We start from the raw sequence: 57,671 nt of genomic DNA on the forward strand, positions 1-57,671 counted from the left end.
CAACGTTTCAAACGGTCCTGCGCGGGGTCAGCCGTGCCGCGGCCCAAGACGGCTACCGAGTCCTCATCGCCGATTCCTCCGAGGTCTCCAGCGAGGAAGCCATCCTGGCAGGCGAGGCCCGACGGCGTTGCGACGGCGTGGTGTTGTGTGCCCCTCGCATGAGCGCGGCGGAGCTGGAGGAACTCGCACCGAGTCTCCAGCCCATGGTTCTGGTCAACCGCAGAACTGACGCCTCCGAGAGCCCCAGCGTCATGATCGATTACGGCCAGGGAATCCAAGACCTGGCCGCGCATTTGGCAGATCTCGGGCACACCAAGATCGCCTACGTTGCCGGCCCTGCCAACAGTGCTTCAAACGCACTTCGCGTGGCGGGCCTTGAAAAATTCAAGCTGACCCATCCACACGTGGACATCACGTACCTGAACAACGGGTCAACGTTTGAGGATGGCTACGAGTCTGCCGACGACGTGATTGCCAGTGGGGCCACAGGGGTCCTCGCCTTCAACGACCTCACGGCCATGGGGTTGTTGAGCAGTCTCAACGAGCGCGGCATCAAGGTTCCCGCGGACATCTCCGTCACGGGTTTTGATGACATTCCGTTCGCTCGCTACACCACTCCTCCGCTGACCACCGCGGCGGTTCCCATCATGGAAGTGGGCGAACACGCATGGGCACAGATGCGGGACCTGCTCTTTGGGAATGCCATCACAGAACCGGTCCAGGTGTTTGAACCCCATGTGGTGGTGCGCGGCAGCACTGGCGTACCGGCCACCGCCAAGACGACAGTGCAGCTTTGAACGCCGCGCAGCCGATTTAGCGCAGAGGGTTGAAGTGGCGCGCGATGGCCGGCCCGGAAGTGCCGGCCAGCCCCGCCGCGACCATCTTGCCGGTCAGCGGACCCAGCGCAATCCCCCACATGCCGTGACCTCCCGCCACATGGACACGCGGGGACGCGGTGGCCCCCACCAACGGGAAACCATCGGTGGTGCAGGGACGCGACCCCACCCACTCCTCGGCACGGTCTTCCCAATTGATGCCCGTAAACATGGGCGAGGCAGCATCCACAATGGCCTTGATGCGGCGCGGGTCCAGGGCCGCATCGGCACTGCGGAACTCCATCATGCCGGCCACCCGCAGCCTGTCCCCCAGGGGAGTGCAGGCCACACGCTGGGCCGGAAAATAGATGGGGCGGGTGGGCATGGCCTCGGGAACCACCGTGAAACTGTAGCCGCGCCCGGCCTGAACCACGCGTTTGACGCCGAACTTGCGCGCCAGCGTCCCCAACCACGCGCCCGTGGCAAGGACTACGGCGTCGGCCTTGATCAAGCGCCCTTCCGAACCAATCACATCCACGCCCTCCCCCGTGTCCCGGACGTCAAAAACAGTGAAGGCCGTGACCAGGGTTGCCCCCCTGGCAACCACTGTGTCTGCGAGTGAGTGCATGAAGGCAGGCGGGTTGATGAAACGTTGGTTGCGGATTTCAATTCCGGCAACAACGCCTGCGCCAAGAGTGGGCTCAAGATCCCGGATCTGATCCCCCGTGATGATGTTGAAGTCCACCTGGCCGCCCGTTTCGCGGATAACGTGGAATTCCCGAATCAGGGCCTCGCGGGCCTGCAAGGTGGAAAACCCGGCCAGGAAGGGATCGGCCAGGTGAGTGGCCTCGGCAACGGTCGGGGTGCCCGCAGCAAGTTCGTCGAAAGCGTCGATCCCGGTCCGGCCGATCTCGGCAAAAATGCCCATCGCCCTACGCCATTTGGCTGGCGTGCAATTACGCGTAAATCCCAACAGAAACTTCAGCAGTGATGGATCGGTGGACAGCGGAATATACAGCGGCGATGCGGGGTCAATCATGGCCTTGAGTCCGTAGTGCAGAACAGCCGGCTCGCTCAAGGGCAGCGTCAGCGCCGGGGTGAGCCAGCCGGCGTTGCCCCAGGAAGATCCTGACGCCACCTCGCCACGATCAACCACCGTGACCTGGATACCGTGCTCCTGCAAATACCAGGCCGTGGACAAACCAATAATTCCCGCACCAACCACAACCACATGTTCAGGCGCCTTTGCACTGACCACGATTCACACTCCTTGAGCATTGGCCGGCCACTTTTCACACCGGCGCTATCCCCAACATAATCTCGTTTGGACATTCCCTCAATCGGCAGGCCCCGGCGTGAGTGGTGATCCCCTGAGGCATAATGTGAGGCAGCCCATAAATGAATCGATACAAAGGAACCCATGCCCCACGTCACCGTCCACCTGCCAGAACCGCCAACGAACGGGCAGCTCCGCATGGGCGCCGCCGGAATCACCGCCAACAGCCAGCACCTTAGCCGGGACGGTGCCGCATGGTTCCCAGTCATGGGTGAATACCACTACAGTCGCCAGAAGCCCCGCCAGTGGCGGACCGGGCTTGAACGCATGAAGCAGGGCGGCATCACAGTCGTTTCAACCTACGTCTTCTGGCATCATCACGAGGAACGCCAAGGCATCTTCCGCTGGTCCGGAAACCGCAATCTCCGAGCGTTTGTTGAGCTCTGCGCCGAACTTGGCCTGGACGCCGTCGTGCGCATTGGACCGTGGGCCCATGGAGAGGCGCGCAATGGAGGCTTCCCGGACTGGCTCCAGGCGCTGCCCCTCAACCACCGCAGCAACGATCCCCGCTATCTGGAGCAGGTGCGGCCCTTCTTTGCCCAGATTTCGCGCCAGCTCAGCGGCCTGTTCCACGGCACCGGCGGCCCCATTGTGGCCCTGCAGGTGGAGAATGAGCTGTATGACCGATCCGGGCACATCCTTTCGCTGAAGGAAATGGCCCAGGACCTTGGCATGGACGCACCCCTATGGACCGCGACCGCTTGGGGCGGCGCACAACTGCCAGCCGGTGAGGTGCTGCCGCTCTACGGCGGCTACCCCGAGGCATTCTGGGAAGACGCCCACCCCGGATGGGCACGCGGCAACCGAAAGCACTATTTCTTCAGCCACATCCGCGACGACCACTCCATAGGGGCGGACCTGCGCCCCACAACTGCGGTCGGGGCGGGAACATCCGGAGTCCCGGCGCCCTTTGCGACCTGCGAACTGGGCGGTGGCATGCCGTCGGCCTATCACCGCAGGCCGATCATTCCTGCAGCAGATGTTTCCGCACTGGCCCTGGCCAAGATCGGCAGCGGCTCCACATGGCAGGGCTACTACATGTTCCACGGCGCCTCCCAAGGCCTGGGCGAGCTTTCCTCGTTGCAGGAGTCCCAAGCCACCGGCTACCCCAACGACCTGCCCGTCATGAGCTATGACTTTCAGGCACCGCTGGGTGAGCACGGCCAGCTCAGGGAGTCCTACCATCGGCTGAGGATGCAGCATTTTTTCCTGGCCGAAGCAGGTCCGGCGTTGGCACGGATGCCCATGACGCTTCCGGCCGCGGTCCCATCAAGCCTTGACGACTCTGAAACGCTCCGCTGGTCCGTGCGCAGCGACGGCCAGGCCGGATTCATCTTCGTCAACAACCACCAGCCCTCCAGCGATGCGCTGGGGGCAAAGAGTGGTGTTCAATTCGACCTCACGCTGGCCGACGGCGGGCAGCTCACTGTCCCGCGGCAACCGGCCACCATTGCCGGAGGCGCGCATTTCGTGTGGCCGTTCAATTTTCCGATGGGCGAGGAAGCAACTCTGTTGCACACCACCACGGAACTGTTGACGACCCTGCCTGTTGGGGGCACAACGTGCTTTGTGTTTTCCCGGACCGAGGGCGTGGAGCCTGAGTTTGATATTGCCATTTCCGCGAACGACGGCGGATTCCGCCAAAGGCTGCAGCTGGCAGTTCCGCCGGGTGCCGGGCCTCTCGAGCTGTCCGTCAGCGATAGCGTGTCCATCTTGCTCGTCGACGGGCCCACTGCCATGCGCCTGTGGAAAGGAGAGTTCGCTGGAGCGGAAAGAATCATCTTGGCTGATTCACTGCTGGTGACCGGCGGGACCCTGCAGCTGGACGTCACGGCGCCCCGGCAGGAGATCGGCGTCTATCCTCCCGTGGAGCACGTGATCGCATTGCCTGATCGGTTGGGAGCCACCGTCAATAAATTGGAGGACAGCGGGCCGTTCAGCATGTTTTCGGTGGAAGTTGAGGCCGGCATGCTCTCAACATCCATGTCGGTGCAGACGCTACAAGGCGCTTCCGGCCCGGCTCCCCTGCGCATCGGAGGAACCCAGAACCGGGCTGGGGCACCGTTGGAGATGGACTACGCCCACGCGGCCCACTTTCATCTTGACTTCACGGCAGAACAACTGCCGGCAAGCGTGCAAAACCTGCTGCGAATCAGGTGGACGGGAGACGCGGCAAGGGCCTTGCTGGATGGACAGCTGCTCTCCGACAACTACTGGAACGGCCTGGCCTGGGACATCGACCTCACGGAACACCGGGACGAACTGCTGCGCCACGGGTTGACCATTCAGGCGTTCCCCTTCAACCCTGCCGCACCAATCTACGTCGAGGAATCCATCAGGCCCGGGCAGGCAACCCTTGAAATCTCAGATGTACGCATCCTGCATCAAGGCTCCATCCACCTGACTCTCCCCTAGCAGGCTCACCGACAAGGCAACCCGCAGGCAGGTTTCCCTTGCCGACAGTGCCGGCGGGGAGGGCCAGTTGTCATCAGGGGCGGACTTCAACGTCCTCGAGGAGTTCATCCCCCAGCTCGTCGGAGGCAGCCGGGTTGGCACCCTTGTTGCGGTAGCGGAACACACCGATGGCCACGACCACGGCCGCCAGCCCCACCGACAACAGCAATGCCTCCCGGGTTTGGGGAACAATCACCATGCCGATGAGCAAGGCCGTGATAGCCACGATGGAAAGCCAGGTCAGGTACGGGAAGAGCCACATCTTCAAGGCGAGATCCTTCGCCTCGGCGCCCATCCGGCGTCGCAAGATCAGTTGGGAAAGCGCAATCACCAGCCAGACGAACAACGCGATGGCGCCGGAGGTGTTGACCATGAACAGGAATACCTTGTCCGGTGACAGGTAGTTCAGGCCCACGGTCACGAAACCCACCACGGTGGAGGCCAGGACGGCACTCACCGGGACGCCGCGCTTGGAGATCTTGCGCCAAGACTTGGGGGCATCGCCGCGTGTGGACAGGGAAAACAGCATGCGGCTGGCCGTGTACAGGCCAGAATTCAGGCAGGAGAGCACGGAGGTCAGGACCACAACGTCCATGATGGTGCCGGCGCCGGGGATTCCGAACAGCTCAATCACGGCGACGTAGGGGCTCTTGGCCACCGAGGCATCATTCCACGGCAGCAGGGTCACAACAATGGCGACGGAGCCAATGTAGAACACAAGGATGCGCCACACTGTGGATTTCACGGCCTTCTTCACAGCGTCTACGGGGTTCTCGGACTCACCGGCCGCGATCGTGGCAATCTCAGCACCAAAGAAGGAGAACACCACTACCAGGACACCTGCCAGCACGGCTCCCGGACCGCTCGGGAAGAATCCGCCGTTGCCTGTGAGATTTGAAAGGCCGGGAGCGTCCACGCCCGGCAAGAATCCGAGGATCGCAACAATGCCCAGTAGGAGGAAAACGATGATCGCGGCGACCTTGACGGAGGCGAACCAAAATTCAAATTCACCGTAAGACTTTACGGAGGCCACATTAGTCAATGTGAGGAGCACCATCAGGATCAATGCCCATTGCCACTGGTCGACGCCTGGCACCCAACGGTGCATGATGGCCGCTCCGGCCGTGGCTTCAACACCGAGGACAATGATCCAGAACCAGGCGTACAGCCATCCGATGCTGAATCCGGCCCACCGCCCAAGAGCCTTGTCCGCGTAGGTGGAGAAGGACCCGGTTTCAGGATGCGCGGCTGCCATTTCGCCCAGCATCCGCATCACCAAGATCACCACAAGGCCGGCCGCCGCATACGCAACCAAAATGCCGGGACCGGCCTGCTGGATAGCAGCGCCGGATCCTACAAAGAGTCCGGCGCCGATTACTCCGGCAATGGCAATCATGGACAGGTGGCGGGGTTTGAGGGTCTTCGACAATTGCTGCTCTGACTGCATTGGTAAAACTTCCTCTTGGGGTTCCCCTGTGCGGCAGCAAGGCCGCGGGATTCCGTGAGTTGGATCACGGGGGACGCCCCAGCCTAAAACGGGCCTTGCCTCTGCCCGTTGTCCATAGTCCCAAAATGACGTGCAGGAATCTGGGCAGGTGCACTAAAAGTGCCCTTCGAGCTGCGGTTTGTTGACCGTGAGGCAACGATCCGTGCGCAATCGTGCCCCTCTGCCAATCTGCCGTGCGGCGCGGACCGCTGCCCCGCTAGATAATCGCCCTGTCCCGAGGTCCGTACGTGATGTTGGAACCGCTGGCCGCAACAATGGCACGCAAGTTCTCCAAAGTCCCCGCCGCCACCCCTGCCGCCCGTGCCTGGATGAGGACATTTCCCAGCGCAGTGGCTTCCACCGGACCGGCCACCACGGGCAACCCCGTGGAATCGGCCGTCAGCTGGCACAGCAGCTCGTTTTGCGATCCGCCGCCAACAATGTGGATCACGTCCACGCGCTTGCCGGAGAGCTCCGCAGCCGTAGCAAGCGTTTTGGCGTAGGCTGCGGCGAGGCTATCGAGAATACAACGCACGACGGCGGCTGGCTGGGTTCCCAGCTCACCTCCCGCCGCCTGCACCGCTGCATGGATGCGGGCGGGCATGTTTCCCGGGGCGATGAACTCGTCGGAATCCACGTCGATCAGTGGGCCTCCCGCAGGCTCGGCGGCGGCTGCCGCCAAGATCTCGGGCAAGGACAGCGCCGGTGCCTGTGAACCCGGCGCCTCGGCGTCGGAGGCGTCTTGTCCCCAGGTGCGCATCGATTCGCTGAGGAGCCACAGCCCGCCGACGTTGCGCAGGTACCGGATGGTGCCGTCCACGCCGCGTTCGTTCGTGAAATTCGCCAGTCGGCTTGCCTCGGACAGGACCGGTGAGTCAAGCTCCACACCCACCAGCGACCACGTACCGGAGGAGATGTACGCGAAATTCGTGGTGGCTGCAGGAACGGCAGCCACGGCAGAGGCGGTGTCGTGGCTGCCCACGGCAACCACCGGGGTGGTCCGGGGCAAACCGGTCCGGGCCGCAATGTCCGGAAGCAAAACGCCGATGGTTTCGCCGGGCTCGATCAATGGCGGAAACAAGTCCACGGACAAGCCGAGCGCCGCCATGAATTCGGTGGCCCACTCCTGTGCCACGGCATCGTAAAGTCCTGTGGTGGAGGCGTTCGTTGACTCGGTTCGACGCTGGCCTGTCAGCAGGTGGGCCAGCAGGTCCGGGATCAACAACGCTTGTTTGCCGGCCAGATCCTGTTCGGTGGCTAGCTGGAAGATGGTGTTGAACGGCAGGTGTTGGAGCCCGGTGGTCTCATACAGCCTGGCGGCGGCGATGAGTTCGTGAACGCCAGCCACGGCGGTGGAACCCCTGCCGTCCCGGTAGCTAAACACCGGTCCGGCGAGGGCGCCGTCGGCAGCAACAAGGCCGTAGTCAACAGCCCAGGTGTCGATGCCAATGCTTTCAATCCTCGAGCCCTCCAACTTCGCATGCTCCGCGGCTGCCTTGAGCCCCGCGAGAACCTCCGCGAAAAGTGCTTCGAAGTCCCAGTGAAGAGAACCGTCAACGGCCGCGACGCCATTGGGAAAACGGTGCACCACCTGCAGATCTGCGATGCCCTCGGCGAGGCTGCCGACAATGACGCGGCCCGAAGACGCACCGATGTCGACGGCGGCAAACAAGGCTGTCATCGCAGAAAGGCTGCGGCTACGCCGGCGTCCACGGGGATGTGCAGGCCCGTGGTGTGGGACAGTTCGGCAGAGGTCAGCACGGCGGCGGCGTTGGCCACGTTCTCGGGCAGCACCTCGCGCTTGAGCAGGGTTCGCTGTGCGTAGTATTCACCCAGGTTTTCCTCGTCCACACCATAGACGGCTGCGCGCTTGGCGCCCCAGCCGCCGGCAAAGATGCCCGAGCCGCGGACAACGCCGTCGGGGTTGATGCCGTTGACACGGACGCCGTATTCGCCCAGTTCGGCAGCGAGCAGGCGCACCTGGTGGGCCTGGTCGGCCTTGGTGGCCGAGTAGGCGATGTTGTTGGGACCGGCAAACACGGAGTTTTTGGAGGAAATGTAGATGATGTCCCCGCCCATGTCCTGCTCGATCAGCACCTTCGCGGCCGCCTTGGAGACCAGGAAGGAGCCCTTGGCCATGACGTTGTGCTGCAGGTCCCAGTCCTTTTCACTCGTTTCCAGCAACGGCTTGGAGATGGACAGCCCGGCGTTGTTGACCACCAGATCCAGCCCGCCAAAGGCCAGCACGGCAGCATCCACTGCGCTTTGAACGGCGGCTTCATCCGTGACATCGGCCTTGATGCCGATGGCCACATCCGGGCCGCCCAACTCCAGCGCAACAGCCTGGGCGGCTTCAAGGTTCAGGTCCGCAATGACGATGCAGGCACCTTCCGCGGCAAGACGGGTGGCAATGGCTTTTCCAATGCCCGACGCCGCGCCCGTAACCAGTGCGATGCGGGTGGCATGCGATTTCGGCTTGGGCAGGCGCGCCAGCTTGGCCTCCTCCAAAGCCCAGTATTCAATCCGGAACTTCTCCGCCTCGTCAATGGGCGCATAGGTGGAGAGAGATTCGGCTCCCCGCATGACGTTGATGGCATTGAGGTAGAACTCGCCCGCCACGCGTGCCGTCTGCTTGTTGGCTCCGTAGGAGAACATGCCGACGCCGGGGATCAAGACAATGGCCGGATCCGCGCCACGCATCGCGGGAGAATCCGCAACGGCGTGGCGGTCGTAGTAGGCCGCATAGTCCGTGCGGTATTCGGCGTGAAGTTCCTTCAGCCGTGCGATCGAGTCTTCTATCGAAGCATCCGCAGGAAGGTCAAGGATCAACGGTTTGACCTTGGTGCGCAGGAAATGGTCCGGGCAGCTGGTTCCCAACGCGCCCAGGCGCGGGTGCTCGGCCGACGCCAAAAATTCAAGCACGGCGGAATCGTCACTGAAGTGACCCACTGCGGACTTGTCCGTGGAGGCCAGGCCGCGGATGGTCGGAGCCAGGGCGGCTGCCTTGGCCTTTCGCTCGGCGTCGGACAAGGCAGCGTAGCCGGGCAGCTCCGCTCCGAAGGCGTTCGGGCGGCCATGGGCGTTGATATACGCCTCGGCCGCCTCAATGATCCACAGGGAGTTGGCTTCGGCTTCCTCACTTGTATCTCCCCAAGCAGTGATGCCGTGACCGCCCAAGATGGTGCCGATGGCCTCGGGATTGCTCTCCTTGACGGCCGCAATATCCAGACCCAGCTGGAAACCGGGGCGGCGCCACGGAACCCACGCAACTTTGTCACCAAAGATTGTGGCGGTCAGCGCTTCGCCGTCGGCCGCGGTTGCAATAGCAATACCGGAATCCGGGTGCAGGTGGTCCACGTGCGCCGCATCGACCAGGCCGTGCATGGCCGTGTCGATCGAGGGAGCCGCACCACCCTTGCCAAACAGGCAGTAATCAAACGCGGCGACCATTTCATCTTCACGCTCAACACCCGGGTAGGTGTTGACCATGGCGCGCATACGGTCCAGGCGCAGAACGGCCAGGCCGGAGTCCTTCAGCGTGCCCAGGTCCCCGCCGGAGCCCTTGACCCACAGCAGCTCCACGGGTTTGCCCGTCACAGGGTCCGTCGCGGCGCCCTTGGCGGAGGTGTTGCCACCGGCGTAGTTTGTATTGCGCTTGTCGGCGCCCAGACGGTTGGAGCGTGAGATCAAGGCGGCCACGGTGTCGGTGCCCTGAGCCGCGGCGGCCGGAGCCGGCGTCGTACTTGTTGCGTTAGTCATTTCTTATGCTCCCCATCCGGCCTGGGTTCCGCCCACGCGTTCGTCATTGATTTTCTTCTGGTAACCGCTGGCGGCAAAGGCGGCCAGCGGATCGCCAGGCAGGCCGCGGGATTCGCGCCACTGCGCCAACGCCGGACGGACGTCGGTGTAGAAAGCGTCGGAGAAGATCGCGTTGGCACCAAGCACATCGCCTTCGTTCTGCGCTTCGGCGAGTGCCACCCGATCCACGAGAAGGGCTCGCGCCGTCATTTCCTGCACGTTCAACACGGAGCGGATCTGGCCGGGAATCTTCTCTTCCAGGTTGTGGCACTGGTCAAGCATGAGCGCAACGCCGGAATCGGGTCCCAGTCCGTCGCCACGGATAACTTCGTACATGATCCGGAACAGCTGGTAGGGATCGGCCGCACCCACAATGAGGTCGTCATCGGCGTAGAAACGCGAGTTGAAGTCGAAGGAGCCAAGCTTGCCCAGACGCAGGAGCTGCGCCACGATGAATTCGATGTTGGTTCCGGGAGCGTGGTGGCCGGTATCTAGGCAGACCAGGGCTTTATCGCCCAGGGCCAGCGTGTGAGCGTAGGAAGTGCCCCAGTCAGGAACATCGGTGTGGTAGAAAGCCGGCTCGAAGAACTTGTATTCAAGGACCAGGCGTTGGTCCTTGCCCAGGCGGGCGTAAATCTCCTGCAGCGACTGCGCCAAGCGGTCCTGGCGTCCGCGCATGTCTCCTTGGCCCGGGTAATTGGTGCCGTCGGCAAGCCAGATCTTTAGATCGCGTGAGCCGGTGGCGTCCATGACGTCAATGCACTCGAAGTGGTGGTCAATGGCCTGACGGCGAACCTTCGCATCGAGGTGGGTCAGCGAGCCGAATTTGTAAACATCATCCTGGAAAGTATTGGAATTGACGGTTCCCAGGGCTACGCCGAGGTCAGCCGCATAGGCGTTCAGCGCTGCATAGTCGTCCACCTTGTCCCATGGGATGTGAAGCGCGACGGCGGGAGCCAAGCCAGTGAGCTTGTGCACCTGCGCGGCGTCGGCGATCTTTTCCTCGATGGTTCGCGGGGTTCCCGGGGTGCCAAAAACTTTGAAGCGGGTACCGGAGTTGCCGTAAGCCCACGAAGGGACCTCAATGGCCAACTTGTCGAGGCCATTGAGCGCCATTGCCATGTCCGTCATTTGTTCATTCCTTCTGCTTCGTTGCCGGCCGCTGCCAGCTGCTCGTCAAGATTGAAAACTTCTTCCATCACCATGAATCCCTCATCCGGATTGCTGTCCGACGCCGGAAAGAGACGAGCCATTTCGGCTTGCCACTTGGCGTTGACCTCAGTTAGGGCCATACGTGCGCGGGCGGCGTCCAGGTCGTCGCATTCAACGAACCCAATCAAGAGTCCGTCCGCACCGAGGTGAAGTGTGTAATCGTTCCAGCCCGCTTGTTTGAGTGCTCGCAGCATCTCCGGCCAGACGGCGGCATGAGCCGCCTTGTACGCGGCAAGATGCTGCATATCCACCGCGGAACGAAAACAAACACGCATGGCACTCCCGATTTCTTGAAACGATTCATTAGTACGATTCAAAGTACACTTGCAATCAAAGTGATGTCAACCACGGTCCTGCGGTAGGGCACTATCCACAGGGCGCGGAAATGGAGCAGGACCAATGCGGGCAGCAAGCATCAAAGACGTGGCAACTCACGCAAGCGTGGCTGTGGGCACCGTATCCAACGTCTTGAACTACCCGGACAGGGTTTCCGAGAAAACACGAACCCGGGTCTTGGATTCCATCAATGAACTCGGCTTTGTCCGCAACGATGTTGCCCGGCAACTTCGCGCAGGCCACAGCCGCACCATCGGCCTCATCGTGCTGGACATTGGCAACCCCTTCTTCACCTCCATTTCCAGGGCGGCCGAGGACGCGGCAGCGGAAAGTGGCAACGCCGTCGTCCTGGGAAACAGCGGCCACGACGCCACCCGCGAACGGCACTACATAGATCTATTTGAAGAACAGCGCGTCCAGGGAGTGCTTATCTCCCCCGTATCCGACATTGCCGAGCGCCTCGCCACACTAACGGCGCGCGGCACAAAGGTGGTCCTCGTGGACAGCACCTCCGATTCCGGTCAATTCAGCTCGGTCTCTGTGGACGACGTCTCAGGCGGCTACCTGGCCACCAAGCACCTCTTGGATATCGGTCGGCGCAGGATCGCCTTCGTGGCCGGCCCGCAGCAGTTCCACCAGGTGTCCGACCGCCTCGCTGGCGCACGGCGTGCCGTCGCGGAAGTTCCCGAAGCAACCCTGGAAGTCTTGCAGGCCAGCGACCTCACCGTCTTGGCAGGGCGCGAAGTGGGTGATGTGCTCGTGGAACGTAAGAGCACTTTATTGCCCGACGGGCTTTTTTGCGCCAACGATCTGCTCGCCTTGGGAGTGATCCAATCACTGACCATGCTCCACAGCCTGCGCATCCCGGAGGACGTAGCGCTGGTGGGCTACGACGACATCGACTTTGCCGTCTCGGCCGTCGTTCCCCTGACATCCATTCGACAGCCAACTGCGCTGATAGGCAGAACCGCCATCGAACTCCTGGCCGAACAGCTGGAAAACCCCGATGCCAAGCCGCGTTCGGTGGTCTTTGAACCCGAACTAGTAATTCGCGCCAGCACCGGAGGCTAAACAAACGCCCCGCCTGAGTCCCACTTTGACTACGGCAGGGGGAGAATGTCCTCGGCAACAACTGTCCACGTGCCGTCGCGGGGGAAGCCAGGAACGGCTGGCCCGCCGTCATGGCCGGCGGCCATGAGCGCGACGGCTGCGAGCAGGCCGCCATTGCCAGGGAGGTAGAACGGGAGGGCGTCGGTTTGGAAATTATGACCATTCGCCAGATAGGTGTTCTTCCCGCGTTCCATCATTAGCGCGTCCACAGCGTCGTTCGGACGGTTCAGGCGCGCGGCCGTCATGGCAATCATCGGATAGTCCCAGCCCCAAGTACTTTCCCAATCCCATCCCGACAGCACATCCTCGAGCGTCGCATCCATGATTGCCGGGTCAATAACCGGCGTCTGAGGCACAACGCCAAAACCGGCAAGCATCGAGGGATGGTCCGTTCGGATGGTGAAGGGCGGCACCGAAATCGCACTGTAGACCCCGTCCACGGAATGTGGCTTGACCATGTCGCGGGACGTTTCGCTCCACCCTGGTTCCTCAGCCAGGCCCATCCGGCGGCGCCACAGCTGCGCGGTCTCCAGCGCCCAACTCCAATAGGCAAGCTCAAACGTGGGATTCTCAACGTGCCCACGCATGTAACCGTAGGATTCCTGAGCAGGCACCAATGGCGGCGCCAGTTCCACCCCATTTTCCGTGCGGAGACCAAAACTAGCCATGAAAGCCGCAGTTTCGAAGACGAGGCTCGAATACTTCTCCAGCACCGCCGCCCCTGCTGCATTGTTCGGCCCGTGCTGCTGCGTACCGCGCCAAACGAGTTCGGCCAGGTAGATCGGGTGGGGCTGCTGCCAGATGAGAAACGGTCCAATATCGCTCGGGCTTTCGCGTCCATCTTGGGCTACCTGCTTGGGCCAGCGCACACCTGCGAAACCCTGGCTAGCGGCTGTTTCCCGCGCACGGTCCAGGATGGAGAAATACCAGTCGAGGCTGCCGGTCAGCAGATGCGCGCGGTTCCACAGGGGAAAATGCGCGCCGTGCCACCAATGCATTTCCAGATGGAACCGGCCCCGCCAAGAGTTAATGGCAAGTCCAGTCTCTTGAGGCGGCGCAGATCCGCTGCAGTTAACGGCCATCAGGTACTGAGACAGGACAACGCGTCGTTCAAGTTCGCCGGCCCTCGGATCGGAGCTCCCGGAAAATTCGATCATCCCGCCATTAAGCCAATGAGCTTGCCAATGACCGGCCGCCGCCTTCCTGATTCTCGTATACGTTGCCACTGCCTCGTTCCGGCTCCCGCAAGCCGGGGCGAACGCAACACAAAAGGTGAGCTCGTCAGCGGTTCCGGCTAAAAGGAATTCATGGGGCCCCTGCCTCGTGAGTGTTCCGTGAGGGGCCATGATCTTGGCTGTGAATCGGCCGTCGTCCAGAAACCGCCGGATTTCCCATCCACCCGGCACCGGGTTGACTTCGGAAGTGTGCCGATCCGGCTGGTTCCAGTCGGCAGCATTTCCCCAGGCCTCACTGCCATAAGGGAAGGAGAAGCGGACTGCGGGGGGACGTGCCGCGGTGCTCCGGATGGAAACGGCAAGCACGTCCGCGCCAGGGTCCACCACGGTCTGCACCTGGAAGTCCGCGCCCGCCACGGTGAAGTTGCTGGTTAGCAGCCCCTGCCACAGGTCCAGGGTTTGGTCAATGCCTGTGATGTCCTCGGCAGTGATATTCTCCAACCCGGTCGATTCCGGGGCCAGAGCCACAGCGCCCAGCATGAGCCGGTGCGGATTGTTGCGCAGCCACGTCTCGTCGGGGGATCCGCCGTCCCGTGATGTGGTGCTGGTTTTCCCCGCCAGATCCACATAGGGTACCGGGCCTCGGGGGCTTGGATAGTTGCGAACGGACACAGCAAGAGGCGGCTCCACAGCTACGGGTGAGCTATGCCAGCCCCACGTTGCTTGGGTTCCCAGCAGTGAACCGGTTGGTTCCCCATACCTCCCGGGCGCCGGGTAGGCGTCCGGGATCGTTTGCAGACCGGTGACGTCTGCGGTGAAAGCAAAGTTTCCGTTTCCGACGGTCAGGGGTGAGCGCGGATCCACAGCATTGAATGTGACGTTGTGGCGCCGAACGAGGGCTTTCCTATCAATCATGAACTATTCCTTTGCGGGTAACCACAGAATCCGGGCCGGCCGCCCTAGAGGATTGCGTCGGCACTTTCCTGCATCCATTGTTTTGCCGCTTCGGCAGGGCTGGCCTTACCGAACAGGACGTCTGTATTGATGCGCGCGGTAATTTCAGACACTGCGGTGGAGCCTGTGGGTCCAATGAATGTGGGTGCGAACTTCGTTTTTCCCACGATGTCCAGGTAGGCGACCTCCGATTGGCCGCTGGCACTAAGATCGTTCGAAATGGCGGTCCGCACGGCCCCATTGCTTGGCACGCCACGATCTGTCAGAAGCAGCCTCGCGGCGTATTCACTGTTGACCATGAAGTCGATCAGTTTTGCTGCCGCCTCAGCCTTCTCACTCTGGGCCGAGATGGCGTAATACTGTGAGGACTGCAGCCAAATGCCTGGTGTTGGTGTTTCTCCGGGGAGTCTCCTGAGTTCCAAATCCACGCCTACGGCGGAGCTGAGCGCCCGCAACGAATTGCTCCACGTCAGCATCATGCCAGCCTTGCCGGTGCCCATCAGGCTTTGCTCAACGCTGATGCTCGACTGTTCCACCAATTCCGTAGCACTTGGCGATGCCTTGGACGCCGCCAGATTCAACGAGAACGCAAAGTAATCTTCGACCGTCGGGGCCGTAAGTCCGAGCTGTCCGTCCTCGGTGTAGAGTGCCTCTCCACGCTGCCGGGCGAATGCATCCAATGAATCGTGGGTCAGCACCGAGGCGGAACCAAAGGTGCCTGCGGGGCTCTGCGTTGTGATGGATGCAGAAGTGGTGCGGAAGTCCTCCCAAGTCCAGCTTGTGTCGTCGGGAACGTCCACACCTGCGGCCTTGAATACGCTCGGATTGATCACCATGGCTAGCGCATTGGCCCCGGTGGACACCCCGTACTGCACGCCCTTGACCTGACCATTAGACACTGCAGAGGGGTCCAGTCGGGACAGGTCCAAGGCACTGTCAACGGTTGCCAAATCCAGCAATGCGCCGCGGTTGGCGTATTCTGCCGGGTAAGCACCACCGAGAGTAAAAACGTCGGGGGCGTCCTTGGCAGCCACACTGGTGGCCAGCTTGTCGAAGTATCCGTTGAAATCACCGGGTTCCCCCTTGACCTTGATCTTGGGATTTGCTGCCTCAAATAAGGCAATGGCCTTTTGGGTGGCGGCGGCTCGTTCCGCATTGCCCCACCAGGCAAAGCGCAGGGTCACTTCTGTGTTGGGGTCCGAGGGTGCGTCCCCGGGGCTGCATGCGGTAGCAAACAGGCCTAGGGCTGCAGCCCCCATGACGGCTTGGCTAAATTGGCGGCGGTTGATGTTGATCGACATTGATCCCTGGCTTCCAAGAGAACGGCAGAATAAAAAGATGGGAAAGCGCTTTCGCAGTGAAACGTATCAATCATTTGTGAGCCCGTCAATAGCTTTTGTTGCCACTGCCCACAAATATGACGGCCGGCCGCCGTACGTAGTGAGACTTGGACCCGGAGGTTGTCCCGACCTCCAGAAACGGGCAGTAACGTCACCTTAAAGTTCAACCCTTGACCCCATCCGAATAACTTTGATACGTTTCATTGACTGGTGACGGCGCTCACGGTGCCGCCCGTGCTTGGCTCTTCAATTGCTGTCAGGAACCTCACCTCCCTCGGGGTGGCGGGGGTCCACTCACGCACCGATTTCAGGGACCGAATGAGGCACGTCAGCGCAAGGCAGCCTGGCACCCAGCCAGCCCTGTCGCAACATTTGCGGCTCGTCCACGCACCGCATTGACGGGCACCCGCGCCTTGGATGCGCTTCCTCCGCCCAAATCCTTTGACCCGCAATTCCCGGGGTGGCCGCGTCCGGTCATGCATGAAATGCGTTATCACTCCCCTACGGGCGAATCGCCCAGAGATGGATTCGACGATGAATCTCAACACACATCCATTCCGCACAGCACTGGCCCTGGCAGCCTCCGCGGCCCTGGTCCTTGGCTCGGCACCACCTGCCAGCGCCAAACCCGACGGCGCCTCCACGGGCAGCATTCAGCTTGAAGCGCTGGACAGGGGGCTCGTGGCCGTCTCCACCACGGAAGGGGTGTTCCTCAGCTGGCGGCTCCTGGGCCCTGAGGCTACCGGCGCCACCGCAACAGGCCTTGCCGGACCCGGCTTCACGGTCTACCGCAATGGCACGAAGATCGCAGCCGTCACAGACAGCACCAACTATGCAGACGCCGACGGAACGGCAAGCGACCGTTACACCGTGGCACCGGTGATCAACGGCGTCGAACTTGCGCCAAGCAGTGTCGCAACGGCTTGGGAAAAGGGCTTCCACGACATCCCCCTGTCACGTCCCGCGGACGGAGCCACTCCGGCAGGCGAGAGCTACACGTACGCTGCCAATGATGTTTCGGTGGGTGATGTGGACGGCGACGGCGCCTACGAGTTCGTGGTGAAGTGGGACCCCTCCAACGCCAAGGACGTCTCGCAGATTGGATATACCGGCCCGGTCTTCATCGACACATACAAGCTCGACGGGACGCTGCTCAACCGCATTGATCTCGGCGTGAACGTCCGTGCCGGCGCGCACTACACGCAGTTCATGGTCTACGACTTTGATGGCGATGGCCGCTCGGAAACCATCCTCAAGACCGCGCCCGGCACCAAGTCCACAGGATTCACCGCCACGGGCACGGTCAGCAACGAATCGTTTGTGACACTGCCGAAAGCGGACATCAAGGCAGGCTGGTCCAACGGCGACGACTACCGCATGAGTGCCTCGGACTACCACGAGCACCTGGTGGGCGTGTTCCAGGGCTGGGCCGAGCATCCCGAAGTGGTGGCAGGCAACTGGCCGGCCACACTGGAAGAGGCGTTCGGCATCCCGGTAACCCACAACTACCCGCTGTCACGCTCCAGCGCCGTGGAACTGGTGGACTATTTCATGGACGACTACGCCCCATCCCGCAGTGCCCGGAACCAGCTGCGCAGCTTTGAGGGCTTCATCGTCGACGGCCCGGAATACCTGACCGTGTTCGACAGTGCCACTGGCAAGGAACTGCAGACGGTGCCCTACGAGCCCGGCCGCGGCGACGACGGCCTGATGTGGGGCGACTATGCCATGGCCAGGATCGAACCAGGCAACCGGGTTGACAGATTCCTCGCCGGTGTTGCCTATCTCGACGGCGAACACCCCTCGGCCGTATTTGCGCGCGGGTATTACACCCGCACCACCATGGCTACCTACGATTGGAACGGCAAGGCCTTGACCCAGCGCTGGATGATCGACAGCGGCCATGCACCCATGGGCAACCCCTTCAACGATTCCCCGCACGGCCGCGACGGAACGGATCCCACCTACGGGAAGATCACCACCCAGGGATTCCACTCATTGAGCGCCGCCGATGTCGACGGTGACGGGCGGCAGGAAATCGTGTATGGCTCCGCTACGATCGACGACGACGGTTCTGTGCTGTACAGCTCCTTCGACCAGATGCCGCCGGGAAGTGCCGAACCTGGCGTGAATGCCCGGCTGGGCCATGGCGACGCCATGCATGTTGCGGATATTGACCCCAACCGCCCCGGCCTGGAAATTTTCACTGTCCACGAAGGCGGAGCCTGGGCTCCCTACGGTTCGGCACTGCGCGATGCCGCGACGGGAGAAATCCTGTTTGGCGCATACTCCGGAAAGGACACCGGCCGCGGCATGATCGGCGACGTACGCAGCGACGTGCCCGGGATGGAAGCCTGGTCGAGCATGCCCGGTGGCACCGATGCCAGCGGGCTGCTCAGCTCCACCGGAACCATGCTTTCCGCGGCGACGCCGGGCACGAATCAGTCCATCCGTTGGTCCGCCAACCTCACAACCGCGCTCGTCAACGGCAGCGGAGATGCCACTCCCACCATTGACGACTGGGAAACGGGCAAGGCACTGACCGCCACGGGGACCCGCACGAACAACGGAACCAAGGGAACGGCATCGTTGGTGGCTGACGTGTTTGGCGACTGGCGCGAGGAACTGCTGGTGCGCACCGCCGATTCCAGCGCGTTGCGGATATTTACGAGCACCGAGGTGACCACGCACAAGCTGACCACCCTGATGCACGATCCCCAGTACCGGGTGGAGGTGGCGCGACAAAACACCACGTACAACCAGCCCGCGTACACCAGCTTCTACCTCGCCAGTGACATGGACTTCACCAAGGTTCCCGTGCTGACCCGGCCCGCAACGCCGACGGAGCCCAAGTTCGTGGACGCAGGGAAGTCTGCGCACGGGATAGTGATTACGCCCAACAGCGCAACAATGGACTACTACATTGACGGGGTGAAGGCGAAGCACGGCTCCACCAAGGTCACGGCGGCCACCGTCACCGTCACAGCGGTGCCGAAGCCGTACGTTTCAATCGCCGACGGCGCCACCTCGCATTGGCAACACACCTTCAAGAAGTAGCCGCCCGCAGTGCCTTGAGGATGCCGCACACGCAGCCGCCCCGCAACGACGCATTTTTGCGCACGTACGGGGCGGCTGCTCAAGGCACGGGCAGCTGCCATTTATCCGACTTCGAGGGCCACCTTGATGGCTTCATGGAACCCGTCCCGGAATTCCCGCAGCCGCTGCGCAACGAATCCCGCAACGAGGGAAGCCCCATGCTGGTTGAAATGAGTGTTGTCCGCGATGCCTTCGGGCCAATGGGCGTGGGTGCCAGGCCCGAAATGCGTGAAGTACGCCGCCGCCCCTTCCTCGCCGGCAGCGGCATACAGCCTGCTAGTCCAATCGTGGAGGTCGATCACCGGAACACCCATGTCATCGGCGATGCCGCCTACCGCCTCGGCGTAGTCCGCCAGCGTGGCGACCGATACCCCGCCGTGGAAGTTGCGCCGCTCCACGGAGGTGCACAGCACGGGGCTTGCCCCCCTGCCGCGAATTTCCCTGACCATGCGGCGCAGATTCATGGCATATCCGGCATCGGCCACCAGATGCTGGCGCTTTTGGTCATTATGGCCAAATTGGACCAGCACCATGTCGCCCGCGTCCGCCGTGTCCATGAGGGCCTGCCACAAACCTTCTTCCCGGAAGGACTCCGTCGTGGCGCCGCCTTTGGCGAAGTTGTGGACGGCCGCCCACGCATGGACATGCGGCGCCAGATGGGCGCCCCAACCACTCATGGGGAACTCTTCGGTGGGGCAGTTGGCTACGGTGGAATCGCCGGCCAGGAGGATCTTCATGGTTGCTCTCTCGATGGGTGGCCACGTCCCGCAGTGGGTGCGATGTTGGCCCAATGACTTATTCACAGCCTTCCGGACCCACTGGACGGAAAGCGCTTTCTAAGCTAGACCCTAGGGGCGCGCCTCCCCTCAGCGCAAGCCCTTGACGCCGGGGACGTCAATTCTGGAAATTGATGTAAAGAACTCGAGTTGGCACTGGAATTGTGATGGCGCCCACCACTAGGCTGGGGTTTTGTGAAACCTTTCAATTTCGACTAAAACACTCGACCACAGGAGTTCCATGCCGTCCCCGACCCGCGAGAAATCCAGCCACCCTGACAGCGGAGCCCAGGAGCTGCGCACCACCCGTTTATGGGAGTCAATCCCGGGCCTTTCCTACGGCGGGGACTACAACCCCGAACAGTGGTCCAAGGACATCCATGTGGAGGACATCGAGCTAATGCAGCAGGCCGGCGTCAACGCCCTGAGCGTCGGCATCTTTTCCTGGTCCTGGCTTGAACCGTTCGAGGGGCAGTACGACTTCGACTGGCTCGATGAGATCATGGACAATCTTGCCTCAGCCGGCATCAAGGTGGCCCTCGCCACGGCAACGGCGGCACCGCCGGCCTGGCTCGTCCACAAGCATCCTGAGATCCTGCCCGTCACCGCCGAAGGAATCGTGCTGGGACCGGGGTCGCGGCGGCACTACTCGCCGTCGTCGTCCGTCTACCGCCGCTACGCAGCCGGGATCACGCGCACGCTTGCCGAACGCTACAAGGACCACCCGGCACTGGCGCTGTGGCACGTCGACAACGAACTCGGCTGCCACGTCAGCGAATTCCACGGCCCCGAAGACACTGCCGCTTTCCGGGCCTGGCTGGGCCGGCGCTACGGCACCATCGAGGCCCTGAACGCGGCGTGGGGAACGGCCTTCTGGTCCCAGCGCTATGGCAGCTTCGAGGAGGTCCGGACGCCGGGGCCGGCCCCGAGCACGCTGAACCCCACACAGCAGCTTGATTTTGCCCGCTTCAGCTCCTGGGCGCTGATCGACTTTTACTCCATGCTTGTTAGTGTCATCCGCGAGGTCACCCCGGACATTCCCGCCACCACCAACTTCATGGCCACGAGCGCCACGAAGGCCCTGGACTACTTTAACTGGGCCAAGCACATGGATGTGGTCGCCAACGATCACTACCTGGTGGCCGCCGATCCTGAACGCCACATCGAATTGGCCTTCAGCGCTGACCTGACCCGCGGCATTGCCAGTGGAAAGCCGTGGATGCTGATGGAGCATTCCACATCCGCCGTCAACTGGCAGCCGCGCAATACGCCCAAGCTGCCCGGTGAAATGCAGCGCAACTCGCTGGCCCATGTATCACGCGGTGCCGACGCCGTCATGTTCTTCCAATGGCGCCAAAGCAGGGCCGGCTCCGAGAAATTCCACTCGGCCATGGTGCCCCACGGCGGAACGAACACCCGGATCTGGCGCGAGGTGGTGGACTTGGGTGCCGCCCTGCAGGCCATGTCTCCGGTGCAGGGCTCCCTTGTGGAGTCCCGGACAGCCATCATCTTTGATTACGAATCATGGTGGGCCAGCGAGTTGGACTCCCACCCCAGCGCGGACGTGAAATACCTGGACCTGCTGCGCGCCTTCCACCGCGCCTTGTTCCTGCGGGGCATCACGGCGGACTTTGTCCACCCCTCTGCCAATCTGGACGGCTATGACCTGATCCTGGCCTGCACGCTGTATTCGGTGAACGACGCCGATGCCGCCAACATTGCTGCTGCCGCCACCCGCGGGGCAACCGTTCTGGTCACCTACTTCAGCGGCATCGTCGATGAGAACGACGCCGTCCGGCTGGGTGGATACCCCGGGGCCTTCCGCGATCTGCTGGGAATCAACGTGGAGGAATTCCATCCACTGCCCGAGGGCGGCGCTGCCAGCGTTGACGCCGGCTGGTCGGGGCGGATATGGAGCGAACACGTGCATCTGGCGGGGGCCGAGGCGCTGGCCAGCTTCACCGAATACCCGCTGGAGGGAGTCCCCGCCCTGACCCGGAATGCCACTGGCGCCGGCTCCGCCTGGTACCTGGCCACGTTCCCGGATGCGGAGGCGCTGGACGGAATCGTTGAAACCTTGCTTGAGGAATCCGGTGTGGCAGCCCCGGCGGTTGCCGCTTCCGGCGTTGAGCTGACGCGCAGGCGGGCAGCGGACGGCACCGGCTACCTGTTCGCCGTCAACCATGGCACCTCTGACGCCGCAGTCGCCGCTTCGGGCAGGGACCTCATCAGTGGCACACCGTTTGCCGGAGTGTTGGCTGCGGGCGCCGTGGCCGTCATCGCCGAAGCCTGATCTGCGGGCCGCTGCCACCACGGCAAAAAGGCGGCCGCCCGGTCTGCAGGATTTCCTGCGGACCGGGCGGCCGCCTTTCTTGCGATGCTTTTTGAAATTCCGGGCTTAGGCTTGCAGACCCATATGGCGGTAGTGCACTGATACCACGGCCAGGATCATGGCCCCAGGGACAATGAAGACCAGCGGCGGCAGCATCCACAGGAAGGTCAGGCACATGGCAAGGGCAGCGACCAGCAACGCGGTGCCGATCCAGTCGCTGGCTGAATCACGCTGGGCCTGCGCCCAAGCGCCAGGCCAAGCCGAAGGCGGGGCATCCGCCGTCGAGCCTGACAGCCCAGCGACGCGTTCCCGCTCCGCCTGCCACAACCCGGCAGCACGCAGCAACAGCACAGCAAGTCCACCGGCCAGCAGCACGGTGGCCGCCAGGACCAGCCGCCCGCCGGGCAGTTGTTCCGAGCCTGCCAGCAACACGTTGACAGCGGCAACAGCGCCGGCACCCAGCAAGGCGAACCCAAATTTCCAGCTGCCGGGCAGGGCAGCCCTGAAGTCTGCCCACAAGGAGGCAACGGTGTCCGGACGCCCCGCGATGTGCCGCTCCATGTGCGCCGCGCCGGCAGCGTAGGCCGCCGGCGCAGTCACGATGGGAAGCGCCAGGACAAACAGGCAGACCCCCAAGAGCAGCGTCTCGCTCAACAAGGCAAACTTGTTGACTTTTGGTGCTGCCGTGGCGGCAAGCCTGGCATTGCGTGCCTGCCGGGTTTCCCTGGCAGACCGGCTGGCGGAGGCCATGGCTATCCTTTCAATCCCTGGGTGGAGACGCCTTCAACGATGTGGCGTTGGAAGATGAGGAAGAACAACAGTACGGGGAGCAGCGCCAGGACGGACATGGCGATCATGGCGCCGTAGTCCGAGCTTTGAGTTTGGTCCACGAACAATCGCAATGCCAACGGCAGCGGGTACTTCTCTGGGCTGTTCAGGTACAGCAGCGGCCCAAGGAAGTCGTTCCAGCTCCAGATGAATGAAAAAATCGACGCCGTGATGATCGAGGGCTTCATCAGCGGAAGCATGATGCTAATGAAGATCCGCACATGCCCCGCCCCGTCAATCCGCGCGGCTTCGTCGAGCTCCCTGGGCAGGTTGCGCATGAACTGGACCATGAGGAAAACGAAGAACGCCTCAGCACCCAGGAACTTGCCCAACAGCAGCGGGACGTAGGTGTCCACGAGCCCCAGCTGCTGGAAAATGATGTACTGCGGAATGATGACCACGTGGAACGGCAGCAGCAGCGTGACGATCATGAGGGTGAAAAACAGCTGCCGCCCCGGGAAGTTGATGCGCGTGAACGCATACGCCGTCACAGTGGAGGACAGCACCACCCCCACAACGGAGCCGACAGCAAGAAACAGCGAGTTGCCAAAAAACTGCAAGGTGCTGACTCCGCCAATGCCGTCCATGGCCTTCACAAAGTTGTCAAAGCTGAAGTTGCTGGACCAGATGGCGGCGTTGCCCACAATTTCGCTGCTGGGCTTGAAGGACGAGGCGACCATCCACACGGCCGGGTACATCACCACCGCGATCAGGGCCAGGGACACGCCGTGGAACAGCAGTGACTTCAGGCTTCGGCCCAGAATGGTCCGGCTTTTCGGGTCGCGGCCGGCCGGTGCCCCTGGAGCGGCCGCGGGCACGTTCTTCGTCTTGAATGCCGTGGTTGTCATTTTTCATCTCCGCTGTAGTGGACCCAGTTGTTGGAGGTCTTGAAGAAGATCAGCGTGATGATGCCGATGGCGATGAGCAGCAGCCAGGCCATGGCCGAGGCGTAGCCCATCCGGAAGTCTCCAAAGCCGCGCAGGTACAGGTAGAGGGTGTAGAACATGGTGGATCCTGCAGGCCCGCCGGATCCGTTGGAAATAATGAACGCGGAGGCGAAGATTTGGAACGCGTGAATGGTCTCCATCAACAGGTTGAAGAAGATGACCGGGGAAAGCAGGGGCAGCGTGATGCTGGTGAATTTCTTCCCCCACCCAGCCCCATCCATCTCGGCCGCCTCATAGAGTTCTGCCGGGACCTGCTTCAGGCCCGCCAGGAAGATGATCATGGGGGCGCCGAACTGCCAGACCGTCAACAGGATCATCATGGGCATTGTCATGTTCGGATTGCCCACCCAACCGCCGATCCCGATCCCGAAGAAGCTCAGGAACTGATCCACCGGACCGGCGTCGCCAAACATAGCTTTCCAGACAATGGCGATGGAGACGCTGGCGCCAATGAGCGAGGGCACATAGAACGCAGAACGGTAAAAGCCCTGCCCGCGGCGCTTGCTGTTGAGCAGCATCGCAATGGCCAGTGCCGCCAACAGCTTGGTCGGCGTACCAAAGACCACGTACGTCAAGGTCACCTTGACGGACTGGAGGAAGCGTTCATCCGCGAACAGGTTCGTGTAGTTGTCGAACCCAATCCACTTTGGCGCTTCAAACAGGTTGTAGTTAGTGAATGAGAGATACAGCGAGGAGATCATGGGCCCGGCCGTCAGGACAATGAATCCCAACAACCAAGGCAGCAGAAAGGCGTATCCGGTGCGGGCCTCGGCCCTGCGCTGCTTGGACTTCTCATTTCGCAGCGGAGGGCCGGACTTCGCCCGCCGGGTGGGGGCTGGTGTTTGCGTCAATGCTCTTGCTTCCGTCTACTACGCGTTTTGCTTGATAACGTCTTCAGCCGAGGTGAACCACTGGTCAACAGCTTGGTCCACGGTGACCTTTCCGAAGTTCAACTCTTCCTGAATACGCAGGAACTCGGTCTCCAGCGTCCCGAAACCAACGATCGGCGGCTCCGGTGCGTCACTGAGGTACTTGGAGATGGACTCTTCATACGCCACCACCTGGGCGTCGACACCGTCAAAGGTTGTGCCCTCGCGCTGAATCTTCGACGCCGGAACGCCGCGGGAGGTCTTGAAGATTTCGCCAACCTCAGGCGAGTTGACCATGAAGTCGATGAACTTCGTGGCAGCTTCGGCGTTCTTGGTCTTGGCACTGGCCACCATCAGCATGGAAGGCTTCAGGAACAGGCCAAGGTTGTCAGGATCGTCCGAAGGACTCGGCACCATCTTCAGCTCCGTTGCCCCGGAGTCAGCGAGGTAGCCGGCCATGAAGTTGTCCCAGGTGGGCTCCGAGACGGTCTTGTTGGAACCGAAGGGCGACTTCGGCAACAACTGGGTGACCTTGTCCGAGGCAATAATGGCCGGTGTGCCGCGCAGCTCCGAAGCCATGTTCCACCACTTCCGCAGGTCCTCCTTCGTGAACCCAAGCTTGCCGTCCGCCGTGAATGCAGGGATATTGTTCTGGCGCAGCCAGATGTTGAACTGCCACCAGATGCCGGTGAAGTCGGTGGAACCGTTGTACTTTCCACCGCTCTTGGTGCCGGCATCGGTCAGGAACTGCTGGTACTGCGCATAGGTCCACTTGCCCGTCGGCTCGGCCACGCCGATTTCCTTCAGCTTGGCCGGGTCGTAGTAGACAGCGAAGGCGTTGGTGCTGGTGGGGATGCCAAACTGCTTGTCATTGACCTTGCCGGAAGGCAGCAGCGTCTTTTCAAAGCCCGACAGGTCGATGCCCACGTCGCTGAGGTCCAACAGTTGGTTGCGCTGGGCGTAGTCGCGCAGGTAGGACAGGTCCCACTGCATGACGTCCGGGAGCCCGCCGCCGGCGGCCTCGGTGGCACGCTTCTGCCAGTAGCCCGCCCAGTCCGAGAAGGTTCCAACTACCTTGATCGTCGGGTTCTTCTCGTTGAACAGGGCGATGGCCTTGTTGGTGCGCTCGGCGCGGTCATCGTTGCCCCACCAGGTGTAGTTCACAACGGTGGGGCTCTCCGCGGTGCCGGCACCGGCATCGCCGCCGGATTTTCCGCACGCCGACAGCAATGCGGTGGCAGCCACACCCGTGGCAATGGTGGTGATGAAATTCCTTCTGCTGATCATTGGAGCTCCCTTGCTCATTGACTCGAACGGCGCCTTGTGGCGGCCGCAGATTACGGTTATCGGGGGTGTCCGGCCACCATCTTGCTGTGACCCTGATTACACCTTCTGAAACGTTACAATAATCGCCATTCATCACCTTGGCAAGCGCATTCCCAAAATTCGCAGTGTGGCTTCATGTGAATTGTGAGCGTTAACAATTTAATCACGCTTTTGGAAGCCGTCTCTCGAGCCACCGTCCAGGCCCGCGGTCTGCGTCGGCAACAGCCAGGTCGATGCCCACACCATGGCGGAAGCCCTTCCGTGGCTGGTGGCCCGTCGCCAGTTCCAATCCGGGCCCGTCGCTGAGAATGCAGCAGAGTAGCGAGTTCCCCACTACGACAACCATGGATGGGCCTGTGAAATAGCCATGAACGCACCGCGGCGCGTCCCCTACCTGAGTGGGGAACGCGCCGTCGTGCGTTGCTAGGGATGGTGGGCTCGCGACTGCGAGGGACCAGCACCGAAAGTACCGGCTGAGGGAGAGGTCCTAGATGAGGCCCTGTGCCAGCATGGCGTCAGCAACCTTGACGAAGCCGGCAATGTTGGCGCCAACCACGTAGTTGCCGGGCGAGCCGTAGGTGTCTGCCGTCTCGGCGCAGCGGTCGTGGATGCCGACCATGATCTGCTGCAGGCGCGCTTCGGTGTGCTCGAACGTCCAGGCGTCCCGGCTGGCGTTCTGCTGCATTTCCAGTGCAGAGGTGGCCACGCCGCCGGCGTTGGCTGCCTTGCCCGGGCCGAACAGGATTCCGGCTTCCTGGAAGACGGCAACGGCACCGCTCGTGGAAGGCATGTTGGCGCCTTCAGCAATGGCGATCAGGCCGTTTTTCACGAGTCGGGTTGCGGCCTCGGTGTTCAGTTCGTTCTGTGTTGCGCAGGGAAGGGCAACAGCCGCGTTGACATCCCAGACGGAGCCGCCTTCAACATAACTGACCGAGGCGCCACGGCGAACCGCGTATTCCTTCAGGCGGCCGCGCTCTTTTTCCTTGATCTGGCGTAGCAGCGGAACGTCAATGCCGTTCTCGTCCACAATGTAGCCGGAGGAATCCGAGCAGGCAACAACCTTGGCGCCGAGCTGCTTGGCCTTGGCAATGGCGAAAGTGGCAACGTTTCCGGAACCGGAAACAATCACGCGCTGGCCATCGAGCGATGTGCCGCGGGTCTTCAGCATTTCCTGCGTGAACATGACGGTACCGAATCCGGTTGCTTCCGGACGCACCAGCGAGCCGCCCCAGCCAATGCCCTTGCCGGTGAGGACACCGGACTCGTAGCGGTTGGTGATGCGCTTGTATTGACCGAAGAGGTAACCGATCTCGCGGCCACCAACACCAATGTCGCCTGCGGGGACGTCTGTGTACTCACCAATGTGGCGGTACAGCTCGGTCATGAAGCTCTGGCAGAAACGCATAACTTCTGCGTCAGACTTGCCACGCGGATCAAAGTCGGAACCGCCCTTGCCGCCACCGATGGGCATGCCCGTCAGTGCGTTCTTAAAGATCTGCTCGAAGCCGAGGAACTTTACAATGCCCAGGTATACCGAGGGGTGGAAGCGCAGGCCACCCTTGTACGGGCCGAGCGCGGAGTTGAACTCGACGCGGAAACCACGGTTGATCTGCACGCGGCCGGCATCATCCATCCACGGCACACGGAAAATGATCTGGCGCTCGGGTTCGCACAGACGCTGAAGCACAGCCGCGTCAACGAATTCCGGGTGTTTGTCCAAAACCGGGCCAAGGCTTTCGAAAACTTCCAGCACTGCCTGGTGAAATTCTTTTTCCCCGGGGTTACGGGCTAAAACTTGCTCCCGGATTGTTTCAAGCCTGGTATCCATGAGTCTCCTGAAAAAGGGTGTGGCGCCGTACAGCGGCGCGTAAATAAGCTCACTGGCAATTTTCCAGCCACCGCAGCTCTAATACCAATTTTGCTCACGAACCGATACTGCATGCAAGATCATGCAGAATTCCCTCGAGCAAGAGGGCGATTGAATTCGCCTGTCAGTTTTTCCTACGTTTGAATGTAGGCAGCGTTGGAAGGTTAGCCAACAAATCGGCTGCCTTGTTGGCCGCCCTGCCCACACTACGGCTCAGTTGGCTCTGAACCCCGGCATCGACGTCGTTCGGGTGCACAATGGTTGCCACCTGGCGTGGGGCAGTCTGCACAGGAGCACTGGGGGTGACCTTGACTGCGGGAGCTGTTGTCTCTGCCACCGCGGCGGCAGGTGCGGCCACTGGAGCCGCGGAAGGCACGACGGCGGGAGCCGGCGAGGTGGCGTCGGCAGCAGCCGGACGGGGCTTGGTTGCAGGACGCGTGACCTGGCCGTCATCAACAGCAGAAAGCTTCCTTGCGGTGTCGGCCGGCTTGATAGCCGCCGTGCTTGGCGAAGCAGCACTGGCGCCCAATGAATCCAACCAGGTGGAAACCAGGGCCAGTGGCGCAGTGTTAAGGCCGTAAAAACGTTTCTGTCCCTGGGCGCGCATGGTCACCACACCAGCCTCGCGCAAAACACGCAGGTGCTTGGAAACTGTTGGCTGCGATACACCCAGTTCATCGACAAGTTGCCCCACGGCCTTGCTCTCCTGGGCCAGTGCTTCCAAGATGTCCCGACGGGTACTTTCGGCAATTACCGCAAAGACTTTTTCTGCAACCATCCCACTACCCTAGCGACATATGCCCGTGAGAGCATCTTGACTCGATCTCGCGCATCATTAAGTGGCCCACTAGTCCTTGTGCAGTGCGCCGGAAGCGCCCGTGCTGCCAACGTATTCCAACCAGCGCAACAGCTCCGGATAGGTCGAGGGGTTGCTGGCAATCGCCGCATGAGTCTGCGGGTACGCGGCAGCGAGTTCATGGAGCCGGGCATGGCTTGTGACCGGGTTTGCTGCCTCTGCCACAAGCACCGAGGTGCGCGGCACGCCTTCGAAACTAAAGCCGGCATTAGCAGCAGGAACGGCACCAAAGTGCTCGCGCATGGACTTGGGTGCCCACATGATCGCCAGAATCGCGACGGGAAAAACGATCGCCAAGATGACCGCGGGGCCGCTCAAGCCCCAGGACAAAGTTTTAGGGCCAACCATCACCAGAACAAGGAACAGGACAAACACAATTGCCGCGCAGGTGGTTCCCAACTTCCGCCCATCCCGAGTTCCGCGTTTCAGCGCTGCCGCCGCGGCGACGAAGCCGGCGATTCCGAGCATCGCCAAAATCAACGTGAACACCCATATAAACGGCGTCTCCTGGAAGTGCCGGAGGACGTACTTTTCAGTGAACAATACGCGGATCAGGTTCACGAGGGCCACGAGCGCCACCCCGGCGGAGGCGGCCATGCCGAGTTTCAGCACCGCAGCCAGTACCGCTTGCCACGTCTGTTGGGCCGGCTGGTGAATCATGCGGCGCTCGAGCGAGGGGGCAGCGGCGATCGCCCCGAAGGCCATCCAAAACACCACGCTGAACGTGGGCGATGAGCCGTAGAGACCCGCCACCACACGCGATGCCGGCGGCAGCGAGATGAAGGCCAGCAGCAGTCCGGCTGCACCAACCCCCGATCCCACAAGCCGCCAGGGGTTGCTCTTCAGGGAGATTTTTAAGGCAACCACGATGAACAAGACAGGGGTGAAGAGGCCAAGAAGGATCGGCGACATCAAGTACAAGGGGCCCAACGGCAAGGTCCTGCCGATTGCCACGAACCTGACAATCTCCACGAGTCCGGCCAGGACACAAAGCCCGGCCAGTCCCAGTAGGGCGGCCAACCATCGCCGGTCCCGTGCTGTGTCAACTGCGGGATCACCTAGTTCCGCCTGGCGCGGGGTAGCGGCCAGCACGGCGCCTGCCAAACCAAACGCCACGGCTGTGCCCAGGCCCTTGGGGTTCACCAACTCCACAATCAAATACCCAACAACCATCAGCAGGTAAGGCGCGTTGGCCAACAACCGCAGATCCTGCATCTTGCGGTAATTCCAACTGGTTCCGAATGCGCCCGATCGCCAAATGTAGCTCAGGCCAAGGGACAGCATGCTGATGATCGTCGCCAGGAGCACTTCGATCCGGCCCGCGGCCAGCGAGGAATCTCCTCCGGAACCGGGACTTGCCAGGCGCCAGTGCAGGAACAGTGAAATTGTCAGCAGCACCAGTGCCAGCGCGTCGGTGATGTAATCCCGGACCGTGATGGCCGCGAATGGGCTCTTAGCCGATCCGCTATCCACCGGCTCAGCCTCCGGCTGGCCAGAACTTGGCCAGGAAAGTTCCGGCGTGGTGTTGGTCATCTACTAGCTCCTGATGTTCGGCTTCGCGGCCACAAACGTACATGCTGTCATTCAAGAACCATCATGACAGGGCTCCCTGTGCTCCCGTGATTAATCGAACCAGGGGTCCAAGCCGTACAGCGGGAACACGGATTTCCTTGTCGCCATCACTGTCCGGTCCAGTGCGTCGGAGGGGTTGTAGCCCACCTCCCATGAGCGCCACCAGGTGTCGGCGTCGTCGCCCATAAGCAACGGCGCCACGTGGCCGTACTTCTCCGCCACATATGTCCGCCATGCCTCGGGGACGGCAGTCCGCAGCGGTACCGGCTTGCCAGCCACGATCGCCATGAGGTGACTCCATATTCGTGGGACCGCACTGTAGAGGTCATAGCCCCCGCCGCCGGTGGCCAGCCAGCGCCCGCCGCAGACCTTTTCGGCCAGCGCAGCAATGCTCAGTGCGGCCTCCCGCTGACCGTCCACACTGGTGTTCAGATGGGTGAGTTCGTCGTCCCGGTGGGAGTCACAGCCGTGTTGACTCACAATAATTTCCGGGCCGAAGGCCTCCACAAGTTGAGGTACGACGGCGTGGAAGGCGCGGAGCCAACCGGCATCTGAGGTTCCGGCCGGCACCGCAACGTTGACGGCGGAACCCAATGCGTTGGGCCCGCCAATGTCGTTGGCGAAGCCAGTGCCGGGAAAAAGCGTCATGCCGGATTCATGAAGGGAGATGGTCAGGACCCGTGGATCATCCCAAAAGATGCGTTCCGTGCCGTCGCCGTGGTGGGCATCGATGTCAATGTAGGCCACCTTGGACACTCCCGAGGCCAGCAGCTTGGTGATGGCCAGGGCGGTGTCGTTATAGATACAAAATCCGCTGGCTTTACCGGGGAATGCATGGTGCATTCCACCACCAAAGTTCACCGCACGCAGCACCTCCCCGCCCAGGATGGCTTCAGCGGCTAGCAGCGATCCGCCGGCAAGCCTGGCGCTGGCCTCGTGCATCCCGGCAAAAGCCGGATCGTCCTCGGTGCCAAGGCCACGGCTGGGGTCCGAACGTGTGGGGTCCTCCCCCACATGGCGCACGGCAGCTATGTAGTCGCGGGTATGAACCATTGCGAGTTGGTCGTCCGCGGCCACATAGGACTCGGTCACTGTGACCTGGGGGAGGCCAAAAATTCCTAGCTCTCGAGCCAAGCGGGCCGTGAGGTCTAGACGCTTGGGCGACATGGGATGGTTGGGGCCAAAATTGTACGCAGACATGGCCGCATCGCAGACTATGCTTGTCGGGACGGCCGCCGGTCCTGTGCTGGCAATGGATGACATCCATCACAGGCTATCGAAGTCAGGCCGCAAATGCCGTATCCGCGGCGTCATCACGATCCAGGGCAGGAGGGGCAGCGCAGCGTTGACAGATCCTTCAACACTCACCCGCTGGCTCCCGCGATGGCCCCTGCGAGTGATCGTCAGCGTCCGCGATTTCGTGGACAAGGTAGCCAATAGTTCGCCGGCCCGGTTGGCGCTGATTGTTTTTTTCTTGGTCATTCTGGCATTCACGCTGGCGCTCAGCTTGCCCGTGGCATCCCGTTACGGGCAACCCACGGCATTCCACGACGCCTTGTTCACAGCAGTCTCCGCTGTCTGTGTGACGGGCCTGACCACTGTCTCCACGGCGTTGCATTGGTCGTTCTTTGGACAGCTTGTCATCTTGATTGGCATCTTCGTGGGCGGCCTGGGCATCTTGACCTTGGCCTCCTTGATGTCACTGATGGTGAGCAAGCGGCTGGGTGTGCGTGGCAAGCTCATCGCCCAGGAAGCCATGAATGCCGGGCGCCTTGGCGAGGTCGGTACGCTGCTGCGCATTGTCATCAGCACCTCCGTAGCCGTTGAAATCGCCCTGGCCCTGGCCCTGGCTCCGCGGTTTTTGATTCTGGGCGAATCCCTCCCCCAAGCCATTTGGCACGCCACGTTTTATTCCATCTCCTCCTTTAACAACGCCGGTTTCACACCGCATTCCGACGGTGTGGTCCCCTACGAGGCCGATCTGTGGATTCTGATCCCGCTGATGATCGGCGGCTTCATCGGAAGCCTGGGTTTCCCCGTCATGATGGTTCTGTTGGCAACGGGGTTCCGCGTCAAGAAATGGACACTGCACGCGAAGCTGACCGTCCAGGTATCCCTCCTATTGCTCGGTGCCGGCGCCGTCATGTGGGGTGCCATGGAGTGGACCAACCCTGACACCATCGGCACCATGAGCGTGGGCGACAAGATCACGCACTCCATCTTTGCCTCCGTCATGACCCGCTCCCTTGGTTTCAACCTCGTGGACATGAACGCCATGCACACCCCCACCATGCTGCTCACGGATGCCTTGATGTTTGTGGGTGGTGGTTCCGCCTCCACAGCCGGCGGCATCAAGGTCACCACCTTGGCCGTGATGTTCCTGGCCATTGTGGCCGAGGCCCGCGGTGATTCGGACGTAAAAATCTACGGCCGCACCATCCCCCAGGGCACCATGCGGGTTGCCATCTCGGTCATCATGATGGGCGCAACCTTTGTCATGATCGCCACCGGACTGCTCCTGGCCATCAGCGGCGAAAGCCTGGACCGGGTGCTCTTTGAAACCATCTCGGCCTTCGCCACGGTGGGTCTGAGCACGGGGCTCAGCGCCGAGCTCCCGCCGTCGGGCGTTTATGTTTTGTGCGCCATGATGTTCTTTGGCCGCGTCGGCTCCATCACGCTGGCCGCCGCACTGGCTCTTCGTCAGCGTCGCCAGCTGTACCACTACCCGGAAGAGAGGCCCATCATTGGCTGAGAAAACAGATTCCAGCAACCGCCCGCCGCACAATGCCCCGGTTTTGGTGATTGGTTTGGGCCGGTTCGGTGCCGCCACCGCACACCAGTTGGTCAAGCAGGGCCGTGAGGTGCTCGCCATTGAACGTGATAGGGCCCTGGTGCAAAAGTGGGCCGGCGTGCTCACCCACGTTGTCGAGGCGGATGCCACAGACATTGACGCGTTGCGCCAGCTCGGGGCACAGGATTTCAGCTCGGCGGTTGTGGGTGTGGGAACGTCCATTGAATCCAGTGTGCTCATCACCGTAAATCTGGTGGATCTGGGCATCGCGCACCTGTGGGTCAAGGCCATCACGCAATCGCATGGCAAGATCCTGCGACGGATCGGCGCCAACCATGTCATCTACCCCGAGGCCGATGCCGGCGTCAGGGCAGCGCACCTGGTGGGTGGGCGAATGTTGGACTTCATCGAGTTCGACGACGATTTCGCGATCGTGAAAATGTATCCGCCCAAGGAGACCCAGGGCTTCACGCTGGAGGAGTCCAAGGTTCGCTCCAAGTACGGCGTGACGGTGGTTGGCGTGAAATCCCCCGGCGAGGACTTCACCTACGCGCAGCCGAACACGCGTGTCTCGAGCCGTGACATGCTCATCGTGTCGGGCTACGTTGACCTGCTGGAGCGGTTCGCCGCGCGGCCCTAAACTCACACTTTTGTGGTGGCCGGCGTCTACAGGGCAGGAGGTATTTTCTTATGATCCAGCACATGATTTTTGACTCGCCCCTGGGCCCGCTGACGGCTGTGGCGAACGACGCCGGGCTGCAGGCCGTCTACATGCGCGCACACAAGCGCCTTCCCGCTTTGGAGACGTTCGGAGCGGAAGTTACTGCGTCGTCCTCCCCAGTTCTGGCCGCGACGGCCGAACAACTGGGCGAATATTTTTCCGGGGATCGGCGTGAGTTTTCACTTCCGCTGGCGCCGGTTGGCAGCGATTTTCAGCACCGGGTGTGGGCTGCTTTGCGTGAAATCCCCTACGGGGAGCTCCGCAGCTACGGTGATTTGGCGGCCCAACTGGGTGATCGTTCCATGGCTCAGGCCGTTGGTTCTGCCAATGGCCGCAACCCCATCAGCATCATCGTCCCCTGCCACCGGGTAGTGGGCGCGGACGGTTCCCTGGTGGGGTATGCCGGCGGATTGGAACGCAAAGAGTTCCTCCTTGAATTGGAGAACCCTGCCCGGTTCCACACCGAGGCCTTGTTCTAGGTGAGCACGTTTTGAGTGGCCCAGCCGGTGGCACGCTACCGCCTTTCGAGACGCTGGTGGCTGAGCATGGTGGCACCGTGTTGCGCGTCTGCCGAGGTTTAGTTGGTGTGGACGACGCCGATGACATCTGGCAGGAAACATTTTTGGCCGCGTTGCGTGTGTATCCCACCACCGCGGGCGTGCTCAACCGTGAGGCATGGCTCGTTACGATCGCCCGCAACAAGGCTATCGACCATCACCGCAAGCTCCAGCGCCTGCCGTTGCCTGTCGACAGCTCCACCGCTGCTGAGGTACGGGTCGACGACGGTGACGCTCGGCTGGGCGGGGGTGACGGCGTCGTACGCTCCGTCATTGCCGGGGAGGCGGCGGCGCAGGTGTGGGCGGCGCTCGGCCAGCTGCCACCTACCCAGCGGGAAGCCGTGGTGTACCACCATCTGGCCGGGCTTCGTTATGCCGCGGTGGCTGAACTTTTGGGAAATTCGGAGGCTGCTGCGCGGCGGGCCGCATCAGATGGCATGAAGACTTTGCGCAGTTTGTTGTCGCCGGAGGAAAGGACTGATGAAAATGGTTGAACACACGATTCCTACCGAGCTTGCCCCTGTGGCTCCTGCCGACCCTGAGGCGTTGAATCGGCTGGGTGGGGCGTTGCTGGCGGCTGCCACGTCTGGCGGACTGCTGGACATTGGCTACAGGGTGGTCGATTCCCCGTTAGGACAGCTGCTGCTGGCAGGCACGGAAGCCGGGCTTGTTCGGGTGGCCTTTGCCACGGAGGGGCACGATCTGGTCTTGGAGCAGCTGGCCACAACCATTGGTCCACGAATCTTACGGGCACCATCGCGGCTGGATCGTGCGGCAATTGAACTCGAGGAGTACTTTGCCGGGCGCCGCACGGATTTTGATCTTGCCCTTGATCTCAGGTTGGCTACGGGTTTCCGCCGCGAAGTCTTGGATCATCTACCCACCATTGGGTACGGACACACGGCCAGCTATGCGGCGGTGGCAGCCATGACATCCAGCCCGCGGGCCGTACGGGCCGTGGGCACCGCGTGCGCCCGCAATCCGCTGCCGCTGGTACTTCCGTGCCACCGGGTGGTCAAGTCCGATGGCAGCCAGGGCGCCTACTTGGGCGGAGTGGAGGCAAAAGCGCTGCTGCTGGCCCTGGAGTCGGGACCGAAGTAGTCCCCACTGGCCCCCTCACCTCACACCGCCCCATATCGAATCAGACGGAGCGTCGTTGAGGTAGACGTTCCGCAGGGTCTACTTCAGCGGCGCACCGTCTGACTCGACGAATATGCCCGCTACTGGTGCCCGAGTTCCTCGGTGATCTTGGCTGCGCGACCGACCGGCGACTACGGCTCCTGGGCAACTCCGTCTTGGTAGATCACTGTGGTTCGTTTGAAAATTTCCGCGTAAATGGAGGACCGGAGCTCAGTTATCCCCTCCAACTTCCGCAGGCCCTCAAGCAAGACATGCAGCTCGTCCAGCGTCGCCACGGCAACCTGTGCCAGTATCTGTTCCCCGGAGGCAGCGGCCCAACGTGTCACGGGCAGACTCCCCAGGTACTTTCCCAGTCCGTCGGCCGCCGCATTGTTGCTTGTCAGGCTGATCAGGGATTCCACGGGGAATCCCAGCGCCGCCGGCTCCACAACCGCCCTGATGAAGAGGATGCCGGAATTGGTCATTCCTTCCAACCTGCGGCTGACAGTTGCCTTTGAAACGGACAGTTCAGCTGCCATCTCATCCACACTTGCCCGCCCATTGCGGTGGAGCAGCTCCGCGATGCCCCTGTTGGTCTCATCGAGGGAAGCACCTGGGTTGGTCTGACGAATGGCCGCAAGTTGGCCATCTTCGTCCGGATGAAGCGCCCCATACTGCGCTTTTTCCAAGATCTTCGGCGTCCAGCCAGTGGGTGTTCGAAAGTACTCCAACAGCGGCACCATGGTGAAGGACTCCACCCCGTCCACCTCCGACAGAGAATGGTAGAGGAATGCGCTGAGTTCAGCTGTCGAGATCCATATCTCCGCGACTGCCTCGTTTGCTCCGGAAAGTGCACTGACCCACGAAGACTCTTCCCGCGCAGCAAGCCAGGAGCACACCCTGCGAAGGTCCCTCGGGGCTGCTCTCACGCGCAGCAGGAAAGCGGCCCGTGAACTTATCTGCGAGGGGTTGACAAAGGAGTTGGTGCGCACCACACCGGACTCGAGCAGCTTGTTCCCGCGCCGCGCCACGGTTCGTTCCTGTTGTCCAAGAACCTCGGCGATCAACCGCCACGAGGCGCGGCCGTTGCGTACGAGGGCAGCTATTATCTGCCTGTCGAGCACATCAAGTTGCTCCACGTCCGGATCCTTTCACTTTAACCTCGAAGGCTTGACGCGCCCGCGTAATTTCACCGGGCCGGCGTTAGGCGGCAGCCGTACGCCGGCCCGGTCGCCTCATGGACGTCCCAGAAAGGCTAGCACTCCGGAGAGCGCGGCACCTGTTCCGCCAACAACGGCGGCCCGTGCGTCTGGTGCGAAGTATGGCGAGTGGTTGCCAGCTGGTGCAGCCCCGTCCTCGAAGAGCGCCGGATCGAAGGCGCCAAAAGCCCAGAAAACACCCGGAACGCCAATAGCATCGCTGAGCCACCCGGCGTCTTCGGACCCCATGCCCAAGGGAGCATCGATCAGCGCATCAGCGCCGAAGTCTTGCGTAAATGCCTCGATCACGCGCTGGGCGGATGCGGGATCGTTGTAGCACCGGGGGAAGCTGTTCAGTTCTACGATTGTGGGCTCCGGTGCCCCCGAGGCGGCAGCTTCGGCGGAAATGATCCGCCGGATTGCGGCCAGGACGACGGCGCGGGTGTCTTCATCGGGGGTGCGAACGTTAACGGAGAACTCGGCGAATTCCGGAATAATATTTTCCTTCAGCCCCGCATGGAACGTCCCCACGGTGACCACCGCTGGGGTTGACGGTGCCAGCTCGCGGGAGACGATGGTCTGCAGGCGAAGCACCATGGCAGCGGCGGCAACGATCGGGTCGATCGACTTTTCTGGCTGGGAGCCGTGCGCCTGCCGGCCGTGGACGGTGATCTTCCATGAATCGGCCAAACTGGCCATATGTCCGCCTCGGACCAGGATCTTGCCTTGGCTAATGGGCATGACGTGTTGGGCAAGCACCACTTCCGGCTTGGGAGCGCGGTTCCACAGTCCGTCGTCGACCATGGCCTTGGCTCCATAGGCGGTCTCCTCCCCAGGCTGGAAGATCAGGACCAGGGTTCCCGCCCACAAATCGGTGCGTTCCAGAAGCAGGGACGCGAGGGCCAGTGCCGCGGTGATGTGTGTGTCGTGTCCGCAGCCGTGCATCACGGGTGCGGTACTGCCATCGGGCAGGGTTCCGGACGCTTGGCTGGAGTAGTCAAGCGCAGTCTGTTCGGCAATGGGAAGACCGTCAGTGTCGGCGCGGAATCCGATGACGGGGCCCTCACCATTGCGCAGAATGCCCACCACTCCGGTCCCGCCGCAACGGAAGGATTCAATGCCCAGACCGGCGAGGTGTTCTTCGATGTAGGCCGCCGTCTCAAATTCTTGGGCTGACAGCTCAGGGTTGGCGTGCAAATATTTGTAGATGTCCACGTAGTCCTCCACGAAAGATGACGGAACTTCGACGGCGGAACTGAGGCGTACGCCCGTGGTTGTGATCATTTCTGGCTTCCTTCTATCGAATGGGATGGGTGGTGGGAGCGGAAGTCATTGACGCAGTGGCATCCGGGCTGACCGTCTTATGTGCGGCCTTATGCCTGGCAAACCAAGAAATGGCGATGGTGACGACCACGGCCAACGCGGTGGAGTAGTTGGTCAGCCCTGGAACCATTGGGACCACGACGAAGACCATGGCGGCCGCAACGATGACGGCAATGATTGTAATTCGCCGGCTCTTCATGGCAATGACGCTCTGGAGGACAACTGCACCAAAGATGGCTGGCAAAATGTAGCCGCGGGCTGTCGCGATGAGAAGCGGGGGAAGCATTCCCACAAGCCAGGTCCCCAACACACCTACGAAGATGATCAAGGTGGTGATGTGAACCATTACGGCTCCGATGATGGCGCTTCCTGCTATGAGCTCGGCCCGACGCGTCCCGGGCTTCTCGCCAAGGTTTGCTTGGGCAATGATGGCCGCTGGCAGCAGCTTGCTGGAAATGTTGCCAATGAGGAAGGCCTGGTACATCGCCGAACGCCCAAGGATGGGAAAGTAGGAGATCGGTTCAATCACGGCAATGACGCCGAAGGTTGCCAGGACCGCACCGACAGCGGTTGCCAGTTCGAGAACGGTCACGCCCATGCCCGTGCCGAACGCGGTGTACAGGGCGGCAGCTAACGAGATCAGCAGCCCGAGCCCCAATGTGATGGGGCCCCAAAGGGAGGTGGTGCGGTCGAAGGCTGCAAATCCTGAGGATTTTTCAACGGAAATCTGTGTGGACATCAGAAGGCTCCTGTCTGTAGTTTCAGGCTGCTGTGGTCATGAGAAAGGCGGTTGAGAGTGCCACGATGATGGAGATTCCCAGCCCCCATTCGCGCAGCCACGGACGCTTGAGCTTGCGAGCCAGCAGGATACAAACACCCATGGCGGCTGCAGAGACCACCATGGTCACAAGGTGGACAGGAGACTTGAGTACTTCTTGAAATGCCAAGGTGAAAAACGCGCCCAACAGTGCCGCAGTGGGGATGATGGCCATCACTGCAGGATTGACATTGCGAAGCTTTGCGTCGCCCTTACTCAGGATGGGGGTGAGGATCAGGGCGGACAACATCCAGACAAGGCCGCCGATCGTCATAGCGGCAAACGCAATGGCGAAGATCTTCTGTGTGTAGCTGGGACCGCCAAGCTGGGCGCCCTGCGTTCCTGCCGAAATACCGGCCGCTGCAACATCGAAGGCGGCCGATCCCACAAGACCAATGCGCGTCAGCACAGCCGGCGTTCCGAAGAGGGGGAGGAGCGAGATGGCGATTAGCGCAACGGCCATCGACGGCCCAATGGCTGCAATACCCCCTGAACGGACCGAGCTTTTGACCTGACCGGATGACAAATTAGCAGCAGGGGCTGCCTTCCGGATGGCCCTGAGGTAGATGGCCGACTGCAGGATGATGACTGCGAAAATCGCTACCGCAGAGGCCCAAAGTACGGGGTTGTGGATCAAGGGGATGATATCTGTGGAACCAGGATCGATAAGTGCGACAACCACGATTGCTCCTCTGAAAGTCTGGGAACACCCGCCCTTGCGTGTGTCCATAAGTGAAATGAAGTGAACAGTTAGTGTCTTTTTCTCTCACTTTCACGGCACTTGATGACTATAATCACATAATATTCTTGTTTCGGATAGATCATAGACGCAACTCGGGAGAGTTAATTTTCGGTGTGAGGAGGGAGCTTTGGCTACCAAGTGCGCCACTAACCACCGCGGAACCACCGACTCGAGGGCACGCAAAATAGACGCAGCGCAGCAAAAGTTCTGCTGCGCTACGTCTATTTCGGCTTGGGTATGTCCGCTTTTCAGTGAGCCCCGAATGAGCCGGCGAAACTGTTGCCGGCTCGACCCTGCGAGTTAGTTTCTGCCTAGTTCTTCCGTGATTGCTGCTGCCCGGCTGGCTGCTGCCTGCGCGCCAGCCAGCACAATGCCAGGCAAGCCGTCACGATCAAAACTGGCGATAGCCTGCTCCGTGGTGCCATTGGGGCTGGTCACGGCACGGCGCAGGGCCGCAGCGTTGGCCCCCGGCTCGGCCAACATGAGACCAGCTCCTGCTACGGTCTCACGGGCCAGGATCTGAGCAATCTCCGGCGCCAGGCCAAAGTCCTCAGCGGCCGCAGCCATGGCCTCAGCAAGGTAAAAAGCGTACGCCGGCCCCGATCCACTAATCGCCGAGACCGCGTTCTGCTGATCCTCCGGGACATCTAGGACAACCCCGGACCCATCGAACACCTCATGGGCTGCGGCCAGGTGATGCTCATCAACGGAGGAACCAGCTGACAGTGCCACCACGCCACGGCCGACTTTCAGTGGAGTGTTGGGCATGGAGCGCACCACCGGCTGCCCGGGCCGCAGTCCACCTTCGAGCTGCTCCAGCGATACCGCCGCGGCAACACTGATCACGACGGCATCGGACTCGAGCGAATCTGCAATCTCCCGGCACAAGTCAAGGATGCCCACGGGCTTCACACCCAAAATGACCACGCTGGCACCCTCAACGGCCTGGGCATTAGCACCAGGCTCCTCGTTGGACGCCAACGCGGTAACACCGTGAAGGGTGGCCAGTTCGTTGGCCCGCTCGGGCCTGCGAACTGTCACAACCACGGACTGGGGCGATACACCGGCCGCCAGCATGCCACCAAGAATGGCTTCGCCCATGGATCCGCAACCTAGGAACACAATCTTTTTCATCATTACTCCATCTTGTCTTTGCCCCAGCATTGCACGCAACCGCATGCCTACCCCAACCACGGGCAACGAGTTTCAACCCCACCAAAATACTTAATGGCAAACGCACAGCTTGCGCCCGGCCTATTCTCAATCGCGAACCGTAGTCTCTTAAGTACCTCATAAGGGTGCGAGTGATGATCGGACTGGTCCTGTCCTGAAGGCCAGTCAAATCGCCGGAGATCTCGCCAGTGATTCCCCCCATCCACTGGTGACATGATCTCCGGCGATTTCGCATTTAAGCCCGATGCGCCGAGGACACACCACAACTTTGCGGCTAGGCGCCCGTCTGTCCCAGATGCACCCGAGCGAATTCCAAGGTTTCGGCCAACCATTCTTCGCGTTGGCCGGCGCCCTTGGCCTTGCGGGTGGAAATCTCCGCAACCACTGCGCCGTCGAAACCGTTGTTGGCAATGTGTTGCAGAACCTCGGCGCATTCCTGCGTTCCATGGCCCGGGATCAGATGCTGGTCCTTGGTGGATGGAGAAACGCCATCTGTCAGGTGGATGTGGCGCAACCGGGATCCCAACGCCTTGGCAGCGTCCAGGCTGGAGGCCCCGGCGGATGCGGCATGTGAAAAGTCCCAAGTGACATCGCTGTAGTCCTGCGGAACCGGATCCCAGTGAGGCAGATACGCCAGAGCTTCACGGCCCCGCACCCGCCACGGGTACATGTTTTCAACAGCAATGCGCACACCAAAAGCGTCGGCAATATCGCGGACGCCGTGGGCGAAAGTCTCGGCGTAATCGTTCTGCCAGCGGAAGGGCGGGTGTACCACCACCACGTCGGCGCCCACGTCCACAGCCATCTGGGCAGACCGCTGGACCTTGTTCCATGCACTCCCCCACACCTGCTGGGTCAGCAACAGCGTGGGTGCATGGATGGCAAGGATGGGCTGATCGTAACGCTCAGCCAACCGCATCAAGGCAGACGCATCCTGGCTGTCGCCGTTGTGCGTTACCAGCACCTCGACGCCGTCGTACCCCAAATCCGCAGCGATCGCGAACCCGTCGTGCACCGACAACGGATAGACCGACGCCGTGGAAAGTGCCACGGGAATGTGCCGTCCTTGGCCATTTTGAGCGCCGGTGTCAGCGGAATTCATGGGCTGGTCCGTCATCTCCACCTACTTCGTGTCCGAGTTGCGCAACTTGCCCACATGGGCTGGCGGATCGAGCGGGCCGTCAAAGACAAGCTGATCAAGGCGCCGCAAGATCAGTCCCTCACGCAGCGCCCAAGGGCTGATCTGCATGGTTGTCACCTTGAACATTTCCAACGCCGTCTGAGCCACGAGCGCGCCAGCAAGCACCTGTTGGGCGCGGGCGGCCGAGACACCAGGGAGATGCAGCCTGTCCGCCGACGACATCGCCGACAGCCGCTGAGACCACAGCCCCAAATCACTCAGGTGCAGTTCCCGGCGCACATAAGGCCCCATGGACGACGGCGCAGCTCCCGTAATGCGCGCCAGCGCCCGGAAGGTTTTGGATGAGCCGGTGACAATGTTGGGTGTGCCGAGGGTTTGGGTGGCGGCGATGGGTTCGCGCAGGGTTTCCTTGATGTGCTTGCGCAGTCGCTTGATGCTCTTGGCCGTGGGCGGATCTTCGGCGAGCCATTCGCGAGTCAACCGGCCCGCGCCCAGCGGCACGGAGTGCGCTTGCTCGGGGAGCTCGTTGCTGCCCTGGGAGATTTCAAAGGAGCCGCCACCAATGTCAAGGTTCAAGATGGTTCCGGCGCCCCACCCGTGCCAACGTCGCACGGCGAAAAAGGTCATCGCGGACTCTTCTTCGCCCGTGAGTTCGGTCAGGCGGACGGTGGTTTCATGCTGCACCCGGGCCAGAACGGCGGCGCCGTTGGTTGACTCGCGAATAGCGGAGGTACAAAACGCCAGAAGATCCTTGGCCTTGTGCTTTGCGGCAAATTCCCACGCCTCAAGGATGAATTCGATCAGCTCGTGCTGGCCTTCATCGGTAATATTGCCTTCGGCGTCCAGGTACTTCACCAAGCTCAAGGGACGTTTGTGTGAGGCGTAGGGCACCGGGTTGGCCCCAGGGCGCGCGTCAACGAGCAACAGGTGGACAGTGTTGGAACCGATGTCGAGGACGCCTAATCTCATACGCCCATTATTGTCCCTTCATGCCATTACACGCGAAAGGCCACTCAGGTGACGGAGCACTTTCCATATGCTTGGTCACCCGAGTGGCCTTTAGACGCAATCGCTGCCTTCGCTGGCCTTGCTTGCGCATGCCCGCCCGGCGGCGATTAGTTAGTGCCAATGCGGCGCCCAGCAGGGACATCAGAGCTGCCGCGGACAATGCCGCGGCAGCCACACCTCTTCCCGGATGGGCGATTCAGAAATGCCGCACTATTTCTTGGCAGCAGCCTTTTTCTTGGCCGGGGCCTTCGCTGCTGGCTTCTTCGCGGGCGCCTTGGCCGTCCGCTTGACGGGGCCTCGCTCGCGCTTGTCCGCCAGAAGCTCGACGGCGGTTTCCCGGGTCAGCTGTTCCACTTCAGTCCCGCGAGGAACCGTAATGTTCGTTATGCCATCGGTGATGTAGGGGCCAAAACGCCCTTCCTTCACCACAATGTTCTTGCCAGAGACGGGGTCCTCACCAAATTCAGCCAGCGGAGGCACCGCAGCGCGGGCACCACGCTGCTTGGGCTGGGAGTAAATCTCCAAAGCCGCCTCGAGGGTGATGGTGAAGATTTCTTCCTCGGTTCCAATGGAACGTGAGTCTGAGCCCTTCTTCAGGTACGGGCCAAAGCGACCGTTCTGAACCGTGATCTCATTGCCTTCGGCATCCGCACCCAGAACCCGCGGCAGGCTCATGATGGCCAGGGCTTCGTCCAGGGTGACGGTGTCAACGCTCATCGCCTTGAACAGCGAGCCTGTGCGCGGCTTGGCCTTGACGGGCTTCTTCGGCGGCTTGGGCTTGCCGTTCTTGTAGTACTCGACCGGCTGGTTGGCAATTTCCTCGGCCGTCATCTCGGGGATGACCTCCGTGACGTACGGGCCGTAGCGGCCGTTCTTGGCCACCACTGTGTGCCCCGATTCGGGGTCAACACCGAGCACGCGCTCCTCGGGAGCAGCCGTGTCCATGAGCTCTTGAGCCTTGGCTGGTGTGAGCTCGTCCGGAGCCAGGTCTTCTGGCACATTGGCGCGGGCCGCCTCAATGATCTCGCCGGTCTTGGGATCCACGGTGGGAACCGTGCTCTCCAGATACGGCCCAAACTTGCCTACGCGCAACACCAAGGTGTCGGTGATGGGCATGGAGTTGATTTCGCGTGCATCAATCTCACCGAGGTTGTTCACGATGCTTTGCAGACCAGCATCGTCGCCATCGCCAAAGTAGAAGCGCTTGAGCCAGTCAGATCCCTTGTCCTGGCCGTTTGCGATCTTATCCAAGCCTGTTTCCATACCGGCCGTGAACTCATAGTCCACATAGTCGGTGAAGTGCAGTTCCAGCAGGCGAACCACTGAGAACGCAATCCAGCTCGGAACCAGCGCCGAACCCTGCTTGCGCACGTATCCGCGGTCCATGATCGTGGACAGGGTAGAAGCGTAGGTGGAGGGGCGGCCAATGTCCCGCTCTTCCATTTCCTTGGTCAAGGACGCTTCGGTGAAACGCGGCGGCGGTGAGGTGTCGTGGCCATTGGCCTGGACATCCGTTGCGCTCAGGGCGTCCTTTTCCTTGACGTTGGGCAGGCGGCGATCCGAATCATCGGAGTCGTTCCGAGACTCGTCACGGCCTTCCTCATAGGCGGCCAGGAAGCCGCGGAAGGTAATGACGGTACCGGAGGCCGAGAATTCCGCGTCCGTGCCATTGGCTTCACCACCGGCTGCCGTGGCACCCAACTTGATGGTCGCCGTGGAACCCTTGGCATCAGCCATCTGGGAGGCAACTGTTCGCTTCCAGATCAGCTCGTACAGCTTGAATTCATCGCCACGCAGTGCACTGGCCACCTGGGCCGGGGTACGGAAGGAGTCACCGGCGGGGCGGATGGCCTCGTGGGCTTCCTGCGCGTTGGAGCTCTTATTGGCGTAAACGCGCTTGGCCGCGGGCACAAACTCGGGACCGTACAGCTCCGAGGCCTGGCGCCGGGCAGCGTTGACGGCCTCATCACTCAGCGAGGATGAATCGGTACGCATATATGTGATGTAACCGTTTTCGTACAGACGCTGAGCGGTCGACATGGTCGATTTGGAGGAGAAGCGCAGCTTTCGGCCGGCTTCCTGCTGGAGGGTCGACGTCGTGAACGGCGGGGCAGGGCGGCGCGTGTAGGGCTTGTGCTCAACCGAGCGGACGGAGAACGCCACATCCTGCAGGGCCGAGGCGAGCGCGCGTACGGCAACCTCGTCCAGGTGCGCAACGTTCTTGCCGGTCAGTTCACCCTTGTCGTTGAAATCCCGACCGGACGCTACGCGCTTGCCGTCCACCGCGGCGAGCTTGGCGCTGAAGGACTCGCCCGTTTCGGGGCTGAACGTGCCATTCAGGTCCCAGTAGCTGGCCGAGCGGAAGGCCATGCGCTCACGTTCGCGCTCAACCACCATTCGGGTGACTACTGACTGCACGCGTCCGGCGGAAAGCTTGGGCGCAACCTTGCGCCAAAGGACCGGGGACAGCTCGTAGCCGAAGAGCCGGTCAACCACACGGCGGGTTTCCTGCGCATCAACCAGATCCGTATCCAGTTCGCGCAGGTTACCCAAGGCACGCTGCAAGGATTCCTTGGTGATTTCGGCAAAGGTCATGCGGTGCACGGGCACCTTGGGCTTGAGCACCTCGAGCAGGTGCCAGGCGATGGCTTCGCCCTCGCGATCCCCATCGGTTGCGAGGTAGAGTTCGTCGGCGTCCTTGAGCTGCGCCTTGAGCTCTGCCACCTTTTTCTTCTTGTCGGAGGAGACCACGTAGTACGGCTTGAAATCGTTCTCCAGGTCGACGGCGAACTTGCCGATCGAGGACTTCTTCAGCTCCGCGGGCAGCTCGGAAGGCTGCGGCAGGTCACGGATGTGCCCAATGGAGGCTTCCACGACGAAACCTTCACCAAGGTACTTGGCGATGGTCTTGCTCTTGGCCGGGGACTCTACAATAACGAGCTTTTTGCCGGTCTTTGGCTTGCTGGCTGCTGCCTTGCTGGGCACGGTACTCCTACAGGGAATGAAAGTGGGACGAACGGCGTCTCCAAGAGCCTAGTTCACCATATTTTTACCGTGAACGCGTATTGCTTGAGAAACTGGGTTCAAACAACTATGCGCCCACGGAGGCCTGTTTGGGCAAATTATTGAGCTTCTCCGGCCATGGAACCGTCTTCTAAGGCGGCCGGGATGAGGAATCCATCCCGGACGAGGTTGCGAACGTCACTACTTAGAGCGTCAACGAATTCAGGGTCGTCCCGCTCGAGCAACACGGCCAAGGCGCCGATGATCTGTCCAGCGGTGAGGTCGCCGTCGGACGCCGAAACAAAGCCTGCCAGCTCAGTACTCAACAGGTTTGTACGCCGCAGCCCTGCCCCTTGGCGGAGCAGAATCACACCCGGGTGTTCGGCTCCGGGCTTTTGGTGGCGCTCCTCGGTGACGTCAGAAGCGGATAGCAGGTGCTCATCAGCGATGTTGGGACGTTGCTTCAGCCACTGCAATCGGTCCAAGGCATCGGCCAGATGCGGCCCCACAGGCTGTTCAATGGGGTACAGGATTTCCTCAAAGCGCGGCTCACTGGGTTCCTCTCCCACGGCGGGGCGGCGCAGCAGGATGTAGCCAAAGCCGATTCCCACCACGTTGCGGGAGGCAAAATCGAGCAGGTAGTCCTCATAGGCGTCGATGTAGGCGGCTGAATCGCGGCCCTGTGAGGCATCTTGCAGCCATGTTTCGGCATAGCCCCCAGGGGAAACCTGCTCGCGCTGAATGAACCAGGCTTCGGTCCCTGCAGCCAGCCACTGGGCGGGGCGAGCATGCCACTGGGCCTGGTTCTCGGCGTCGACCGTGCTGTCTTTTGTGACTTCCCAGTTACCCAGCATCTTGGCTGTGCCGCCAGGCTTCAGGATGCTGGGCAGCTCTCGCACCAGCGTTGCCACGATGGCGTCCCCGGCCATGCCGCCGTCGCGGTAGGTGAATTGGTCACTGCTTTGTTCGCCGCGATGGCGCGGGGTGATGACGAAGGGCGGGTTGGAGACCACCAGGTCAAAAGACTCCCCGGCTACCGGTTCCAGCAGACTGCCTAGCCGCAGGGAGACGCGAGCTTGGGGATTGTTTTTATCGAAATCGGCGTCGGTCAGCCCCAACTGAGGGGCGTTCAGTGTCAGGTTGAAGCGGGTGAAGGCCAGCGCCCGCTCCGAAATGTCTGTGGCAACAACCGTTTTGGCGTGGTGCAGGAGGTGGAACAATTGGATGCCACAGCCGGTCCCCAGATCAAGGGCGTGCTCCACATCGCGGCGGATGGTGCCCTGTGCGAGTGTCAGGGAGGCTTGGCCAATCCCCAGAACGTGGTCCTTGCGCAGCACACCCGGGCGCTGGTGAGCGCCGAGGTCGCTGGACACCCACAGATTAATGTCCTTTTCACCTTCGTGGGCGGCGGGCCAGCCATAGGGGCGAAGGTCCACGGCGGCACGAACCATGCCGGACTCCGGAGCAGGTTCGATCAGTCCAAGGTGCGCCAAGGTTTCAACCCTTGCGCCCGGCAACGCCTGGGCCAGGAGGTCCGCCGGTACATCGCTTGCGAGCAGCCAAAGTTTGACCACAGTTGCCAACGCGTCCTGGTCATTGCGCAGCACCAACGTTGCCGGCACGGTCTGGTCCCGGGCCAGCGCCTGGTTGGCGTCGTCACCGAGGAGCTCCGCCACGCCGTCGACCGTGTAGTTGATAGCAGTGAGGTCTGCAGCCAAAGTGGCCAGGAGATCCAAGTTGTCACTGCGCGGGGCGTCGGGAACGGTGGCGAAATCAGTCATTGGAACAGCCTATCGAGTTGTGGCGGTCCCGGCTGGCGTACGATTGATGCATGCAGACTAGTCAGCGATTTATCAGCCCTCGGCCGTCATTGGCCGCTTGGGCTGCTTCGCTGACGCGCTGAGTCCATCCGGCAGCGGCTGAGGGGTTCCCACCCATCGCCTCCCGGACATCAAAGGACTCACCCATGCACACCTATCTTTCGCACACCGCTTTGCAATCCGCTCTCTCCATCCCGGACCTAAGCGAAGCTGCTTCCGGACACGCCATGGCAGCCATGCTGACCTCCGTCACCGACGCCCTGACCACACTCTGGGACGTGCCCGTTGCTGAGCACCGGCCCAGTCCCCTTGTCTCCGTTCGCGACAATTACGACCGGCTGGGATTCAGCCCCACGGACGTCACCCGCGATTCGCGCTATTCCCGCCACGTCAGTCCCACGGTCATGCTGCGCAGCCACACGTCCGCGGGCATGCCTGCCGTGTTGGATTCGTTGCGGCCGGAGCTGGGTCGGTACGACACCCTTCATGTGCTGCCCGGGCTGGTCTACCGCCGCGACGCCGTGGACCGGACTCATGTGGGCACGCCACATCAAGTAGATCTGTGGCGGCTGCGTTCGCGTGGACTGCTGGGCGTGCCGGATCTGATGGGGATGCTAGGCGCCGTTGTGGAGGCCGTCCTGCCGGGCGCCCGGTGGCGGACCATTTCCAGTCCCCACCCGTACACCACTGCCGGGGTGCAACTCGATGTTCAGGTTCGCGGGGAATGGTTGGAGCTGGCTGAGGCGGGGCTCGTGGCCGCCACAGTGCTTCGCGCTTCCGAACTGGACCCACGCCGTTGGGGTGGGCTGGCTCTGGGCATGGGACTGGACAGGGCCCTGATGCTGCGCAAAGGGATTGACGATATCCGGCTATTGCGCTCGGCCGATCCGGACGTTTCCGCCCAAATGACGGACTTGTCACCGTACAGTGCGGTCTCGGCCATGCCGCCCGTCCATAGGGACTTGTCCCTTGTCTGCGCGGACGACGTCGATCCTGAGGTCTTGGGGGATGCTGCCCGTTCCGCATTGGGCCCCGACGCCGAGGTACTGGCGGGTGTGGAGGTACTCGCCGTTACGCCTGTCGCCAAGCTTCCGTCCGGAGCTGTGGCCCGCCTAGGCATAGTGCCGGGACAGGCCAATGTCCTGGTGCGTTTAACGTTGCAATCGTTGGAGCGAACGCTGACGTCGGCGGAAGCCAACGTGGTGCGAAACCGGGTCTACAAAGCCCTTCACGAGGGCCCCAACCTGGAGTTGATCGCGGTGTAGGGCTTAGTCAGTACAGCCTTGCGGGCACTGCAGGGTTGACGGATCCGAGGCACAGTCGGTGCAGTACAGGTTGAGGTTGCGGCAGCTGGGGTTCGAGCAATTCTCGAACTTGTTGCTTGGCTTGTTGCAACGGATGCAATGGCCCACTTCTTTGGCTTCGTCGCTGAATTCCATGTGCATGCGCTTGTCGAACACGTAGAGGGAGCCCTCCCACAGGCCCTTGTCCTTGAAGGTCTCCCCGTACCGGACGATCCCGCCGTCCATCTGGTAGACCTCCTTAAACCCGCGGTTGACCATCAGTGAGCTGAGAACCTCGCAACGGATGCCGCCGGTGCAGTAAGTGACGACGGGCTTGTCTTTGAGGTCGTCATACTTGCCGGAGTCCAGTTCCTTGATGAAGTCGTGGGTGGTGTCGACGTCGGGGACGATGGCGTTCTTGAATTTGCCGATCTGGGCTTCGAAGGCGTTGCGGCCGTCGAAGAAGACTACTTCCTCGCCCTTGGATTCTTTCTCGGCCACTAGTTCGTGCAGTTCTTCAGGCTTGAGGTGCGTACCGCCGCCAACCACGCCGTTCTCATCGACCTTGAGTTCACCTGGTGCACCAAAACTGACGATTTCTTCGCGCGCTTTTACGCTTAGCCGGGGGAAGTCGTTGCCGGTTCCGTCGGACCACTTGATGTCCATGTTTTTGAAGCCAGGGTATTCACGGGTGGTTTTTAGGTACTGCTTGAGGTCTTTGATATCTCCGCCGACCGTTGCGTTAATACCGTCCTTGGAGATGAGAATGCGCCCCTTGAGGCTGAGTTTTTCACACAGCGCACGCTGCCAGAGCTTAATAGCTTCGGGGTCACTGAGAGGGGTAAAGCCGTAAAAGAGCACAATTTTGTTCATCGACACGTCTTAAAGCCTACTTTGTGCCACCAAACGGCCCCGCATTTATGCTCGCCCATACCCCGTGGGCATAGGCTGGAGGCATGACGGGTGGTTCCAAGGAGCTTGCGCACCAGGCGACTGAATGGTTCACCGGCTGGAGTGCGCTGCGTAGCTACCAAAGCCGCTCCGGGCCGGGTTTTGTTGCGGCCCTCTCTCTGGACCGCAGCGGTGATTGGGAGTATTTCACCTGCGACCCAACGGCCTCTGTTTTTTCCGCCTTGGCCGAGGAAGTGACCACATCCACTCAAAGGTCGCTTTGCGTCATAGGCTCCGATGTTCACCGCTATGTGAAGTGGGCACATCAAAGGGGCCTCGGGATGGTCTCAACCTCCGAGAAGCTCATGGTCTGCGCCATGGAAACCCAGGATAACCAGGACCCATTCTTGGGAGATCCAGATTTGACCCTCGTGGTCAAGAAAATCGGTGGAAAGCACAGCCAATCGCCCTGTCAGGCACGTTTTTCCGCCGCCATCATGCGCGGCCAGTCCATCTTGGCCAGCGGACGGGTCGGCATCTACGGAGAAACGGCCGTCTTCGATGACTTGAAGACGGCCGCAGCACACCGGCGCCGCGGATTTGGGATGTTGATGATGAAAACCCTCACGGCACGAGCCCTCGACTATCCCGTGACCACAGGTCTGGTCGTGGCAACCACCGCGGGCCAGAGCCTGTACTACAAACTTGGCTGGCGCAATCTAAGCTCGGTCACTGTCTTGGTTCCGAAGGAGCGGCTGGCGGCGTTGGCCAGGCTGTAACTGCCACGGTGGCACAATGATGAAGTGCCTACCAATCATTCGCTGATCTCGCAGTTGGGTGGAGGAAACAATCCTCCCCAGCTGCAGCATGTGCGTCGAATTCCGGCGAGGCAGGCCGTCACGGAGCCGTGGCCGGAATGGGTCCACCCGGACCTCATCAACGCTTATTCATTTCTGGGTGTTTCGCAGCCTTGGCGACACCAAGTTCAAGGCGCCAACGCTGGGCACGCGGGCGAACACACGATCATCGCAACGGGGACGGCCTCGGGCAAGTCACTTGCTTATCAGCTGCCCGCCTTGGATTCAGTCCACCGGGCTGCACTCCGGGTCGCAGAAAATCCCGGGCTGTTGGAAACCGACGGCGCCGTAACCTTGTATCTCTCCCCCACCAAGGCACTGGCCGCTGACCAGCTGGCTGCCCTAAATTCCCTCAACCTCCCAACACTTCGTGCGGCGACCTACGACGGTGACACAGCCCCGGGCGATAGGCGTTGGATAAGAGATCACAGCAATTTCATCCTATGCAACCCGGACATGCTGCATTTTGGGGTGCTCCCCAACCATGCTTGGTGGGCTCGCTTCTTCAAACGGTTGAAGTACGTCATCATCGATGAAGCCCATAGCTACCGCGGCGTTTTTGGCTCACATGTGGCGGTCCTGATGCGGCGCCTGCGCCGTATTTGCGCCCACTACGGTGCAAGCCCAGTCTTCATGGGGGCCTCTGCCACGTCATCCGATCCGGGCACCTCCTTTGCCCGGCTCATCGGAGCGCCAGTCACCACCATCACCGAGGACTGCTCGCCCCACGGCGCAACCACCGTTGCACTGTGGGAGCCGGAGCTGACAGACTTTAAGGGCGAGAACGGAGCAAAATCCCGGCGTACTGCCATCGCCGAAACCTCGGACCTACTGGCCAATCTTGTTTCCGCTCATGTGCGGACCATTGCTTTTATCAAGTCCCGCCGCGGCGCCGAAACCATTTCCAGTGTGACCAAAAGGCTCCTTGATGACGTGGATCCCAGCCTTCCTTCGCGCGTCGCAGCGTACCGCTCCGGCTATCTCCCCGAGGAACGCAGGGAAGTGGAAAAAGCCCTCCGTTCAGGAGAACTGCTCGGCGTCTCGAGCACTTCTGCCCTCGAACTGGGAATCGATATTTCCGGCCTCGACGCAGTCCTTGTGGCCGGATGGCCTGGAACCCGTGCATCCTTCTTCCAGCAGATCGGCCGTGCTGGCAGGGCTGGGCAAGATGCTTTGGCAACCTTCGTGGCCAGTGACGATCCGCTTGATACTTTTCTGGTCCACCATCCCGAGGCAATTTTTGACCAGGCCGTTGAGGCCACGGTGTTCGACCCGTCCAACCCTTATGTTTTAGGCCCCCATCTTTGTGCCGCAGCGGCAGAGATGCCCATTACGATCGCCGATTTGGCCATCTTTGATGCCAGCACGCCGGCTCTGCTGGATCAACTCGTGGCCCAAGGCTATTTGCGCAAGCGCCCGGCTGGCTGGTTTTGGACCCACCCACAGAGCGCTGCCGCAATGGTCAATTTGCGCGAGGACGGGGGCGGGCCAATCAACATCATTGAGGCTGACACCGGAACCCTGCTCGGGACGATGGGCTCGCCGCAGTCTCACTATCAAGCGCATACAGGTGCTGTTTACGTTCACCAGGGAACCAGCTATGTGGTGCTCGAACTCAACGAGGCGGATCACTGCGCCTTAGTCCGCCGCGGCACACCCGATTTCTACACCACAGCCCGGGATGTCACCCAAATTGAGGTACTGGAATCGACTAAACATGAGGTGTGGGGTCCAGTCGAGATGCATTTTGGGCCTGTTCAGGTTCGCACTCAAGTGGTCTCGTTCCAACGCAAGGCAATAATTTCCAATGAAGTCCTCGGCGAGGAACCGCTGGAATTGGAGGCCCGCGACTTGTTTACCAAGGCCGTATGGTTCACCCTCGATAACCACACGATGATCGGCGGGGGCCTCGTGGAGCCGCAGTTCCCCGGAGCCTTGCACGCCGCCGAACACGCGATGATCGGTTTGCTTCCGCTGGTTGCCTCGAGCGACCGGTGGGACGTAGGCGGAGTGTCAACGGCGATTCATGCAGACACGGGCCAACCGACAATCTTCGTCTATGACGGTCACCCTGGTGGTGCCGGTTTTGCGGAGCGAGGGTTCGACATGGCAAGGACTTGGCTTAGGGCAACGATGGAGGCCATCGAGGCATGTGAGTGCCCGTCCGGTTGCCCGTCCTGTGTGCAGTCCCCGAAGTGCGGAAATAAGAACAACCCCTTGGACAAGGCCGGCGCCGTGCTGCTTCTCAAACTCCTACTGAGGAACGCCTCAAGCGGCAGCCTGCCCCGATAACCGCTCTATGCAATTTTCAAGTAACGTACGCAGATTTGCGCATAGTCGCGAACGATCCCCTCGGATTCGTATGCTGTATCACAGCTAACATTTCCACTCATGGCTGGCCAGGAAGGACCGTATCCGGTGGCGGCCCTGCCCTGGCCATTCCCGTTGATAGCCACGGCAACGCGGTCTTGATTGAAACTTTCACCTGCACGGACTGATCGCCAGCAAGCCTGCATTCAATGAGGGATGCTCCATGGAGGGCCGCGACATCTCCGGCGATCTGGCACGGAGGCCCTGTTGAAAGACCCCTGTAGGCATCGGCGGCAGCCAATGCGGATAGGTCGGCAGCAGTGGCAGCCTTGGACGCCGCGACGGCAGCATGGCCGAGCGCCATCACCATCAACATGAGCACCAGAATGGCAAAGACTAACCCCATAGCCAGCACAGTTCCCGCCCCATTTTCGCGCTTATCCATGAATCGTCTCTCCACGGTGCAGGGCGCTCTTAACGCAGATCCCGGTTCTGAGCGGGCATTCCGGGGTCCGCACCCATCTCCAGAGCGCGGCCTTCGCCGGCGTTAAGTTGGATCTAGGAAAATGGGGCAGCGGCGCTGACCCGACAAGCGGACCGGCCGCTCTCGTTTCTGTCCTTGAGCGGGCTTGTGCCGTCTGAGTCCAAGGGACCAGGTCCGAAAGGACGCCGCCTGCGTGACCACTCACCGAGACTGTGGTGTAGCCATCGGAATATCCCAAGGAAACGGAGGATTTTTCACCGGCGACCCGAGACACAATAGCCACGACCTGGGCGGACGAATCTCCACGAGCCAGCGCCCTTGCGCCAGCACGGGCGCCTTCCTCGAGTCGCAGTTGGAGTACGCCTGCCGAAACACCAAGGAGAAGAATCGCCAGAAGTGCCGTTACTGCGGGTAGCACCACGGCCAGTTCTGCGGTCACGGAACCCCGCATTCCTGTTGGGCGGCCGGCTGGTTCACCTGGTAGCTGTCGTGTTGTGCCGCCAACGCGAGTCGCCGTGGCCGGGCATACCAGCCTTGCAAATGCTTCCATGACACTCCAAGCTCCTGAAATCGCGGACTAGAAACTCAAGGCGGTGCGGATGATGTTTAGCAAGAACCCGCGTACTTCATCGCTCTTGAGGATCACCACCAATAGCCCGGCAAATCCGACGGCGGCCAGAGTTGCAATGGCGTATTCCGCCGTTGCCATTCCGGTTTCCATCCCATTCCTTGCCCAGCGATTCCCGTTCCACGACTTTTCATTCCATGCCTGCCTGGTCCATGAAATCCGGGCCCTGGTTGGCCGGGGGTTCCGGTTCACCACTGGCGGGTTCTGGCTGGCCCCGAGAAAGATCTCACTGACGTTCTCCTGAGCGGCGCCGTTGTTGCCAACGGCCATTCCTCGGACTGCTTCGTTACCGTTCATTTCAACTCCTTAATTTCGTGTGCTGCTGTGGTTTCCATTCGGCCGCCGCATCCTAGCGAAGCGCCGACTCAGTAACTGGTGGTTGAACTCTTCTCCTCTCTTAGCCCCGGCAAAAGGCCACTTTGGCGTTTGGTGGACAGTTCCAGGTGCGGCTGTACCTGTGGATGAATGATCGCGCCTTCTTCACGGCTAGAAGCTGGGAATCATGGCCATCACAACCGGCACGATTCCCAAGGCAATAAATGCCGGCAATGAGCACAAGCCAAGAGGCAGGACCAGCTTGACTCCCAAAGCTGCTGCACGCTTCTCGGCGCTGCGACTAGCTGCCCTGCGTGACCGTAGCGCTTCTGCATACAACAGCGGTGCCGACGAAGCACCCGTTAGAGCCCCGAAACTCAAGGCATCGTGGATCTGAGCGACGTCTCGTCGCGACGTGTTGCCTTCCCATGAGTTTTGCCACGACGCCCCAATTTCCAACCCTGCAACCACCCGCAGCAAGCGAGTTTGAATATCAGATTCGGCAACGTAAGCAACCGCACGCAACGCGCCTTGAACGGTCATCCCCGAGTCCAGGGCCGATCCCAACAACTCCAGCAATAACGGCACGGAAGCCACTCCCGGGGACGTGCGTGAAGGGGGAAACTTCCTTAATTGCTCTGGAGATTGCCGCGCTCGTCTGTCCGGAGGGGATCCCCTCGAATCAGGCCTGATACTCATGTAGGTTCGTCTACTTGTGCCCCATAAACTCAGGACAGCTATCGCTGCCAGAATAAAGACCGCAAATGCACTCACGACTAGTTCTTTCCCGGCAGCACTGAGCGCCACCCCGATTGATGGGAAGTAGACTTCCGCTTGACTCGCCACTCGATGGGTCGCGCAGCTTTGGCGATCATGCTTGCCGACCATGCCCTGCCAGCTACGGCAAATCCAACACCGGCAGCTAACACCAGCCAACCCAGGGAACTGCCAAGTAGCGCCGATATGGGATCAACGCCCATCAACATCCCCAGCCCTAGGCCAAGGACCGGCAGCCAGGTCAGTAGCTTCACCGTGGCGCGGGGGCCTGAGAGCGCGGTTTCCCGCAGGGCGGCTGCGTCGTGATCGGCCTCTAAAGTGGTTGCTAGTCGTTCCAACACGGCCGCAACGGGAGCCCCGCTGGCCTCGCAGACGTCAAAACATGCGGCAATATCAAGCCACATGCGACGTTGCTCCGCTGTCAATCCGCTCTGTTGTGTTCTCCTACCGAATAGCCCCCTACCATCAGCTCCAAGGGTGCGGCAGGCGTTGCGTACGGCCGCTGCGGTGGGCAGGCCCATGGAAGCGGCCCTCTGCACCGTCAGAATGAGTTGAAGAGTTGCTTCCATGGGCACACCCTCACCGGACCACTGGACGGGTTGTCGTCTGCCGGAGCCTAACAATTCACTCTTAGGGGATCGGGCATGTTCGCGTGCGCGATCCTGTTCCACGGCCAGTACGAGGGCTAAGGCGTCCCACAGGATCGGGCCCGTCCGTCCTGCCGCCAGTAGTGACGCTAGTTGGCGGACCAGCCGAGGGAGTGCCTCTGGAGAATGCTCACGTCGGTAATGCTGGACCGGGACTCGGAGCGCATGAGGCTGCGGCTGCACCGGCCCTGCGGGTCGTTGCAAACCCATGAGCCAGCATGCTGTTCCAGACAGGATGATAATTATCAGCGCACTCATGGCATCCTGTCACCGGACATCGGTTCCAGCAGCCCCTCGAGTCCCAGTCTTCTCGCCAACGGCGGCCATCCCGGGCCCTGAGCAATTCTTTCCTCCGCAGTGGGCCCCTGCCCCATAGGAAGAATTTCAGGCGGGGTTTCCGTTGGAACCAGGGGGACCACTCCGGACCGCCTCCCGATCAAAGACAGCGCCGGGATGACTTCCAATCGGCCACGGCACAGCTCGGCGACTCCGATTTCGGCGACCACCCGCCGCCCATTGATGTGTGCCAGATGAATGACAACGTCGAGGGCACTCGCCCCCTGCAGAAAGACCGCTTCCGGCGACATAGCGGCCAGTGCTCCCAGAGCCGCCAATCGAGCGGGAACGTCTCCGGCGCTATTGGCATGAATAGTCCCACCACCGCCGCTGTGACCCGTATTCAGGGCCATGAGCAGTTCACGAACCTCCTGCCCCCTGCACTCTCCAACAATGAGCCGGCCCGGATTCATGCGTAGCGCCTGTCGCACCAGCTCCGCCAGATTTACCGCGCCAGCGCCTTCGGCGTTCTCATGCCGGGCCTCCATGGTCACCACGTGGGGGTGATCGGGTTCCAACTCGGCCGCATCCTCAATAAGCACGAGCCTCTCCCTTGCCGGGCACAAGCCCAGCAGTGCCGAGAGCAGTGTCGTTTTACCGGCCCCTGTGGCACCGCTGATCAAGAAGTTCAGTTTGCTCGCCATGACAGCTGCCAACACCTGCGCGAAGGCTGGTTTTACGCCTCCGGCTGCCACCATCTGCTCCAGAGTGAGAACCGTGTGGTGCTTAATCCGGATGGACAACAACGTCCCCGTGGCAGAGATCGGTGGAAGCACCGCATGGATGCGGTATCCGGAAGCGATTTTCACGTCTACGCAGGGGCTGCTTTCATCGAGCCGTCTGCCTCCACTGGCCACCAGTCTGACGGCGAGCGCCCGCAGTTCACTCTCATTCGCGAAACACACGGGCACACGTTCAGGCCCCGATCCCCGGTCAAGCCACACCGAGTCGGGAGCATTGACGAAGATGTCAGTCACCTCAGGGTCTTTCGTTAGCCCCTGAAGTGGTCCCAGTCCATTGAGTTCGGCCGTAATCCTCTCCATGGCAATCAACGAACCGGCGGCACCCAGCAACCGGCCGCTCTCTCGCACAGCCGCCGCTACCTGAAGGTCCGTCACGGGTCCGGCCTGAGCCAGAACGCTACGCCGGACGGAATCAAGCAGCGCGGAATCCACCGCCCCATCCCAAGGCCCAAGGGGTACATGTTCCGGTTGAGGTTGGGCCGTCATCGCCGGCCCGCAACG

At 61.5% G+C, this 57,671-nt stretch carries 47 protein-coding genes (2 of these 47 cut by a window edge); 13 read left to right on the top strand and 34 right to left on the bottom strand.

Translation table 11 applies throughout. The features are described from left to right. Positions 1-797, top strand: the 3' portion of a protein-coding gene (locus BLV41_RS14215) for a LacI family DNA-binding transcriptional regulator (RefSeq protein WP_074712219.1). It extends 238 nt beyond the left edge of the window; the window shows 797 of its 1,035 coding nt (coding positions 239-1,035); the start codon falls outside the window, past its left edge; it ends in the stop codon at positions 795-797. Between the two features lie 16 nt (positions 798-813). Here the strand turns inward: BLV41_RS14215 and BLV41_RS14220 are convergent, their stop codons facing one another. After that, positions 814-2,073, bottom strand: coding sequence for an NAD(P)/FAD-dependent oxidoreductase (locus BLV41_RS14220; RefSeq protein WP_074712220.1), 1,260 nt, complete (start codon positions 2,071-2,073; stop codon positions 814-816). Between the two features lie 162 nt (positions 2,074-2,235). On the opposite strand from BLV41_RS14220, the gene BLV41_RS14225 reads away from it, so the two are divergent. Then, positions 2,236-4,566: a beta-galactosidase gene (locus BLV41_RS14225; protein ID WP_074712221.1), complete on the top strand. Its 2,331-nt coding sequence runs from the start codon at positions 2,236-2,238 to the stop codon at positions 4,564-4,566. 73 nt (positions 4,567-4,639) lie between these two features. Here the strand turns inward: BLV41_RS14225 and BLV41_RS14230 are convergent, their stop codons facing one another. From BLV41_RS14230 to BLV41_RS14250, 5 genes are all read right to left on the bottom strand, one after another. Then, positions 4,640-6,052: an amino acid permease gene (locus tag BLV41_RS14230; protein ID WP_074712222.1), complete on the bottom strand. Its 1,413-nt coding sequence runs from the start codon at positions 6,050-6,052 to the stop codon at positions 4,640-4,642. A gap of 256 nt (positions 6,053-6,308) precedes the next feature. Then, complete coding sequence (locus tag BLV41_RS14235; RefSeq protein WP_074712223.1) at positions 6,309-7,772, bottom strand: rhamnulokinase; 1,464 nt, start codon at positions 7,770-7,772, stop codon at positions 6,309-6,311. Then, positions 7,769-9,850: a bifunctional rhamnulose-1-phosphate aldolase/short-chain dehydrogenase gene (locus BLV41_RS14240; RefSeq protein WP_074712224.1), complete on the bottom strand. Its 2,082-nt coding sequence runs from the start codon at positions 9,848-9,850 to the stop codon at positions 7,769-7,771. Before BLV41_RS14240 ends, BLV41_RS14235 begins: the two co-directional genes overlap by 4 nt. Positions 9,851-9,853: 3 nt before the next feature. Then, positions 9,854-11,020 carry an L-rhamnose isomerase gene (rhaI, locus tag BLV41_RS14245; protein ID WP_074712225.1) on the bottom strand — a complete coding sequence of 389 codons (1,167 nt, stop codon included), beginning with the start codon at positions 11,018-11,020 and terminating at the stop codon, positions 9,854-9,856. Continuing rightward, a complete protein-coding gene (locus BLV41_RS14250; RefSeq protein ID WP_058945669.1) occupies positions 11,017-11,376 on the bottom strand; it encodes an L-rhamnose mutarotase in 360 nt (119 codons plus the stop codon). The genes rhaI and BLV41_RS14250 overlap by 4 nt, the downstream gene beginning before the upstream one ends. Positions 11,377-11,500: 124 nt before the next feature. Here BLV41_RS14250 and BLV41_RS14255 point away from each other — a divergent pair, with 124 nt between their 5' ends. Next, complete coding sequence (locus tag BLV41_RS14255; protein WP_074712226.1) at positions 11,501-12,508, top strand: LacI family DNA-binding transcriptional regulator; 1,008 nt, start codon at positions 11,501-11,503, stop codon at positions 12,506-12,508. 29 nt (positions 12,509-12,537) lie between these two features. Here the strand turns inward: BLV41_RS14255 and BLV41_RS14260 are convergent, their stop codons facing one another. Further along, positions 12,538-14,637: a hypothetical protein gene (locus tag BLV41_RS14260; RefSeq protein ID WP_074712227.1), complete on the bottom strand. Its 2,100-nt coding sequence runs from the start codon at positions 14,635-14,637 to the stop codon at positions 12,538-12,540. A gap of 44 nt (positions 14,638-14,681) precedes the next feature. Further along, a complete protein-coding gene (locus BLV41_RS14265; protein WP_074712228.1) occupies positions 14,682-15,977 on the bottom strand; it encodes an ABC transporter substrate-binding protein in 1,296 nt (431 codons plus the stop codon). 573 nt (positions 15,978-16,550) lie between these two features. Here BLV41_RS14265 and BLV41_RS14270 point away from each other — a divergent pair. Next, a complete protein-coding gene (locus BLV41_RS14270) occupies positions 16,551-19,073 on the top strand; it encodes a rhamnogalacturonan lyase (protein WP_074712229.1) in 2,523 nt (840 codons plus the stop codon). A gap of 101 nt (positions 19,074-19,174) precedes the next feature. On the opposite strand, the gene BLV41_RS14275 is transcribed toward BLV41_RS14270, so the two are convergent. After that, the gene (locus BLV41_RS14275; protein WP_074712230.1) at positions 19,175-19,849 is read right to left on the bottom strand and encodes a rhamnogalacturonan acetylesterase; all 675 of its coding nucleotides are present in this window, start codon (positions 19,847-19,849) and stop codon (positions 19,175-19,177) included. A gap of 280 nt (positions 19,850-20,129) precedes the next feature. On the opposite strand from BLV41_RS14275, the gene BLV41_RS14280 reads away from it, so the two are divergent. Next, complete coding sequence (locus BLV41_RS14280; RefSeq protein WP_074712231.1) at positions 20,130-22,181, top strand: beta-galactosidase; 2,052 nt, start codon at positions 20,130-20,132, stop codon at positions 22,179-22,181. Positions 22,182-22,286: 105 nt separating this feature from the next. Here the strand turns inward: BLV41_RS14280 and BLV41_RS14285 are convergent, their stop codons facing one another. From BLV41_RS14285 to BLV41_RS14320, 8 genes are all read right to left on the bottom strand, one after another. Then, positions 22,287-22,970, bottom strand: coding sequence for a hypothetical protein (locus BLV41_RS14285; RefSeq protein ID WP_074712232.1), 684 nt, complete (start codon positions 22,968-22,970; stop codon positions 22,287-22,289). Between the two features lie 2 nt (positions 22,971-22,972). Then, positions 22,973-23,896 (bottom strand): carbohydrate ABC transporter permease, encoded by a 924-nt coding sequence (locus BLV41_RS14290; protein ID WP_074712233.1) that lies wholly within the window; start codon positions 23,894-23,896, stop codon positions 22,973-22,975. Next, positions 23,893-24,846: a carbohydrate ABC transporter permease gene (locus BLV41_RS14295; RefSeq protein WP_074712234.1), complete on the bottom strand. Its 954-nt coding sequence runs from the start codon at positions 24,844-24,846 to the stop codon at positions 23,893-23,895. Before BLV41_RS14295 ends, BLV41_RS14290 begins: the two co-directional genes overlap by 4 nt. Positions 24,847-24,864: 18 nt before the next feature. After that, a complete protein-coding gene (locus BLV41_RS14300; RefSeq protein WP_074712235.1) occupies positions 24,865-26,151 on the bottom strand; it encodes an ABC transporter substrate-binding protein in 1,287 nt (428 codons plus the stop codon). Between the two features lie 526 nt (positions 26,152-26,677). Continuing rightward, entirely contained in the window at positions 26,678-28,018 is a 1,341-nt protein-coding gene (gene gdhA / locus BLV41_RS14305) for an NADP-specific glutamate dehydrogenase (RefSeq protein WP_074712236.1), read from the bottom strand. A 163-nt stretch (positions 28,019-28,181) separates the two neighbouring features. Then, entirely contained in the window at positions 28,182-28,835 is a 654-nt protein-coding gene (locus BLV41_RS14310; RefSeq protein ID WP_074712237.1) for an ArsR/SmtB family transcription factor, read from the bottom strand. Between the two features lie 69 nt (positions 28,836-28,904). Further along, complete coding sequence (locus BLV41_RS14315) at positions 28,905-30,446, bottom strand: DUF7937 domain-containing protein (RefSeq protein ID WP_074712238.1); 1,542 nt, start codon at positions 30,444-30,446, stop codon at positions 28,905-28,907. A gap of 90 nt (positions 30,447-30,536) precedes the next feature. After that, positions 30,537-31,685: an acetoin utilization protein AcuC gene (locus BLV41_RS14320; protein WP_139244338.1), complete on the bottom strand. Its 1,149-nt coding sequence runs from the start codon at positions 31,683-31,685 to the stop codon at positions 30,537-30,539. Between BLV41_RS14320 and BLV41_RS14325 the strand changes: the two genes are divergently transcribed. The 5 genes from BLV41_RS14325 to BLV41_RS14345 all read left to right on the top strand — a co-directional run bounded on the left by BLV41_RS14325 (position 31,684) and on the right by BLV41_RS14345 (position 35,655). Continuing rightward, positions 31,684-33,237: a TrkH family potassium uptake protein gene (locus BLV41_RS14325; protein ID WP_244516915.1), complete on the top strand. Its 1,554-nt coding sequence runs from the start codon at positions 31,684-31,686 to the stop codon at positions 33,235-33,237. The two genes, BLV41_RS14320 and BLV41_RS14325, sit on opposite strands and share 2 nt — an antisense overlap. Beyond that, positions 33,230-33,916 carry a potassium channel family protein gene (locus tag BLV41_RS14330; protein WP_044577375.1) on the top strand — a complete coding sequence of 229 codons (687 nt, stop codon included), beginning with the start codon at positions 33,230-33,232 and terminating at the stop codon, positions 33,914-33,916. Before BLV41_RS14325 ends, BLV41_RS14330 begins: the two co-directional genes overlap by 8 nt. Before the next feature lie 62 nt (positions 33,917-33,978). Then, positions 33,979-34,476, top strand: coding sequence for a methylated-DNA--[protein]-cysteine S-methyltransferase (locus tag BLV41_RS14335; protein ID WP_280138621.1), 498 nt, complete (start codon positions 33,979-33,981; stop codon positions 34,474-34,476). Positions 34,477-34,487: 11 nt separating this feature from the next. Further along, positions 34,488-35,048 (top strand): RNA polymerase sigma factor, encoded by a 561-nt coding sequence (locus BLV41_RS14340; RefSeq protein WP_074712242.1) that lies wholly within the window; start codon positions 34,488-34,490, stop codon positions 35,046-35,048. Then, the gene (locus BLV41_RS14345) at positions 35,035-35,655 is read left to right on the top strand and encodes a methylated-DNA--[protein]-cysteine S-methyltransferase (RefSeq protein ID WP_425284278.1); all 621 of its coding nucleotides are present in this window, start codon (positions 35,035-35,037) and stop codon (positions 35,653-35,655) included. Before BLV41_RS14340 ends, BLV41_RS14345 begins: the two co-directional genes overlap by 14 nt. A 170-nt stretch (positions 35,656-35,825) precedes the next feature. Here the strand turns inward: BLV41_RS14345 and BLV41_RS14350 are convergent, their stop codons facing one another. The 9 genes from BLV41_RS14350 to BLV41_RS14390 form a co-directional block, all read right to left on the bottom strand. Next, positions 35,826-36,812, bottom strand: a complete 987-nt coding sequence (locus BLV41_RS14350) for an Lrp/AsnC family transcriptional regulator (protein ID WP_074712244.1) — start codon at positions 36,810-36,812, stop codon at positions 35,826-35,828. Between the two features lie 96 nt (positions 36,813-36,908). Further along, on the bottom strand, positions 36,909-38,156 hold the full coding sequence (locus BLV41_RS14355) for an amidohydrolase (RefSeq protein WP_074712245.1): 1,248 nt from the start codon (positions 38,154-38,156) through the stop codon (positions 36,909-36,911). 13 nt (positions 38,157-38,169) lie between these two features. Then, the gene (locus tag BLV41_RS14360; protein ID WP_074712246.1) at positions 38,170-38,934 is read right to left on the bottom strand and encodes a hypothetical protein; all 765 of its coding nucleotides are present in this window, start codon (positions 38,932-38,934) and stop codon (positions 38,170-38,172) included. A 22-nt stretch (positions 38,935-38,956) separates the two neighbouring features. After that, entirely contained in the window at positions 38,957-39,694 is a 738-nt protein-coding gene (locus BLV41_RS14365; protein ID WP_244516916.1) for a DUF5058 family protein, read from the bottom strand. A 360-nt stretch (positions 39,695-40,054) separates the two neighbouring features. Further along, entirely contained in the window at positions 40,055-40,891 is an 837-nt protein-coding gene (gene proC, locus BLV41_RS14370; protein WP_074712247.1) for a pyrroline-5-carboxylate reductase, read from the bottom strand. A gap of 310 nt (positions 40,892-41,201) precedes the next feature. Further along, on the bottom strand, positions 41,202-42,029 hold the full coding sequence (locus BLV41_RS14375) for a sugar phosphate isomerase/epimerase family protein (protein ID WP_044577391.1): 828 nt from the start codon (positions 42,027-42,029) through the stop codon (positions 41,202-41,204). A 21-nt stretch (positions 42,030-42,050) separates the two neighbouring features. Beyond that, a complete protein-coding gene (locus BLV41_RS14380; protein WP_044577394.1) occupies positions 42,051-43,037 on the bottom strand; it encodes a Ppx/GppA family phosphatase in 987 nt (328 codons plus the stop codon). 249 nt (positions 43,038-43,286) lie between these two features. Then, positions 43,287-46,061 carry a type I DNA topoisomerase gene (gene topA, locus BLV41_RS14385; RefSeq protein WP_074712248.1) on the bottom strand — a complete coding sequence of 925 codons (2,775 nt, stop codon included), beginning with the start codon at positions 46,059-46,061 and terminating at the stop codon, positions 43,287-43,289. A gap of 137 nt (positions 46,062-46,198) precedes the next feature. Continuing rightward, positions 46,199-47,860 carry a DUF7059 domain-containing protein gene (locus tag BLV41_RS14390; protein WP_074712249.1) on the bottom strand — a complete coding sequence of 554 codons (1,662 nt, stop codon included), beginning with the start codon at positions 47,858-47,860 and terminating at the stop codon, positions 46,199-46,201. A 185-nt stretch (positions 47,861-48,045) separates the two neighbouring features. Here BLV41_RS14390 and srmL point away from each other — a divergent pair, with 185 nt between their 5' ends. Then, positions 48,046-49,164 (top strand): PheS-related mystery ligase SrmL, encoded by a 1,119-nt coding sequence (gene srmL / locus BLV41_RS14395; RefSeq protein WP_074712250.1) that lies wholly within the window; start codon positions 48,046-48,048, stop codon positions 49,162-49,164. A 3-nt stretch (positions 49,165-49,167) separates the two neighbouring features. Here srmL and trhO read toward each other — a convergent pair whose 3' ends face one another. Further along, the gene (trhO, locus tag BLV41_RS14400) at positions 49,168-50,061 is read right to left on the bottom strand and encodes an oxygen-dependent tRNA uridine(34) hydroxylase TrhO (RefSeq protein ID WP_044577408.1); all 894 of its coding nucleotides are present in this window, start codon (positions 50,059-50,061) and stop codon (positions 49,168-49,170) included. Between the two features lie 77 nt (positions 50,062-50,138). Here trhO and BLV41_RS14405 point away from each other — a divergent pair, with 77 nt between their 5' ends. Both BLV41_RS14405 and BLV41_RS14410 read left to right on the top strand, forming a co-directional pair. Beyond that, positions 50,139-50,852 (top strand): GNAT family N-acetyltransferase, encoded by a 714-nt coding sequence (locus BLV41_RS14405; protein WP_074712251.1) that lies wholly within the window; start codon positions 50,139-50,141, stop codon positions 50,850-50,852. A 24-nt stretch (positions 50,853-50,876) separates the two neighbouring features. Beyond that, a complete protein-coding gene (locus BLV41_RS14410) occupies positions 50,877-53,222 on the top strand; it encodes a DEAD/DEAH box helicase (protein ID WP_074712252.1) in 2,346 nt (781 codons plus the stop codon). Between the two features lie 97 nt (positions 53,223-53,319). Here the strand turns inward: BLV41_RS14410 and BLV41_RS14415 are convergent, their stop codons facing one another. From BLV41_RS14415 to ssd, 7 genes are all read right to left on the bottom strand, one after another. Next, positions 53,320-53,685: an Rv3654c family TadE-like protein gene (locus tag BLV41_RS14415; protein WP_074712253.1), complete on the bottom strand. Its 366-nt coding sequence runs from the start codon at positions 53,683-53,685 to the stop codon at positions 53,320-53,322. After that, a complete protein-coding gene (locus BLV41_RS22810; RefSeq protein ID WP_342028202.1) occupies positions 53,678-54,274 on the bottom strand; it encodes a TadE family type IV pilus minor pilin in 597 nt (198 codons plus the stop codon). Before BLV41_RS22810 ends, BLV41_RS14415 begins: the two co-directional genes overlap by 8 nt. Positions 54,275-54,301: 27 nt before the next feature. Then, positions 54,302-54,649, bottom strand: coding sequence for a DUF4244 domain-containing protein (locus BLV41_RS22580; protein WP_244516918.1), 348 nt, complete (start codon positions 54,647-54,649; stop codon positions 54,302-54,304). Between the two features lie 189 nt (positions 54,650-54,838). Beyond that, a complete protein-coding gene (locus BLV41_RS14425) occupies positions 54,839-55,255 on the bottom strand; it encodes a type II secretion system F family protein (RefSeq protein ID WP_244516920.1) in 417 nt (138 codons plus the stop codon). Between the two features lie 188 nt (positions 55,256-55,443). Beyond that, positions 55,444-55,848, bottom strand: a complete 405-nt coding sequence (locus BLV41_RS21720) for a type II secretion system F family protein (protein ID WP_074712255.1) — start codon at positions 55,846-55,848, stop codon at positions 55,444-55,446. Between the two features lie 497 nt (positions 55,849-56,345). Further along, positions 56,346-57,656 carry a TadA family conjugal transfer-associated ATPase gene (locus BLV41_RS14435; RefSeq protein WP_074712256.1) on the bottom strand — a complete coding sequence of 437 codons (1,311 nt, stop codon included), beginning with the start codon at positions 57,654-57,656 and terminating at the stop codon, positions 56,346-56,348. Then, a protein-coding gene (ssd, locus tag BLV41_RS14440; protein WP_083360794.1) for a septum site-determining protein Ssd crosses the window boundary here: on the bottom strand, positions 57,653-57,671 show its 3' end. 1,166 nt of this gene lie beyond the right edge of the window; only the last 19 of its 1,185 coding nucleotides appear in the window; its start codon lies beyond the right edge, outside the window — the gene reads right to left on this strand; it ends in the stop codon at positions 57,653-57,655. Before ssd ends, BLV41_RS14435 begins: the two co-directional genes overlap by 4 nt.

It is taken from the genome of Arthrobacter alpinus, assembly GCF_900105965.1.
GTDB lineage: Bacteria > Actinomycetota > Actinomycetes > Actinomycetales > Micrococcaceae > Specibacter > Specibacter alpinus.

Excerpts from the sequence above, each read along its gene's own strand:
- BLV41_RS14255 (WP_074712226.1), top strand. The coding sequence starts at position 11,501 with ATGCGGGCAGCAAGCATCAAAGACGTGGCAACTCACGCAAGCGTGGCT.
- BLV41_RS14230 (WP_074712222.1), bottom strand. The coding sequence starts at position 6,052 with ATGCAGTCAGAGCAGCAATTGTCGAAGACCCTCAAACCCCGCCACCTG.
- BLV41_RS14310 (WP_074712237.1), bottom strand. The coding sequence starts at position 28,835 with ATGGTTGCAGAAAAAGTCTTTGCGGTAATTGCCGAAAGTACCCGTCGG.
- BLV41_RS14315 (WP_074712238.1), bottom strand. The coding sequence starts at position 30,446 with ATGACCAACACCACGCCGGAACTTTCCTGGCCAAGTTCTGGCCAGCCG.
- BLV41_RS14415 (WP_074712253.1), bottom strand. The coding sequence starts at position 53,685 with ATGGATAAGCGCGAAAATGGGGCGGGAACTGTGCTGGCTATGGGGTTA.
- BLV41_RS14265 (WP_074712228.1), bottom strand. The coding sequence starts at position 15,977 with ATGTCGATCAACATCAACCGCCGCCAATTTAGCCAAGCCGTCATGGGG.
- BLV41_RS14380 (WP_044577394.1), bottom strand. The coding sequence starts at position 43,037 with ATGAGATTAGGCGTCCTCGACATCGGTTCCAACACTGTCCACCTGTTG.
- proC (WP_074712247.1), bottom strand. The coding sequence starts at position 40,891 with ATGATGAAAAAGATTGTGTTCCTAGGTTGCGGATCCATGGGCGAAGCC.
- BLV41_RS14405 (WP_074712251.1), top strand. The coding sequence starts at position 50,139 with ATGACGGGTGGTTCCAAGGAGCTTGCGCACCAGGCGACTGAATGGTTC.
- BLV41_RS14320 (WP_139244338.1), bottom strand. The coding sequence starts at position 31,685 with ATGTCTGCGTACAATTTTGGCCCCAACCATCCCATGTCGCCCAAGCGT.
- BLV41_RS14250 (WP_058945669.1), bottom strand. The coding sequence starts at position 11,376 with ATGCGTGTTTGTTTTCGTTCCGCGGTGGATATGCAGCATCTTGCCGCG.
- BLV41_RS14225 (WP_074712221.1), top strand. The coding sequence starts at position 2,236 with ATGCCCCACGTCACCGTCCACCTGCCAGAACCGCCAACGAACGGGCAG.
- BLV41_RS14260 (WP_074712227.1), bottom strand. The coding sequence starts at position 14,637 with ATGATTGATAGGAAAGCCCTCGTTCGGCGCCACAACGTCACATTCAAT.
- BLV41_RS21720 (WP_074712255.1), bottom strand. The coding sequence starts at position 55,848 with ATGTGGCTTGATATTGCCGCATGTTTTGACGTCTGCGAGGCCAGCGGG.
- BLV41_RS14275 (WP_074712230.1), bottom strand. The coding sequence starts at position 19,849 with ATGAAGATCCTCCTGGCCGGCGATTCCACCGTAGCCAACTGCCCCACC.
- BLV41_RS14375 (WP_044577391.1), bottom strand. The coding sequence starts at position 42,029 with ATGAATTCCGCTGACACCGGCGCTCAAAATGGCCAAGGACGGCACATT.
- BLV41_RS14390 (WP_074712249.1), bottom strand. The coding sequence starts at position 47,860 with ATGACTGATTTCGCCACCGTTCCCGACGCCCCGCGCAGTGACAACTTG.
- BLV41_RS22810 (WP_342028202.1), bottom strand. The coding sequence starts at position 54,274 with ATGGAAGCATTTGCAAGGCTGGTATGCCCGGCCACGGCGACTCGCGTT.
- srmL (WP_074712250.1), top strand. The coding sequence starts at position 48,046 with ATGCACACCTATCTTTCGCACACCGCTTTGCAATCCGCTCTCTCCATC.
- BLV41_RS14285 (WP_074712232.1), bottom strand. The coding sequence starts at position 22,970 with ATGGCCTCCGCCAGCCGGTCTGCCAGGGAAACCCGGCAGGCACGCAAT.
- BLV41_RS14345 (WP_425284278.1), top strand. The coding sequence starts at position 35,035 with ATGAAAATGGTTGAACACACGATTCCTACCGAGCTTGCCCCTGTGGCT.
- BLV41_RS14355 (WP_074712245.1), bottom strand. The coding sequence starts at position 38,156 with ATGATCACAACCACGGGCGTACGCCTCAGTTCCGCCGTCGAAGTTCCG.
- BLV41_RS14360 (WP_074712246.1), bottom strand. The coding sequence starts at position 38,934 with ATGTCCACACAGATTTCCGTTGAAAAATCCTCAGGATTTGCAGCCTTC.
- BLV41_RS14290 (WP_074712233.1), bottom strand. The coding sequence starts at position 23,896 with ATGACAACCACGGCATTCAAGACGAAGAACGTGCCCGCGGCCGCTCCA.
- BLV41_RS14240 (WP_074712224.1), bottom strand. The coding sequence starts at position 9,850 with ATGACTAACGCAACAAGTACGACGCCGGCTCCGGCCGCCGCGGCTCAG.
- BLV41_RS14235 (WP_074712223.1), bottom strand. The coding sequence starts at position 7,772 with ATGACAGCCTTGTTTGCCGCCGTCGACATCGGTGCGTCTTCGGGCCGC.
- rhaI (WP_074712225.1), bottom strand. The coding sequence starts at position 11,020 with ATGACGGACATGGCAATGGCGCTCAATGGCCTCGACAAGTTGGCCATT.
- BLV41_RS14325 (WP_244516915.1), top strand. The coding sequence starts at position 31,684 with ATGGCCGCATCGCAGACTATGCTTGTCGGGACGGCCGCCGGTCCTGTG.
- gdhA (WP_074712236.1), bottom strand. The coding sequence starts at position 28,018 with ATGGATACCAGGCTTGAAACAATCCGGGAGCAAGTTTTAGCCCGTAAC.
- BLV41_RS14270 (WP_074712229.1), top strand. The coding sequence starts at position 16,551 with ATGAATCTCAACACACATCCATTCCGCACAGCACTGGCCCTGGCAGCC.
- BLV41_RS14280 (WP_074712231.1), top strand. The coding sequence starts at position 20,130 with ATGCCGTCCCCGACCCGCGAGAAATCCAGCCACCCTGACAGCGGAGCC.
- BLV41_RS14300 (WP_074712235.1), bottom strand. The coding sequence starts at position 26,151 with ATGATCAGCAGAAGGAATTTCATCACCACCATTGCCACGGGTGTGGCT.
- BLV41_RS14435 (WP_074712256.1), bottom strand. The coding sequence starts at position 57,656 with ATGACGGCCCAACCTCAACCGGAACATGTACCCCTTGGGCCTTGGGAT.
- BLV41_RS22580 (WP_244516918.1), bottom strand. The coding sequence starts at position 54,649 with ATGAACGGTAACGAAGCAGTCCGAGGAATGGCCGTTGGCAACAACGGC.
- BLV41_RS14335 (WP_280138621.1), top strand. The coding sequence starts at position 33,979 with ATGATTTTTGACTCGCCCCTGGGCCCGCTGACGGCTGTGGCGAACGAC.